The following is a 57671-nucleotide window of genomic DNA, read 5'->3' as shown; positions in this document are numbered from 1 at the left end:
CCCTACACCAATTAATAATCCTGCTCCTTCTGTTATTGCCTTACCTCCATATTTAAATACTCCTTTTATTGTATTATCAGCCGATTCTCTTGCAGCTAGAGTGGCTCCAGGAACTTCTCCCAAAATCTTTCCGTCTGGTAATTCTAATGAATATCGGTTTTTCCAGATATAGTCGGAAGCATTTTGACCATGCTGTATTCCTTTTTGTATAAATAGTTTCTCTGTTTTCTCACTAGCCAGAGCACCCCCTGTTGTTTGAAGTACTGAAATAACTTCATCATAATTTTCTATATCTATTTGATCAGAAGTAAACCACTTTTTATTTATTCCCTCGGGTAACAAATATGAACCATCTGTCCTCACTCGCGTATTCTTTAACACTAATACACCTTGCATCGCCAGTTTTAGTTCATCCAAACTATGATTGAATAATCCACTAGTTTGAGTATTGAAATTATGTATTTTTTTTAGTTTATTTTGTAATTGATCAATATCTTGTTGAAAGCTTTCTGACATACGATCTAGATCTCGTTGGACATTTAGTAATGTTTCGAGAATGCCGACGAACGGATTACTTTGTGCTTGGGACTGGACAAAAGCAGAAGTCGTGTCTACTGATGCTTTAATAACTCGTGTCGTCGCCAGTTGCTGGTTCAGTTTGTTCTCATCCAAGTATCCTTCCATTGCTACAATCTGATCCGCGACTTTATACCTTTGTAGCTCCTGTTCAATTTTTTCAATCGCATTCGTTGTTCGTGTAATTGTCGGAATGATCAATTCACTAAATAATCCTTTTCCTGCTGTATATGCTGCACCAGACAATTCGTTTCCGTTAACAGCTGATACGACTTTTTGACTTCCTCTCTTTAGTTGATTGATCGTTTCTTTACTACTGGCTAAGTTCTTCTTTAACGCTGACATAAATTCTGATGATTCCCCACTCACATAAACTAATCCCACTCAAATGTTCTCCTTTCTGCAAACAACTCTTCTCTTTCTACTTCTAATCCTTGTAAAGTTTTCCTGTACGAAAAATCAAGTTCTTCATGTGCCTGATGAAATTGTTGTTGAAATGTTTGTTGCTTTGCTTCATACTCCTTATGCATCCAAATCGCATTGGCCATGCCTTGTTGGATATCTTCATGATTCACTTCAGATAATTGGCGAAAACCTCTTTGAAGTTCTTTTTCTAATTGAAGGAGCTGGTTTTCTAACCTACGTTTTCCATTTGCTAATTCGTCTTGTTGGTGTTCCACTTTCCAAATTTCTTTTTGATTCTCATAGATCATTTCATTGTCTATTGACATTCATTCACCTTCTTAGATATTTGATGGTTGATTTCTTACAACATTCTTTTTCCTAAACGATAGCTTTGCTCTTTAGATACTGTCCTTCTTAAACTAAATACGAATTTTTTCTGAATTATTTTCATATTTAAAACGATTAAAACGATTTTTATTATTTCATAAAAAAATGAGCTCTTTGATCAAATAAAATAACTGATAAAATTAACTTTACACCTTCGATATATTTCCATTTTAATATAATAATCAATTGAAAAATAGAACATATCATAAAACGTCGTTTTGGTTTCATAATCGTTAAAATAACATTAAAAAAAGACCGTCATTTATTGACAGTCATTCGTGATATCGATCATTATTTCATTTATGATACGGCGCCCCCGTATTGATCCGAAACGCGCGATAAATTTGTTCAACGAGGATCAGGCGCATCAGTTGGTGCGGGTAGGTCATTTTGCCGAAGGAGATTTGGGCATTGCTGCGTTGCATGACGTCATCGCTTAATCCTAATGAGCCACCGATGACAAAAACAAGCTGACTTTTTCCTTGGATGCCTAATTGGTCGATTTGCTTCGCAAAGGCTTCGCTCGTAGGATTTTCACCTTGGATCGCTAGTGCGTAGACATATTCATGGTCTTTGATTTTTGAAAGAATGCGTTCACCTTCTTTTTCTTTGACTTGACGCATTTGGGCTTCACTAAGATTTTCTGGTGCTTTTTCGTCAGGTACTTCGATTAGTTCGATTTTTCCATATGCTTTAAGTCGTTTGACATACTCATTGATTCCTTGGATCAAATATTTCTCTTTTAATTTTCCAACTGAAATGATTTTTATATTCATAATAATTTCCTTCCCTCGGTCTTTCATATCGAATTCTTCTTTCTTATTATAATAGAGTATTCTTATTCGACAAAGAGATTTAAAAAAGTTTTCCCACATAGTTATACACATCTTCCACAGGTTTATCCACAGTTTATCGTGGTTTTATTGCTTATTTCATAAGTATTTCTTAAGCAAACATATGTTTCGCACAGATTTTTCCACTTTTTCCACAAGTTGTTGATAACTTTTATGGGCATTTATACGCATTTTTTACAAATACTTTTCCACAATTCCTGTGTATAAGTTTGTATTTTATTTTTTCATCTGAAAACAATTATTTTTCCTAATGTTTTTCATAAAAAGTTCACAGTCTGGAAGTAGACTAAATTTAGTAAATAAGTCTATACTTAACTTATCTAGAAAATAATAAATGGAGGCAGATCACATGGACAGAAGAGATGTGACACCAAAAATGAAAAAAAGAAAATCTAATGGCATTTGGCGAAAGCTAGGTCTTGGCGTAGTTGGTGGCGTGATTGGCGGATTACTGACTTTCGGTATTTTTTATGCAGCAACTGGAGGTGGTAACTCAGTAACGACTTCTTCTAGCAGTGGGACACAAAATGCATCAGGCGAAACAGTTGTCGAAAATGTAAAAGTCAATGTAGATTCAGATATCACTTCTGCAGTAGATAAAGTGCAAGGAGCAGTTGTTTCTGTTATCAACCTACAAAAACAAAGTTCATCATCTGACCCGTTTGGTTCATTATTTGGCCAACAACAAGAAAGTAGTGGCGAAGATGGCGAATTGCAAGCTTACAGTGAAGGTAGCGGTGTGATTTATAAAAAAGAGGGCGATTCCGCTTATATCGTGACGAATAATCACGTTGTCGATGGACAACAAGGACTAGAAGTTTTACTAAAAGATGGAACAAAAGTGAAAGCAGAATTAGTCGGTACAGATGCTTATACTGATTTAGCTGTTTTAAAAATCAGTGCTGACAAAGTCGATACTGTTGCTTCATTTGGCGACTCTGCTTCATTGAAAGTCGGCGAACCTGCGATTGCGATTGGTTCTCCTCTAGGTTCTCAATACGCAAACTCGGTGACATCAGGAATTGTTTCTTCCTTGAATCGTCAAGTGACAAGTACAAATGAATCTAATGAGACAGTGAATATCAATGCTATCCAAACAGATGCAGCGATCAACCCAGGAAACTCTGGTGGTCCACTAGTTAATATCGAAGGCCAAGTTATTGGTATCAATTCAAGTAAAATTGCATCGACTTCTGATTCTTCAAGTGTAAGTGTTGAAGGAATGGGCTTTGCGATTCCAAGTAATGATGTCGTAAATATCATCAATCAACTTGAAAAAGATGGAAAAGTAACACGCCCTGCACTGGGTATCACAATGACCGATCTTTCCGCCGTTTCTACACAACAACAGGAACAGATCTTGAAATTACCATCTTCTGTAACAAATGGCGTGATCATTCGTTCGGTTCAACCAGCAACGCCTGCGGAAAAAGCTGGCTTAGAACAATATGATGTCATCACAAAAATCGATGATACAGAAGTCTCATCTGGTGTTGAATTACAGTCTGTGCTTTATGGTAAAAAAGTTGGTGACACTGTGAAGATCACTTATTACCGTGGCGAAGAAGAAAAAACTGTAGATATCAAATTGACAATTGATAATACTGCATTAAATCAAGGAAATTCAAATAGTTCCAATGGCTCAAATAATTAATAAAAAAACGGCTACCTCAATGGAGGTAGTCGTTTTTTTATTCATGCTAGTTTTTGAATGCTTCGCCAACTATCGCATCTTCAGGTAAAACTAAGATGCCTTTTTTCTCTGGGGCGTTAGGTACGTGAAGTTCCTTTGCAGAGCAAATCATTCCGTCACTTTTGACCCCTCTTAATTCTCCAGGCCAAATCATCATACCGTCTGGCATCATTGCACCAGGTTTAGCAACGACTACTTTTTGACCTGCTTCAATATTCGGTGCGCCACAAACGATTTGTAAAACTTCACCACCATCTACTTCTGTTTCAGTTACAGATAAATGATCAGAATCTGGATGAGGTTCACAAGTTTTGACGTAACCAACAACGATTTTCGGTTGGTTGTCTTTTTCCAATGTTTCTTCAAAGCCAGCTTCTTTGATCAAACGGTTCAATTCAGCTAGTTGTTCTTCTGAGATTGTTACTTGGCCATTGCCTTCAATTGTTAGATGATCTGAGATATGGAAAAAGTTCCATGCAACGATTTGACCAGATTCATCTTTGATTTGCGCAACATTCCATTTACGACTAACAGTGTTTTCCGTGCCTTTATCGTCGGCTATGATCACCATTAATGTGTCGCCCACATGTGCGCGATTATAAGCAAAAATCATTTTGTTTCCTCCAATATCATTTGTTGAAGTTGTTTTTGATTTATGGCAACTGAGTAGATCGATCAGCACCAAACTCTCTTGTATTATCTTAACAAAAAAAGGAAGTTCTTGCATGATAAATTCTCTTAGAAAAACTTGCCGGAATAAAAAGAAAGCACGGATCACAAAAAAAGACGAGGAAACGAAATGCACCATCTTTCGTTTCCTCGTCTTTTTTGTTCAAGGATCTGCCTATTGAATCAAAAACTAGGCTTCTCTTGGTTCTGAAACGACTAAGACATCACACGGAGCTTGTCGAATCACATAGCTTGCCACACTCCCAGTCATAAAGCGTTCAACGGCATTCAAACCTGATTGACCGATCATGATCAAGTCGATTTGATATTTCTTTGGTAGTTTTACTGCCATAGATTCTCTGACCGAACCATAAGCCACAATACCTTCTATTTTTTGGTAGTCAACGGATTTTCCGTAATTTTTACATTCTTCAATCAATTGTTTTGCTGATTCAGTCTGTTGATCGATCAAGGATTGGTCAATAGGCGTATACCCCATAAATTGATAAAATTGTTGGTCGATCACATTCGTCACGTACACTGTGCCTTCATTTCTACGAGCCACCTCGACAGCTTTTTTGAATGCAGCAAACGCTTGCTCGCTTCCGTCAATTCCAACTAATATTTTCTTATATGCTTGTTCCATTTTTCCCACTCCTCTCGTTTCTCACTGCTGAATCGTTTTTGTTAAAAATTGTTCGATTTCTTCTTTTGTTTTACGATCTTTATTGACCAGACGACCTAATTCTTTCCCATCTTTGATGACAATGAAACTTGGAATACCGAAAATATTCCATTCTGCTGCTAAATCGATGTACGCATCTCGATCCATTTCGACAAATGTCCACTCTGAAAAATGACGTTCGATTTCTGGCATTTGTGGTTTGATGAAGCGACAATCGCCACACCAATCGGCAGTAAAGAAAAAGATATGATTGCCTTTTTCAACATAACCGGCTACTTCTTCAAGACTTTTAGGAGTAATCATAGGTGCACACTTCTTTCTTATTCTATGTTCTACTTAAATTATACACCTTTACAAAAAACTGACCAAACTATATCTAAAAAATAAAAAACGAGCAAAAGCGGATAGCCTTTACTCGTTGATTACTTATTTTCCGTAAACGATCGTATTCACCGTTGATTTATCTAAGCCCTTCAATGTTTGGATCAACATTTCTCTGGCTGCTTCAAAGTCACGGATACTAAACATCGTTTGATGCGTATGGATATAGCGTCCAACGACACCGATAACGGTACTTGGGATTCCTTCATTTTGTGTATGAGCAGCACCCGCGTCGGTACCGCCTTTTGATACAAAGTATTGATAAGGAATATTGTTTGTTTCAGCAATATCTAGTAAATATTCACGTAAACGTGGCAACATGATCAATCCTGGATCTTGGATACGCATCAAGGTGCCTTCTCCTAGATGACCAAATGTGCCTTTTTTCGTTACTGTATCATCTGCTGCAGAGCAGTCTACCGCAAAGAATAGATCAGGTTTGAATTTGTTCACTGAAGCTTTTGATCCGCGTAAACCAACTTCTTCTTGGACGTTGGCGCCGGCGATCAGCGTATGACCTAATGTTTCTTTTTCTAGGGCTTCTAATGCTTCCAAGACCATCGTACAACCGTAACGGTTGTCCCATGATTTACTGATGATATTTTTGCCGTTTGCTGTTTTGATCGTTTCTGCAAAAGGTACGATCGTATCTCCTGGTAGGACACCAAAACTCATTGCTTCTTCTTTTGATTCAAAACCAGCATCAAATAAAATATCTGTTACTTCGACTGACTTTTGACCGCTTGTACCACGTAATAAATGTGGTGGAACAGAAGAAGAAATACATGGGTAATTTTTCCCTGTTGATGTCTTCAATGTAAAGCGTTGAGCCGATACTACATAAGGATTCCAACCGCCTAGCGGAACCACTTTGAACAATCCGTTATCTTGGATTTGTGTCAACATAAAACCAACTTCGTCCATGTGTGCTGCCACCATGACACGAGGGGCATCCGCTTCTTGGTGATGGCGCAATCCAAAGATCCCACCTAATCCATCTAATTGTAATTCATCAACTAGTGGCTCCATGTGTTGTTCCATGTACGCGCGGATGTCTTGTTCAAAACCGCTTGTTCCTTGTAATTCTGTTAATTCTTTAATACGTTGAAATGTTTTTTCATCCATAATAATGATCGTCTATAATTCAGACTTGTCTCCTTTCAATCTCAGCTTTGATTTGTCTTAAAAAATAGTATCTGGACAAATCTATCGTGATTATTATACCGTATTTTATTTCAAAACGGTTATTTATTTCAAAGAAAATCAGATAGTGTGGTAAAATAAAGCCAAAGAAACTTGTGAAAGTGTAAAGGAGGGCAAGCAGCATGTATGAAGAAAGTGAACAGGCCTATTTCAAAGGTGGTTTAGCTGTCGGACTTGGTTTAGGATTATTAAGTGGCGTGGCAACTGCACTATGGTACAATCGCAACAAAACGATGTCCGCTGATGAAGTCTTAGCTACCATCAAAGAAGCGTTTTTAGATGAAGGCTCGATTGAAGGCTCCTGGATCTCTTTTGAGAAAGAACCGACACGTAAATTTGCAATTCATTCAAAAGCTTATCGTGGTGGGATTTCTCGCATAGAAGATGGTGAAGTCGTCTATTATGAATTTTTAGCAGATGCCTATACTGGTACTGTTTTAGATATTTCTAGAAAAAAAGGAACAGATGCTTGATTTCATTTTTAAAAGATTCTCTTAGAAATAGGCTTTCCTATGGATAAGAGCTTCTTTTTTTGCATAAAAACTGGTATAAACGTACATGATAGGTTATGCTTAGTTTAAACTTTTTCAATTTATTTAGGAGAGTGAAAAATGAATCACACAGAAAAAATTGCTGTCCTGATTCCTTGTTATAATGAAGAAGCAACGATTCCTACAGTCATTGCCGACTTTAAACGAGAATTACCAGAAGCAGATATTTATGTATACGACAATAACTCAACGGACAACACCTACGACTTAGCAGTTGCAGCGGGTGCTATTGTAAAAAAAGAACCTCGTCAAGGTAAAGGAAATGTCATTCGTCAAATGTTTTTTGATATTGATGCGGACTACTACTTGATGGTAGACGGAGATGATACTTATCCAGCCGAAGCCGTACATGGACTTTTAGAAAAATTACGTTCTGGCGAAGCGGATATGGTCATTGGCGACCGTCTTTCTAATGGTACTTACTTTGAAGAAAATAAACGTGCCTTCCATGATTTTGGTAATAATTTAGTCAAAAATACGATCACTCGTTTATATAAAACAAAAATAAGAGACGTGATGACTGGCTACCGAGGATTTAACCGTATTTTTGTTAAAAGCTTCCCAATCATGAGTGCTGGATTCCAAATCGAAACGGAATTGACCATACACGCCTTAGATAAAAAATTTAAATTAGTTGAGCTCCCTATTGATTACCGCGATCGCCCAGAAGGTAGCGAATCAAAATTGAATACCTTTTCTGATGGATTCAAAGTCATTATGATGATCATTAAAATGTGTAAAGATTATAAACCAATCCTATTTTTCAATATCTGGACAGTCATTTTCTTTTTAGCTGGTCTGTTCACTGGGATTCCTGTCATTCGTGAGTTTATGTTGACGAGCTTTATTACTAAAGTCCCTTCAGCTATTTTAAGTACAGGATTGATGATCCTAGCTTTACTTTCACTAGTTACCGGTATGATTTTAGATACGGTCGTTACGAATGCAAAGAAAGAGTACGAACTGAACCTCTATCATGTTTATCATGAGTATCATCAAAATAAAAAAGAAGAGAGATGATTTTATGCAATCATCCTCTTCTTTTTATCTTATCATTTATTTCTCTGATGCAATCGTCACAAACTTCACTTCGACATATTCCTCTACCCCAAAAGTTCCGTTCTCACGGCCAAATCCTGAATGTTTGACTCCACCAAATGGCGTCGCAGAATTTGAAATAGCCGTATCATTGACACCGACCATGCCATATTGCAATTTATTGCTTACATTGTTGATCGTATGGATATTCGTCGCAAAGAAATATGATGCTAAACCAAAAATCGTATCATTGGCATCTTTGATTACTTGTTCTTCGTCTTCAAATGTAATGATTGGGATCACTGGTCCAAATGTTTCATTGTAGAAAATATCCATTTCCTTTTTCACGCCATCTAATACTGTCGGTTCAAAGAAGAAGCCATTTGCATACTCTCCGTCCGTCAGACGATGACCACCAGCCAAGATTTCTGCTCCTTTAGCTACTGCATCTTTTAATTGTTCTTCAACTTTTTTTACGCCTTCTTCATTGATCAATGGCCCCGTAGTTGGATCGTCTAACCCATTTCCAACAGTCACTTCTCTGATTTTTTCCACAATCAATTTTGTTGCTTGTTCTTTGATTTCTTTATGGATAAAAATTCGATTTGGTGACGTACATACTTGTCCATTGTTGATAAATTTCGTTTTGATCAATGTATCGACTGCTAATTCTACATCGGCATCTGGAAAAATAATAAATGGCGCATGTCCACCTAACTCCATAGAAACTTTTTTCAAGGTAGGTGCTGCTTGTTCATTTAGAATTTGTCCAACTTCTGTTGAACCTGTGAATGTGATTTTTTGGATATCATCCGATTCAGACAAAATCTTTCCAATAGTTGAGGAGTCCCCCATGACGATATTTACGACGCCATCTGGAAAGCCAGCTTTGTGGAATAGTTCCATCAGCGCAAGTGCTGATAGAGGTGTTGATTTTGCTGGTTTTAAGATCACCGTACAGCCTGCGGCGATTGCCGGCGAGATTTTACGAATGATCATGTTGGATGGAAAGTTCCATGGTGTGATGGCGCCGACGACACCTACTGGTTGTTTACGTGCTTGCCATTGTTTCCCTTCAGGTGAAGGAATGATTTCTCCCATGATTCGTTGGCCTTGCGCTGCATTCCAGCGAAGGTTTTCGACATTTGTTTGGATTTCTGCCGTCGCTTGAGCAAGCGGTTTCCCTTGCTCCATCGTCATGATTTTTGCTAAACGTTCGCTGTCTTCTTCTACTAGATCAGCCATTTTATTCATTAATTTTGCTCGTTCGCTTGGTGCCGTTCTTGACCAACCTTCGAATGCCTTGTTGGCAGCTTCAATGGCTTCTTTTGTCTCTTTTTCGCCACCTTGTTGAACGCTTGCTAACGTTTCACCAGTAGCTGGATTGACGACATCAACTGTTCCTTCAGAGCCTTCAAGCCATTTGCCATTAATATAAAGATGAGTTTCTACTTGCGGTAAATCATATTTCCCCATAGTTTGCCTCCTCTATTCTTAATTACATAACAACCGTAACATTAATAAAGTCAAAGCTCAAACCATCTGTTTAAGATGAATTTGTCCGACTCAGCCTTACAAATTCAATTTTTTTATTCTTTTGAAGAATAAATTGCTCGTTCATTCAAAAGCTTTGTTACAATGAGATAGAAATGAGATAGAGTACTACAATGATTTTATCCTACGACTAAAGGAGTGTTTTTATGGGGCTATTTGATGGCTTGATGGGAAATGCTATCCAAAAAGATACAACCAATATCACAAGAGAGGTTCAAGAAATCCTGATTCCAATGGAACAGGTAGAGTTAGCGTTCAAATTAGTGCGTGATTTGATCATTTTCACCGACCGTCGGATGATTATCGTCGATAAACAAGGAATGACCGGTAAAAAAAGCGAATATAAATCGATCCCTTACCGCTCGATTTCACGTTTTTCGATTGAAACAAGTGGGCATTTTGATTTAGATGCCGAATTGAAAATTTGGATCTCTAGCGCAGAACTACCCGCAGAGTCTTTACAATTTAGAAAAGATAAGAATATCATCGCTGTACAACAAGCGCTAGCAACAGCTGTCTTATCTTAAACTTACGATCAACACAAAGAGCTTACACACCCAAAATACTTCAAATTTTGGGTGTGTAAGCTCTTTGTGTTGACGTCTTCTGTAAAACTCTTCCTAATAAAATAAAAATTTTATAGTACACGTCCTTCATTTTTTTGATGATTCGCTCTTTTTTCTTTAAAGTCCATTTTGTCTACTTTTAGTTTTTTCATATTATTCACTTTGATTTTACTGATTTCTGCAAAAGAGCGCTGTTTGATACCTTCGATTTCTTGTCTTCTTTTCTCTTTTAACTTATCTAGATCTTTTTCTTTCATCATGCTCTCCTTTCTTTTGAAAAAGCTTGGTTTTTAAGATTCACTGTAACCATGAAAATCTAGAAAGTCGCATCAATCGAACAGGATGGTGAGACGTTCAAGTATCTTCTATTCATATTCTGGATTTTTGAAAATTTATCTCTCTTTATTTTTTTCGCTTTGCCCCACAGCCTGAGAATCATCTCTGTGTAATACTTCTTTACTATCTTTCGTTACTTCTTTATTTCTGTCGACTTCATTTAATGCTTGCTCTTTGACTGTTGCTAAAATTCGCGCTTTTCTTTCTTTAAGACTTTCTAGTGTTTCGTGTTCCATCGTAATTCCCCCTTTAGTAATTATTTTACTGAATAAATGTCGACAGAATGAACGAATTTTTTTGAAAATAAAAAAAGTATTTCCTCCAAACGATAAAGAGAAACATTACTGTTGGTAGTCGCTTATAAACATTCAGTCAACCAACTGTATGGTTGATTTATCACTTAACCCAAAACGAATAAGAACGTACAAAAAGCGACATACATTCACTTGATCCAGCGAATACATGCAGCTTTTTTGCTATTAATTACTCATTCTATCAGCCTTGCTCTTTTTCAAGAAAATCTTTGAACCAATAGAAGCTTTTTTTAGGTACGCGTTTCATATCACGTAGATCATGATTTCCTCTATTAACGTAAACCATCCCGTATCTTTTTTCCATATCACCTTTTGAGCTAGGTAGATCAATCAATCCCCAGCCAAGATAACCTAGTACTTCACAGCCGTCCATGCTCATTGCATCTTGCATCGCTTTGATATGCTGTTCATGGTAATAAATGCGGTAGTCGTCTTGAATAGGTGTATTGCCATCCCACTTTTCCTGCGTGCCTATCCCATTTTCAACGGGGAAAATCGGTACATCGTACTTTTGATACATCTTGTTGATGATATCTCTAAATCCAAGAGGATCAATTCCCAGATTCCATTCATTCATCGAAACAAATGGATTTTCCACTTCACCATACGTCAAATAATAGTTAGGTGCGACATCTGTTGGAATGTTTTTATGACTGATACTTCCGGTACAATAGTAACTGAATGCTAAATAATCACTTGTTACTTTTCCAATCTCAGCAAGTTCTTCCTCTGTCATGTCTACGTTCAAATGCTGTTCTTCAAACGTCAAAACTTGTTTCGAATAACCACGTCCGCAAAAGGCATCTAAAAGATTCTGGTTGATAAATTCATCCCATTCTCTCGCAATTAATACATCTTTGGGGTGATTTGTCGCAGGGTACATATTGGAATAGGCTAACATCCCGCCAATTTGACCATCTGTCGTTTCATGGATATAGTTGGCAATTTTGGCATGTGCGACCATGATATTATGCGCGATTTGATGAATGTTATCCGCTGTATCTTCCGTATTCAATGTTCCCCCGTATAATAGTGCCAACGGTGTTGAATACAAGTTTTGTTCATTGAAAGTTACCCAATACTTGACTTTATTCTTGTAACGATCCACCATTTTTTTTCCATATTCCACAAAAGCATCTACGACGTGTTTACTCATAAACCCATCGTAATTTTGTGCAAGATGAAGTGGCATATCAAAATGATAGAGACATAGCATGGGTTCAATATTCCGTTTTAGCATCGCATCAATGTAACGATCATAAAACAAGAGTCCTTCTTCATTGAATGTCCCATCACCTGTAGGATTGACACGTGACCAAGAAGTTTGGAAGCGATAAAAATTCATGCCCATTTCTTGCATCAAATCAAGATCTTCTTCATATCTATGATAGCGATCAATCCCATGTTTCCAATCTGAAGTAGTTTCAGTCGCTTCACGAAGGTCATAAACAGACAATCCTTTTCCGCCTTCGTTCCAAGCACCTTCCGTTTGCATACTTGAGGAGGAATCTCCCCAGAAAAATTTTTCCTTTACCATCTTATCATTCCAATCATCGTTCTATTTATCATTTGTCTATTTCCTTTAGCAGTCGTTTAAGTAAGACTCATCTCAGCATTTGTACGAGCGACCCGTTCACTGATTTTCAAGAATGGCAGATAGAAGAAAACTAACGCAACGATAATGACCGCTTGAACAACAATTGCTCGCCAATCACCTGCTGTTGCTAAAAAGCCACTTAAAAATGGTGGTGTCGTCCAAGGAATTGGCACCACACAGCGATTGACTAGCTGCATCGATGTTGCTAAATAGCCAATGGTCGTACCTATGATCGGTGACAATACAAAAGGAATGATCATCGGTAAGTTGAAGACAATCGGTAATCCAAAAATCACAGGTTCATTGATGTTGAAAATATTAGGGCCTAACGCCAACTTAGATAAATCTTTATATGCTTGATAGCGACTAAAAATCAATATTGCTATCACTAAAGCAATCGTCGAACCCGTTCCACCCATCAAAGCGCCATATACTTGGTGAAACGCTGAGTTAATGATGTGAGGAGCAGCTTCACCATTCGCAGTAGCTGCCATATTCTCATTCATATTTACCATCAACAATGGATCTAAGATCGGACCTGTGATGACAGATTGGTGAATACCGAAAGAAAATAGTAAGTTGCCAAAGCAAACTAAAAATAAGTAACCAATAAATGACGTACCTACACCACGTAACGGTTCTTGGATGAATTGCTCGATGATTCTCATAAAATCATTTCCTGTTAGTTGGATCAAAAATGAAGCAAAGGCAAACAATGAAACGACAATGATCAATGGAAACATCGTGTTAAAAGATTTTCCTACCGCTGGCGGAACACTATCTCCTAAGTTGACTTGCAATTTTTTAGAACGTGTCAGACGAATGTATAGCTCTGTTGCCAATAATCCAGTAATGATGGCAGCAAAGACTCCTTTTGAACCAATATTCCCGTAACTGATGACCCCACTGATTTCCACAGCCGTTTCCCCATTGATCGGCGTTGTCTCGATCATTGTTGGAAGCAACGTCAAAAATGCTGGAACAACAGCGATCACGACGCCAATTGGATTATCATACTCTCTATTTTTTGACAAGAAATAGCCAATGGTGATCACAAGAATAATCCCAGTGATATTAAGGGTCGAGTTCGTAATGATCGATCCCCAGTTTTGCCAAGATGTCATTGTGTCCGCGCTGATCATATTTTGGAACCAACCTGACGGATCTAACACTACCGAATTAATTAAAATAGCAATACCTGCTAAAATGAATAAAGGCATGATAGTAGCAAATGAATCACGTAGTGTTCTTAAATAAACTTGATTGCCGATTTTTTGAGCTGTTAAAACAAATTTCCCCATCAAAGCTTCCCTTTTTTTCTCATCCATTTATTTATGCCTCCTGAATTGTCTATAGTTGTATATCAATTTCTAATACAGAATATCACCTGTAAGCTTTTTTGTAAATACAAAATTAAAATTAGTGTATACTTATTTTCAAAAGAAAGAAAAAAGACCACACTTGATCGTGACAAGCACAGTCTTTTAAGTATTATTATCTAATTGATGTCTGCTACTATTTTCCCTGACGTATAGGGATATCTTGTCTTAGATAGATCAAACGGCGTACCATCATCAAAAAAGACGATCTGATTGGTTTCCAAAATCGGGTCGCCTACCTCGATCTCAAACTCTTCACTGTCTAAATGATTTGCTTTTGAAGCAATGATCACTCGACGGGCCGCACTGACCACATAACCTAACTCTTCTCTGATATAGTTATAGATAGACCCCTTTAAAATCTCTTCATCCAAATCTTTGATGTACTTAAGAGGCATGATAGATGTCTCTATACTTCTCGCCTCTTCATCGACATATCTCACTCGTTTAATATCATAGACCGGATCAGTCGCCTTTATTTTCAATTCTTCAGACTCATAAGAAGTGGGAAAACGCACATCAAAGCGGATGATTTTACTGGTCACCGCCGTCCCTTCTTGAGCAGAAGTCCCAAATACGCTATTGATCTGGGTCACACTCTCATTGTCCTTTTTTATGTTGCTCCTAACATATGTCCCTGATCCCCGTCTCGTGTAAAGTAAAGATTCATCAATCAATAACTGTATCGCTTTTCTGACAGTTACTCGACTCGTATGATAGGTTTTTGCCAATGCTTCTTGGTTTGGTAATAGCTCGCCTTCTTTAAATTCACCCTCGATAATCTTATTTTTCAAAGAACGAGCGATTTCGATGTATTTAGGCATATTCATTTCACCTCCAAAATTTGTATACACTTATTATAATATTAGATTAACAAGTAAATGTAAACAACCTTTACAACTATAACTAATAAATAAATGACTAGTCAGGCAGACGTTTATTTATTTATTAACATATCCGCTTTTCGGAATCCAAAAAAAGCCTTCAGAGAAGCCCAATTCTCTGAAGGTCAAGTGTCACTCAAGTTTTTGTCATTTGTTACTTATTGATTTTATCATGTTATATCTAAGATAGGCATACAACTATTTCTGACTTTTGCAATGAATGTTGAAGTACGAATAAAGATGATTTACTTCGCCAAACGATAGATAGCATCCGCATAAATCGCTGTCGCACGGAACAAGTCATCTAGACTCATAAATTCATTTGCTTGGTGCATCGTATCTGTGTAGCCTGGGAACATTGCGCCATACGCCACACCGCGTTTTAATAAGCGTCCATATGTGCCACCACCGATGATTTGCTCATAGCCTTTTTCGCCGGTATGATCTTCGTAGACTTGTAATAATGTTTCAACCAACGGATCATCCATTGGTACATAATGTGGTTCCATTACACGGGCACCACGAGTAACTGAGGCACCTTCGTCTGCTACTGTTTTGTTCAGTTTGCTTTCTAATTCATCTGTGGTTGTGCCTTTAGGAAAACGGAAGTTCATGTTGATATAGTTATCGTCTTCTGAACCATTTTCTTTAAACGCAAACAACCCAGCGTTCATTGTTAGTTTACCCATTTTTTCGTCTTCGTGGGCAACGCCTAATTTCTCACCATAAAAGTCTTCATGGACATAAGTAGCTGCCACATGGATGAATTGTTTAGCTGCACCAATAAATTCATAATCATCAAGGAAGCTCGCTAAGAAAGAGCCGGCATTGATCCCAGATTGTGGGCTTGCGCCATGTGCCCCTTTTCCGACTACGTTGATCGTAACAAATGTATGTTCTGCTTCAATCGAACCATTGATTGGGTTTGCTTCAATAAATTCATAAAATGCCTTTTCTAATGCAACTGCTGCATCTGCGCTTGGTACTTCAATTTTTGCAGTCGCTGTTCCTGGCACCATGTTTTCACGTAAACCTGACGTAAATGATTTCAATACATAGTCACCGGCATTATCGCCTTTAAAACGGAATGCGAAAGAAACATTGCCTTTTTCTCCGTTGATGATCGGGAATTCCGCATCTGGTGAGAAACCGAAATCAGGTTCTTCTTCATGTTCAAAGTAGTAAGCCATATCTGCCCAACCACTTTCTTCGTCACTACCTACGACAAAGCGAACTTTTTTCGATAATTCTAAATCTAGGTCTTTGATGATTTTCATCGCATAATAGGCAGCCATACTTGGTCCTTTGTCATCACTTGACCCACGAGCAAAGATTTTTCCGTCTTTAATCACTGGTTCGTAAGGATCAGTATCCCAGCCATCGCCAGCAGGCACAACATCCATATGCCCAAAAATCCCTAAGGTTTCGTCTCCTTCACCTAGATCGATGTGTCCTGCATAATTGTCCACGTTTTTTACAACGAAGCCATCACGTTCACCATAAGCAAGCATGTGTTTCAATGCGTCACGAGGACCAGGTCCAAATGGTGCATCTGCAGTTGCTTTTGAATCATCACGTTCACTGCTTACGCGTAAAAGATTTTTTAAGTCTTCAAGCAAGTCTTCTTTACGTGCTTCGACTTCTTTTTGCCAATTGATTGTCATAAAGTTACTCCTCCACTCATTCAGTCTACGAGTTCATCATAACATAAATCAGACAAATTGTTTAAAAAATCAGACAACGGATAAACGAAACAGTTTTTTCCCTAAATATTATGGGCTATAATGAAAAAAAGGAGGCTTTCTTATGGAATTAAATGAACATCTACTCCAACAAGTGATTACTCATCGTCCTGTGGAATCCCATAAAGGTACGTATGGAAAAGTCGTACTGATTGGCGGAAATGAACAGTTTGGCGGTGCGATCATCATGAGCGCTTTAGCAGCTGTCCATAGTGGGGCTGGCTTGACAACTGTTGTAACTAATCCTAATAATCACGTAGCCGTCCATAGTCATTTACCAGAGGCAATGGTAGGGGATTGGGCAAATAAAGAAACATGGCATTCGGCTTTTGAAGATGCCGATGTCTTACTGATTGGTCCGGGATTAGGAACCAACCACCAAAGCCTTGAACTTCTGCAATTTGTCCTGACAAATCAAACAGAAAAACAATGGTTAGTCATTGATGGTTCTGCCCTGACACTACTTGCTACGCATTCGCTGGAGCTTCCTTATCCAGAGCATACCGTTCTCACACCCCATCAAATGGAATGGCAACGTGTCAGTGGATTGCGTTTAGATGAGCAATCTGAAGAGAATAATCAGCAGAAGCAACAAGAATTAGGGGCATCCCTTGTTTTAAAAAGTCATCAAACAACGATCTATGGGCAAAATGGCATCTATTACAATACAGCAGGTTCACCAGCTATGGCAACAGGTGGTATGGGGGATACGTTAGCTGGCATGATTGCTGGTTTTTTAGCTCAGTTTCCAAAAAATGACCAAACGATCAGTGCTGCTGTCTATTTGCATAGCTTTATCGGCGACCAATTAGCAAAAGAGCAGTATGTCGTTTTACCGACTCAAATCAGTCAGTACATCCCAAAATGGATGCATTATTTTAGTCAAAAATAAGAAGGAGCATAACAATGGAAAAATATACCGGCTACCTTAGAGAGCCTTTTTATTATGAAACCGATCAAATGGGTATCATTCACCACAGCAACTATATCCGCTGGTTCGAAGAAGCACGTGTTGCGTTGTTAGAACATTTAGATTTTAGTTACAAGAAAATCGAGGAACAAGGCATCATCATCCCTGTACTAGGCGTAAGTTGCGAATACAAAGAGATGATCCGTTATGGGGACAAAATCTTGATCCAACCAATTATCGAAAGCTATACAGGTACACGCTTGAATTTCCGTTATGAGATCTACGACACAGAAGATCAGCGTTTACGGACGACCGGTACAAGCCAACACTGTTTCTTGCTTGCAGAAAATCAACGTTTAGTCAAACTAGGCCGTGTAAATCCTAGCTTGGATAGTCTGTTTAAAACTTATGCAAACATCGACACAGACCCTGATTCTGCAACAGAAATGAAATAAAAGAAAAAATAAGTGTTTATTCTTGCCTTTTAACCCCTGATTTGTATAATGGAAAGAAAAAAAGCAGGTGATTATAATGTATGTCGTGAAAGTCTTACACGGTTATATTGATAAAACTGGCTGTCGCACACGTGAAAAAAACCCGGAAACCTTGCTTGTCTTCAAAGACAAAAAAGAATCAGAAACCTTTGCCAATCAAATCGGTGGTCGTGTCAAACAACTGCAGGAAGTTCGCCCAGATTGACTGTTGCTTTCGTGAAAGGATGAGATGTTCGCACTATGGATATGTATTGAAAAGAGTCGACAAACCAATCGTTTGCGGCTCTATTTTTGTGTTTCTGTTCGCTGATCTGCTTACCTCCCCCTTATTCTGTTCTCAGTAAAGGATATGCTATACTGGATATAACTTTTTGAAAGGGGTGTTCTATGGGGAACAATTTGCAACAACAAGCATACGAAGCCATCAGACAACAAATCATCTATTCTGAATTAGCTCCTGGGAGTAAGATTTCCGACAGAATCTTAGAAGAACAACTAACGATCGGACGCACGCCGATTCGAGAAGCGTTGATCCAACTTAGAAATCAGGAATTGATCAAAACAATTCCTCAATCCGGTACATATATTTCAAAAATCGACATACGTTCCGCAGACTTGGCACGTTACATGCGAGAAAAATTAGAGCAACCGATTTTACAAGAGTGCAGTGCTAAAATGAACGTTACCGCTCATCAACGCTTGGAGATGATTTTAGAACAGACGGATCAAGCGATCTTGGCACAAGACAAAAAAACCTTCTTTCTTTTGGATAAAGCCTTTCACCAAATGTGTTACAAAGTCGCGGGGAAAGAAGAAATATGGACTTGGCTTGAAAGCTATAGCACTCACTTAGATCGTTTCCGTTGGTTGCGTTTGACGATTTCTGAATTAGATTGGGGCCGTGTATTAGATGAACATCAAATCTTATTGAGAGCCATGAAAGAACACGCACTTGATGAAGTGGGCTTTCTTTGTAACCTCCACCTCCATATGATCATTGAGGAACAAGAACAAGTGATCCTTCATTATCCGAGTTATTTTGAAATAATCTCTTCAGAAGTATAATGAAAAAAGGCGTAGCCTCCCGAACTTTCAGGAAGGGCTATGCCTTTTTTTCTTATTCAAAACGACTTAAATGACTGGACGAGATACTCACATAATCGGGAGTCATATGGCCAAGTCATAGCGACTTCTAACACATATGGTGAGAAGCCCACGTTATTCAACTTCTTCGAAAAGCTCATCGCTGCAATCTCACTCAATGCTCGGATCTTAGACTGATGACGATACCCAAAAAATCGCCATAGTTCTAGGGTTTTCTGTTGGGTATACAATGTAGGATCGCGTGTTTCAAGATGATGATATAATTCATGCGCTAAAATCAAAGAAGTAACTTGTTCCAGTGGGAGCTCAGTGATCTTTTCTTGTTCAAATTTCTGAATTGGTTCTGTCATTAAACAGATCCCCGTTGTTTCATCGTAAGTCGCGAGTGTCAAACGATCATTCCGCCATGCTGTTTCTCCATAGGAGATAGCGACATCGAATGTACGACAAAGCGCATGAATATTCCTTGTACGGTACTTTCGATAAATCAATTCTGCTAACCTTTCTCCACATTGTCTCGCCAGTTCTCCCCACGCTCGTTGCTCAGAAAGTGAGAATTTCCCTACTAAAAGATCTCGTTGAAATTGATAATCACACCACTGTTTATCAGAAATCGTCATTAATTTTGAAATCAACTCATCTAGTTTACTTTTGCTTGATATTTCCCGCAATCACGATCACTTCTTCCGTTGGATCCAACATCGCGATTTCTAACTCCATCAAGAGTTGTAGTTGTTCAAATTCTGTCGCCGAAAAATCTGCGACACGCGCGCCGATACATAGATAAAATTCCGGTCGAGCAATCAGTTCAGTCTGATAGACTGCAAGTTCTTCCCATAACTGTTGGACAGCGGCGAGATACTGTTCAGCTGTGGTTTTCAGACATTTCGCATACCCTCTTTGAACCTTGATGAATCCTTTTTGATCGATGATCCGTAACGCACCGATCACATGCTCTGGGTTATTTTCTCCAATCACATAGAAGAAAGCAGTATTCGCTAATAAACGAACAGATTCTAGTGGTAGACGCAGGTCTTCTGAGGCTATTGTCAACGCCTCTGTTTCACTGATCTGCTTTGTTAAGTCAGTCGCTTTGACTTCCGTTGAACCTGTGGCAATTGCCGTAACTTTCGACGTCTGTGGATCAATTTCAACATGGACTTCAATCGATTCTGGTGTAGCGCCAGATTCGATTGCTTTATTCATCGCTTCATTTTTCAATCCTCGAATATCTTCTTTGCTTGGTGAAGGAATGATCCGTTCCACTACATCTCTCACCATCGCTAATGCCACACCGATAGATGAGATCACTTCCGCATTTTCTGGTATTGAATACTTAACACCCATTTTCTGACTAAAATAAGTAATTAAGGACGCTGCTCCACCGCCTACCCCAACCAAGGAGATTTGCTCTTTTTCCAATTGATATTTTTCTGCCAGTTCCAAAATCACTGGTTCGATTTTTGCATAAGCTTTTGCCATGATCTGCTCAGCGATATCTTCCACAGAAGTCTGACAATAAGCTGCTAAAGCTTCCATGGCTTTTCTTGCAGCTTGTGGATCACCATAGGAAAAGTGTTCTTCTTGGACAAGCCCAAGAACATTCGCTGCACATGTGTTGGTAATAGTGACCTCTTTTCCGTCTGCCAAAATCACTTTGACATAATCAGCCGGATCTCCCTCAATGGGTGAGAAAAAAACGATTTTCGGTTGATCGATTTTTTCAATCGGTGTGAATACAGCATAATCCAATCCAGCGATATGGGCAGAACGTGGTCCCACGTCAAGGATCCCTGTGCGATCTGCCCGAACCATTGAACCACCGGCCACACCTAAGACACGAACATCTAACGATGAAATATAGGTCGCATGACCGCCGACCACTGAGTAATCGATGGCTGGACGCCCATTCCTGATAACACCAATATTGGTCGTTGTCCCTCCGACTTCAAAATACACACCATTCGAGGCACGTAAATACATCAAAGAACCCATGACAGAGGCAGCTGGTCCTGAAAGCATCGTTAAAACTGGCCGCTTCTTCATTTCAGCGATTTCCATTACCCCACCATCGCCACGCATGATCATCAAAGGAACATTGACACCGGCAGCTCTAACCGAACGTTCAGTTGATGTCGCTGTTTCTAACATTTTAGGCAAAATCGAGGCATTGATCGCTGCCGTTCGTGTGCGTCTCGTCAAACCATAAAGCTTTGTGATTTCAGAAGCCATCGTTGTTGGTATCCCTTGTTCCGAAGCAAGTGAATAGATGACTTGTTCTGGTTCACTATTATCTACGCCAAAAGCCATGGAAGAAACTAAAACTTCCGCCTGTTCTTTTTTCAGTGTAGCAATCGTCTCTAACACTCGTTCATTTGTCAATTGTTTGATTGGCAAGAACACATTTGCAATGTCTATTTTTCGATTATTCCCTAAATCGATTGGGGCTAACCGAGTTTGTCTTTTCGCCAGAAACCCTTCGAAACCGCCCTTTGCCATTCCGATCACTCCTACTTTTGCCACATCTCCTTCAATCAAGGCATTCGTTGCTTGAGTTGTGGAATGAGCGACAAAAACAACATCCTCGGGGCTGATTTGATTTTCTTGCAAACAATTTTGGAACGATTGTACGACCCCGGCAGCTACACCCTCTGGATGGTGATGCGTTGTTTTAACAGATGATTTACCGATGATTTCATGTGTCGCATTGTCGATTGCGACTGCTTTTGTATGGGTACCGCCTACATCGATGCCCATTCTTACTGCACGCTTCATTTTGCATCCTCCAAATTTTTTACTTTCTATACCTATCAAAAATTACCATAAAGGATCAACGTCAAGATACAGACGATCACACCGATCGCCCACCCTGTCGGAATCGATTTTTTCATGAATTCACGAGAGGAAACTTTTGTATACCCTAATCCCCATGCGATCCAGGATTGAGTGATATCTAAATGCTGTGGCGCAATGGTCGTCGTCGCAAATAGTGGAAATAAGAAGGCCACGGGCATCGTCGGATTGACGGCTAAAACTACTGCTAAAATTGCTGATCCCGAACCGACTAGACTCAACGGACCACGGAAAAAACCCAGAGGCGTCAACAATGCAAAGGCAAGTGCTAACACAAAAGGTGTCTGAGGAATAAAGTCTCCCAAAATTGCAGAGAAATAAGAAGAAGCATATACCGCCGAATTATTGAACATCGCTAAAGTCATCAAAAAGCCAACCATCGGTGCTACATCTGTTGCTCCATCTGTAAATAATTTAGCGAATTGCCGACAAATCTCCTTGTATCCCCCACGTAATTTCCCTGTAAATAGCAACGCCCAGATCCCTGCCAACATAAAACCAAGAATGATCGGGATTTCTAACACCACTACTCCTAATACAGGTATAACGACTGCCAACCAAGAAATCATTGGTGCTTCCCCACCTTCTCGTGGAAGTTCAGCTGCCATTGCATAGCGTTTCTTCGGGTTCATTGATATATTAGCTACAAGTAGAACGATTACTAAACTTACGATCATGCCAATCATTCCGATTTGAAAGTAATCATTGTATGTATAATTTTCAGCCGCAGAATTAAAACCTGCATAGATTGTTTGATATTGCTTGAAATTGACAATATTTGCAAAGATCCCTGCCATGATCGAACCCATGAATGCAAATAGAGCAACAGGTGCAGTAATTCCTAACGACATCAAAATCGGTAAAACGATCACGGCAATTGAAATCACTGGACCAATCCCGGTCATCGACATAAAAATAATTGACGTTACAAGACACAAAAGGCTCATCGTGATCCGCGGTTTATCACCGCCAAGCTCTACGACTTTTCGAATCAATGTAGCCGCTATCCCACTATCTACCAACACTCGACCAAAAAACGCACCAAAGAATACATTCACTAAAATCGATTTCGCATATTCCGCTGGACCAGTAGCATATACATGGGTCAACACATCAATGACTGACTGTCCTTCCATTGCAGCATTCGGTGAGAAAAAATTACCAATCAGCGCCAATCCCATCCAAATCGTCGCCATGATCGCTAAACCAACCATCAAATTAAGTCCTTTGACACAATACCAAACCATAAAAAAGAACGACAAAATCAACAACATGCCAATAATCATTTCGCTCATAGACTCACTCCATTCTATTTCATCTCACTGATATATCAGTTGACTTATTCTACCCTACCGAGAAATCGCTTTCATTAAATATTAACGACAGAATAAGTACATATGATTAAAAAAGATTCATTACGAGCTACTGAAATGTTTTTTGAAAAAACATTTCAGTCAGATAACTATATACAAAGATTCATTATCTAAGATAAAAAATGAGCTATGGTAACCTTTCTTTTCAAAAAAATATCATGCACTTTATCTATTTGGTTATTTCAATCTATTTGTATATAACAGAAATTTTATTGAAGTTTGATAGATATAAAAAAACACATCCAGAAAATCTGGATGTGTTTTTTTATAGCGCTTATTTAGCTAAAGCATTTTTTGCTTGGTCAGCTAATGCAGTAAATGCTGCTGCATCATGGACAGCCAAGTCAGCTAACATTTTGCGGTTGATGTCGATTTCAGCTAATTTCAAACCGTGCATCAATTTTGAGTAGCTTAAGCCATTCATACGAGCCGCTGCGTTGATACGAGCGATCCACAATTTACGGAAGTCGCGTTTCTTTTGACGACGATCGCGATATGCGTAGTTGTATGAATTCATTACTTGTTCTTTTGCTGTTTTAAATAAAGTGTGTTTTGAACCGTAGTAACCTTTTGCTAATTTCAGCATTTTTTTGCGACGTTTACGAGTTACTGTTCCACCTTTTACACGTGCCATGTATAATTCCTCCTAATAAAAATAAATCTTTAAATTTCAGTTATTTTACGTTCTTATTTCATTTTTGCTAGTTGTTGACGAATACGTTTGAAATCGCCACTAGAAACCATGCGCGCTTTACGTAATTGACGGCGTTGTTTTTTAGTTTTACCGTGGAAACGGTGACTTGTAAACGCACGGAAGCGTTTCAATCCGCCTTTACCAGTACGTTTGAAACGTTTTGCTGATCCGCGGTGTGTTTTTTGTTTTGGCATGACTATATTTCCTCCTCAAAATCTTTCGTTATCCGACTATTGACTGTCCAACAATCAGTTAGTCATTCAAATTACTTACTGTCGTTTTTCGGTGCCAGCGTCAAGAACATGCTGCGTCCGTCCATTTTCGCTTTTTGTTCCACTGTTGCAATATCAGCAGTTTCTTCAGCTAAGCGATCCAAGACTTTTTGACCAATTTCTTTGTGGGTAATGGCACGGCCTTTGAAACGGATAGAAGCTTTCACTTTATCGCCTTTCTCTAAGAACTTACGTGCATTACGAAGTTTTGTATTGAAGTCATTCAAATCAATCGTTGGACTTAAACGAACTTCTTTTACATTGATCACTTTTTGTTTTTTACGCGCTTCGCGGTCTTTCTTTTGTTGCTCGAAACGGTATTTTCCGTAGTCCATGATTCGCGCTACTGGTGGTTTCGCACCTGGAGCAACTAACACAAGATCCAAGTTTGATTGTTCTGCAATTTGCAATGCTTCTGCTTTTGACTTAACTCCTAATTGCTCACCATCTGAACCGATCAATCGTAATTCACGTGCACGAATGCCGTCGTTAACCATCATATCCTTTGCTATGGTCATTCACCTCCAAATATTATGAGAGAAAGAAAAGCTTACCGAATGAACGGCAATAAAAAAACGAGTTCTCTTGATAGAACCCGCACGTACTCCACCTATACTACATATAGATGAAAACTATCTAGCCCAGTGACTGTATCAACTAAGGCGAGAAGCGGGTGCTTCTGCTTTTATTTCTCAACTTAATTATCATACCAAATCTATTTCTTTTTGTCAATCGTTTCTTCACTTTTTTCTATTTAATCGTAGCAATTCTTCTTCACATACAGCTCAGTAATTAGACATTTTTGTTGCTTCGCTTATCACCAATCGAATCTGTCCCCCTACTGCTACTACCTCATTTACGTTTTATATAATTCCACTTCTTTTATTTTAAGATAACTAAAATATAATCTAGGGAAAATCATTTGATTCTTAATACAAAGAAATATTTTTTTATAAAAAAATGTTCTTATTTTCCAAAAACGGTAAAAAAACCCCTAAAAAATCAACGTTATAACAAATCATATTATTTATGTTTCTATTATTCTTTTTACCTACACATCGGTATAAACTGATTCGTAACTATTCGTTTTTTTTGATAATCTTAATTCCAGATAACACGATAAAGAGATAATTACGAAACTCGTCTTTTATTATGCGTTATCTAAATCTTATTTACATATGGAGGGAAAAATGAAAAAACAAATTTTGGGTACCGTTTTATGCTCGGGGATTTTATTTGGAGCAAGCTTAGCGATCGGGGAACAAGACGCTTCTGCTCACGGTTATGTTGAATCACCGATCAGTCGTGCGTATCAAGGGCACTTAGACCGCAACGTCAACTTAGCTGCTGCAATAGCTAAGTATGGTCCTGTGGTTTACGAACCGCAATCATTAGAAGCCGGTAAAGGATTCCCGGAAAGAGGTCCTGTCGACGGTCGCATCGCTTCTGCCAACGGAGCTGTTCAACGAAGCTTTGTATTAGACAACCAAACAGAAACAATGTGGACAAGACAAAACTTAGAAACAGGAGCGAACACATTCAGATGGCGCTATACACAATCTCACCGTACAACTAAATGGCATTATTATATTACTAAAGTAGGTTGGAACCCGAATGCACCACTGAAACGCAGCGATTTAGAGTTGATTACAGAAATCCAACATGATGGAACTGCTTCTGCAAATAATCGTAACCACACAGTCAACATTCCAAACGACCGTATCGGTTATCATGTTGTTTTAGCTGTATGGGACATTCATGATACAGGCGGTGCCTTCTATCAAGTAGTCGATGTCAACTTGAAAGGTGATTCTGCGATTCCAGTAGCACCAACAGCACCACAAAACGTGCGTGCGACGAATGTAACTTCTTCAACTGTCCAATTAGCTTGGAATAGTCAAGCGAATACTGCATCTTATAATGTTTATCGCGATGGCGCATTGATCGGAAATACATCATCGCCAGATTTCAATGATACAAACTTAACTGCGGATACTTCTTATAACTATGAAATCGAAGCAGTTGGACAAACTGGCTTAGTCTCTGCTAAGACAGCTTTGACAGTAAAAACTGCAACAGAAAATGCACAAGAAAAACCAACTACACCGACTCACTTACACTCAATGGGTCAAACAAGTTCAAGTGTTTCATTGATGTGGGGCGCTTCTACTCATTCAAAAGGAATCAAACAATACAACATCTACCGTAACAATCAATTGATTGGTTCAACAAAAGAAACAGCATACGAAGTGTCTGGATTAGCTGCAAACACTGCCTACTCATTCGTGGTTCGCGCAGTCAGCAATACGGATGAACTATCTGATGCAAGCAATGCGTTATCTATTACGACAGATCACGATGACAATGGCGGCGACGGTGGTGGCGAAGTCACTCCAGGACGTCAATGGACAGTAGGAAGCTTATTCGCACCGGTTTCTTATACAGCAGGCGAAGAAGTTGTTCACAACGGTGTAACATACATCACTTGGCAATCTCACTTGAACTACGGAGATACAAACTGGGCACCCGGAATTGCTCATGCCTTATTCTATCCTAAATAAAATAAACCTTATAAACATAATTAAAACGATAATATAGAAAACATTCCACGTAAACAAAACCCTATAAAACTGAGGCTAGAACAACTTTCTTTGCCTCAAAAATAAGCTAGCACCTGTAACATTCGAGACGAATTATACAGGTGCTAGTTTTTCAAAGTGCTCATCCATTATCACAGATTGTAAAACACATTCTCTCCCTCTTCGTATCCAGTTCCTTCTATAAATAGATAAAATATATAGAATTGCTTGAGATGTAGTATTTAGTCATCTCGAAACTCTTGAATCCAAATAAACGATATTCTAAATTGACTTTTTTCGATAATAAGACCGAACACTCCTTTCACAATCTCAAACCAAAAAATTGATGATCAAATCTACAAAAAAGGACTAAAACAGTCAATAAAAAGATATATTTTAAAAATAATCAAACGTCAAAAAATAACTATAAGCGCCATTCCAAGCTTTCTCAATTAGAATAAAATTTTATCTTTTTATTTTTTTATTGTTATTTATTATACAAAATAAATAACTAATAACAAATAAAAAAGACAATAAAAATGCCTTTAAATCAATATTTATTCATGTTTTGGATAAAAACACCCTCATTTGACGTCAAGACCCAATTTTACCTAATGTTCGGTATAAACAGATTATTCAATAGTGCAATTCTCTGATAATATTAAATACAGATAACAACGAGGCACATCGAACGAGTCATACTCATCGACCTTATTAGTTATCTAAAAATATCATTTTATCTATGGAGGGAAACATGAAAAAGCAAATTTTAGCAACAGTTCTATGCTCTAGCGTTTTATTAGGAGTAGGTTTATCTATCGGAGGACAAGACGTTTCAGCTCACGGTTATGTGCAGTCACCGATCAGTCGTTCTTATCAAGGACACCGCGACCGTCTAATTAATCACGATTCTGCATTAGCAAAATACGGTCCAGTAATCTATGAACCACAATCATTAGAAGCATTGAAAGGCTACCCAGCAGCTGGTCCTGCTGACGGACAGATTGCTTCTGCAAGCGGTGCAGTTGGAAACAACTTCAACTTAGACCGTCAAACTTCGACTATGTGGACAAAACAAGACTTGAACACAGGTCCTAATACATTCACTTGGCGCTATACACAATCACACAGCACCACTAAATGGCATTACTACATCACAAAAGCTGATTGGAATCCAAATGATCAGTTAGATCGTAGCGATTTTGAATTGTTAACAACGATCAACCATGGTGGGGCTCAAGCTGCAACAAATCCATCACACTCAGTGAACATCCCTAATGACCGTCTTGGTTATCATGTTGTTCTAGCAGTTTGGGATGTAGATGATACAGCAATGGCATTCTACCAAGTAATCGATGTGAACTTGAAAGGTGATTCAGCAATTCCAGTAGCACCAACAGCACCACGTAACGTTCGTACTACTAACGTAACTTCTTCAACAACTCAATTGACTTGGGACGGACAAGCAAATGCTTCATCATTCAACGTTTACCGTGATGGTCAATTATTAGGAAACACAGCTTCACCAGATTTCAGTGATCAAAACCTAACTGCAGAAACTACATATAAATATGAAATCGAAGCAGTTGGACAAACAGGTCTAGTTTCTGAAAGAACAGCTTTATCTGTTACAACTTTATCTGAAACTACAGAAGAAAAACCAACTGCACCTAGCCACTTACACTCAATGGGTCAGACAAGTTCTAGCGTTTCATTGATGTGGGGAGCTTCTACTCACTCAAAAGGAATCAAAGAATACGAAATCTTGCGTGATGGCCAAGTAATTGGTTCAACAACTGAAACTGTTTTTGAAGTAGAAGGCTTAAAAGCTGAAACACAATACTCATTTGTAGTACGCGCAATCAGCAATGAAGGCGATGTTTCAGATGCAAGTAACACATTAACAATCACAACTGACCGCGATGAAAATGGCGGCGGTGACGAAAACGGGGGCGATGGCGGAAACGGCGGCGGTGAAGTCGTTACTGGACGTCAATGGACAGTAGGAAGCTTCTTCTCACCTGTTTCTTATACAGCCGGTGAAGAAGTTGTCCACAATGGTGTGACTTATATTACTTGGCAGTCTCACTTGAACTACGGTGATACAAACTGGGCACCAGGAATTGCTCACTCATTATTCTACCCTAAATAAATCAACTCACTACCCTTTGTTCGACTAAACAACGATTGAAATAAGCAAGAGGCAACCACTCATTTGTGGTTGCCTCTTTTTTGTGATTTTTTATTTGGACCATTCAAAGTTCCACTTCAGTCAGAACATTTTTATACGCTGATTTCTTCACGGATCTCCGTTAGTTTTTCTTCGATCATTTGTAACACTTGCACTCTCGCTGCTTCATCTTCCACAAAGTTCAAGCAGTCACCGTCGATTTGAATCTTAGGACTTTCATCATAAGCTTCATACCATTCATCATAACGGCGATTCAATTCTTGATAGTACTCATAGAGACTAGGATCAAAAGAAAGTTGCTCATATGCCCGCCCTCTTTTTTCGATCCGTTCTAACATGGTTGAAAAAGATACGCGAATATGAACCAATAGATCGGGATGTTTTTTCGATGCCGCATAGGGCAATTCTTCCATCATGTTCGCCAATAATTCATCGTAGACTTGGACTTCTGTTGCTGTCGCTCGACCAAGATCTGCATTTAAATGAAATAATAATGAATCCTCATAGATCGAACGATCTAACACATTGTTATCCTCTTGCATCGCTTGCTTGATACTTGCAAATCGCTTATTCAAAAAATAAATTTGCAATAAAAACGCATATTGTTCAGGGTTTGCATAAAACAAAGGCAATACTTCGTTGTCATCGATTGATTCATAAAAGGCCTGACTCTTAAAATGGTCAGCAATCATTTTTGTTAAGCTTGATTTCCCTGCCCCTATCGTTCCTGCTAAAACAATCACACTCATTTCCCTCCAACTCACTTCTCCCACTAAATACAGTGTTTTTTTCTCATGTTTCTAAATATAACCCCAATATCTTGTGGTGTCAAACGAAATCGACAAGTTTCTTTCCTATGAAAAACCAAAATTTTATTAAGAAAATCACGTTTTTTGTCGAGAAATCGTATTCTTTATTTTACTTCTTGACTGGTTTTAGTAAAATAAAGAAGGACTGTTTTTTTGGACAAACATCGCGCACGTAGTAATAGGCGCTTTATTTTTTGTTTAAAAGCTACTCTCAGAGGAAAAGAAGGAGTTGTACTATGGCAATTCATGGCCAAGGGGAATCGAGTGGAAAACTGATTTTAATGGGTGAGCATGCTGTCGTTTACGGCGAGCCTGCCATTGCCTTTCCGTTTTATGCAACAAAAGTAACGGCTACACTTGAAGCACTCCCATCATTCAATAAAGATCAACTTATTTCTTCCTACTATATAGGAAATTTAAATGACGCACCACATGCGTTGAACAATATCAAACAGCTGATTGCTGGACTGAAAACTCACTACCATGTGCAAGACACATTGCGTTTAACAATTGAAAGCACCATCCCTGCAGAACGTGGGATGGGTTCCAGTGCAGCTGTAGCCACTGCGATCACACGAGCTTTTTATTCTGCCTATGAGTTGCCATTATCACGAGAACAATTATTGGCACATGTGCAAGTTTCTGAAAAAATCGCACATGGAAACCCCAGTGGAATCGATGCTGCCGCAACAAGTGGATACGAACCGATTTATTTTACAAAAGGCCATCCTTTTGATTATTTTGCGTTGAATATCGATGCTTTTTTGATCGTTGCTGATACGGGAATCAAAGGTCAAACACGTGCAGCGGTGAAAGATGTGGCTCACCTTTTTGAAAAAGATGCGCAGAAAACTGGACAAAAAATCCAACAACTAGGATACTTGACGAAACAAGCTAAAAAAGCAATTATCGACAACTCACCAGAAAAGCTAGCTGAAGCAATGAATGATGCCCAGCGCATTCTAAAAAGTTTGACGATCAGTAATGACTTTTTAGACACTCTGATCGCTACCGCACATACTGCTGGCGCTTTAGGTGCAAAATTGACCGGTGGCGGACGTGGTGGATGTATGATTGCTTTAGCACAAACAAAAACAGAAGCTCAAGAAATCAGCCACGCACTAATACAAGCAGGCGCAGCTGAAACTTGGATTCAAGGATTAGGAGTACATACCTATGCTTAGTGGTAAAGCCCGTGCTTATACAAATATCGCCTTGATCAAATATTGGGGCAAGGAAAACGAAGAATTGATTCTTCCGATGAACAACAGTTTATCTCTCACTCTCGATGCCTTTTATACAGAAACCGAAGTGATTTTTTCAGATTCGTTCACAGACGATCTGTTCTATTTAGATCATGAATTACAAACAGAAGCAGCAACAAAAAAAATCAGTCGCTTCCTTGATCTTGTACGCATACAAGCGAATACAAACAAACGCGCAAAAGTGATCAGCCATAACTTTGTTCCAACAGCCGCAGGTTTAGCTTCTTCTGCAAGCGGTCTAGCTGCGTTAGCTGGCGCCTGTAATGAAGCCCTAGGACTAGAATTGGATAAACAAGCCCTGTCCAGACTCGCTCGTCGGGGTTCTGGTTCGGCTTGTCGTAGTATTTTTGGTGGCTTCGTGGAATGGGAAAAAGGGCATGATGACCAAACTTCATATGCGCAACAAATCCCTTCTAATGGATTTGAAGACGAACTCGCCATGGTATTTGTATTGATCAATGATCAACAAAAAGATGTATCTAGTCGTGATGGGATGCGTCGAACAGTGGAAACTTCGCATTTTTATCAAGGGTGGCTTGATTCAGTCGAAACAGATCTAATGGAGCTGAAACAAGCAATCGCTGAAAAGTCGTTCCAAACAGTGGGCGAAGTCATGGAGCGAAACGGGTTAAAAATGCACGGCACCACGTTAGCGGCTAATCCACCCTTCACCTACTGGTCTCCAGATAGTCTGAAGGCGATGCAAGCAGTTCGTGAACTACGTGCTTCAGGCATTCCTTGCTATTTCACGATGGATGCAGGTCCAAACGTCAAAGTATTAGTTGAAAAGAAAAATCAAACGGCTGTTCAAGCAAAATTCATTGAATTATTTAGCCGTCAACAAGTGATTCTTGCTCATGCTGGGCAAGGAATCACGATTATTGAATAAAGGGAGATTGTTATGGTTGAAGTATCTGCACCTGGAAAACTTTATATCGCTGGAGAATACGCAGTTGTCGAAACGGGGCATCCTGCAATCATCGTGGCAGTCGATCAATTCGTCACAGTAACAGTGGAAGCTGCTCGGAAAGTAGGAAGTATCCAATCTGCACAATATAGCGAGATGCCTGTGCGTTGGACAAGACGAAAAGGCGAACTTGTTCTAGATATCCGTGAAAACCCGTTCCATTATATCCTTGCTGCTATACGTTTAACTGAGAAATATGCACAGGAAAAAAACATTCTTCTTTCATTTTATGATTTGAAGGTAACCAGTGAATTAGATAGCTCAAACGGCAGAAAGTATGGACTAGGTTCTAGTGGCGCAGTAGCGGTAGCGACGGTTCGAGCATTGAACCAATTTTACGCACTGAATTTATCTCAGCTTGAGATTTTTAAAATTGCAGCCTTAGCTAATCTAGCTGTCCAAGACAATGGTTCTTGTGGCGATATTGCGGCTAGCTGTTATGGTGGTTGGATCGCCTTCTCCACTTTTGACCACCAATGGCTCAAAGAACAAGAATCAAGTAAAACGATCAGTGAATTATTAGCGCTTGATTGGCCTGGTTTATCTATTGAATCCTTACACACTCCGGAAGATCTCCGTTTATTGATTGGTTGGACCGGTAGTCCTGCCTCTACTTCCGACTTAGTGGACCAAGTACATCGCTCTCGTGAAGATAAAATGGCGGCGTATCAACAATTCCTTGAAGATAGTACGCTTTGCGTCAACACGATGATCCAAGGTTTTAAAGAAAACGATGTTGCTTTGATCCAAGAAATGATTCGTAAAAATCGTGAATTATTGCGTGATCTGTCTGCCATCACTGGTGTGTTGATCGAAACACCAGCATTAAATAAACTGTGTTGTTTAGCTGAACAATTTGAAGGTGCGGCGAAATCTTCTGGCGCTGGCGGTGGGGATTGTGGCATCGTGATCGTGGACCAAAAATCAGGTATCCTTCCATTGATGAGTGCTTGGGAAGAAGCTGAGATCACCCCGCTTCCATTACATGTCTACCATCAACAGAAAGAGGACAAGTTATGAATCGAAAAGATGAACATGTATCATTAGCTAAAGCATTTCACAACAAACAGATAAATGAATTTGACTTCGTTCGACTTGTCCATCGTCCACTTCCACAAAGCAAGGTTGATGACGTGTCTTTGAAAACAGAAGTTGCAGGTTTTACTCTTTCTAGTCCTTTCTATATCAATGCCATGACTGGCGGTAGTGAAAAAACAAAAAAGATCAATCATGACCTTGCACAGATTGCTAAAAGTGCTGGGTTGATGATTGCTACCGGTTCTGTCAGCGCCGCCTTGAAAGATCCTTCCTTGGAAGATTCTTATACGGTGATGCGAGATGTCTATCCTGAAGGGAAGATTTTAGCGAATGTCGGTGCTGGTACTTCTGTCGCACGTGCCCAAGAAGCTGTAGAACTCTTCCAAGCGGATGCGTTACAGATCCATTTAAATGCACCACAAGAATTAGTCATGCCTGAAGGGGATCGCGATTTTTCGCAATGGAAAGAACTGATTGCAGAAATCCAACAAACCCTTGATGTGCCAGTGATCGTAAAAGAAGTGGGCTTTGGGATGACGAGGGAAACCATCATTGAATTGTCTGAACTAGGTATCAAGACGATTGATGTCAGTGGACGTAGCGGAACAAGCTTCACACAAATCGAAAATGCTCGACGTAAAAAGCGTGAATTGGCTTATTTGACGGATTGGGGACAGTCTACTGTGTCCTCCTTACTTGAAGCAAACGAAGCGAATACACATGTCGAAATCATCGCTTCGGGTGGCATACGAAATGCTTATGATATCTTTAAAGCATTGTGTCTTGGTGCGAACGCTGTAGGGATTTCCGGAACGATCTTGACGCACTACATGACACACGGGATCGAGGAGACGATTGCTCTTATGGCACAGTGGCAAGAAGAACTACGAATGCTCTATGCTATGGTCGGTGCAACAAAAACAAGTGATTTAACCAAACAATCCTTGATTTTGTCTGGCCCTGTCAAAGAATGGTGTGAAGCCAGAGACATCCCATTATCAACATATGGTCGACGCAAATAAAAATGACGAGTGCATCGTATGCACTCGCCATTTTTTGTTTATTATGGTTGTTTTCCAATATAAGCTAAGATACCGCCATCTACATACAAGATATGTCCGTTAACAAAATCAGAGGCACGTGATGCTAGGAAGACAGATGGGCCAGCTAAGTCGATTGGGTCGCCCCAACGAGCAGCTGGTGTACGCCCAACGATGAATTGGTCAAATGGATGACGCTCCCCGTTTTCTTGTGTTTCTCTTAATGGCGCTGTTTGCGGCGTCGCGATATAGCCAGGTCCGATCCCATTACATTGAATGTTGTACTGACCATATTCTGAAGCAATGTTTTTCGTCAACATTTTTAATCCGCCTTTAGCAGCAGCATAAGCACTTACTGTCTCACGGCCAAGTTCACTCATCATTGAACAAATATTGATGATTTTCCCGCCACCTTTTTCAATCATATCCGGGATGACTGCTTTCGACATGATAAATGGTGCGTTCAAGTCTACGTCGATGACTTGACGGAAATCCGCCGCATCCATTTCGATCATTGGTGTACGTTTGATGATGCCTGCATTGTTGACCAAGATATCGATTGGACCAACTTCTGATTTGATTTGTTTGACCATTGCTTGTACTGCTGACTCATCCGTCACATCACAAACATAGCCTTTTGCTTCAATGCCAATTTCTTTGTAGTTGGCAATCCCTTCATCTACTGATTCCTGAGTTAAATTATTGAAGACGATCGTCGCTCCAGCTTCTGCTAATGAGCGAGCGATCTCAAAACCGATTCCGTATACCGCACCGGTGATTAAAGCGACTTTATTGTCTAAACGAAACATATCCATATTGAATGACATTTTTATCTTCCTTTCCTATTTCAATTGATCCATTGATACCATATCCATATCTGTATAGGTGATATTTTCCCCACACATTGCCCAGATAAACGAATAATTGCTTGTGCCAACACCTGAGTGGATCGACCAGCTTGGTGAAATCACGGCTTGTTCATTATCTACGACTAAATGTTTGGTTTCATCTGGTTTACCCATCATATGGAACACACGTGTATCTTCATTTGCATAATCAAAGTAAACATACGCTTCCATGCGACGTTCATGCGTATGGCAAGGCATCGTGTTCCATGAACTACCCGGTTCTAAAATGGTATAACCCATCTGTAATTGACAGCTTTCACAGACGTTTGGATGGATATATTGGTAGATTTTACGCTCATTCAATGTGACGCCTTCGCCTGTTTCCATGGGTTTCACTTGATCGATGCTGATTTTTACATTTGGATATTTGTGATGTGCTGGCACAGAACTGATGTAAAATTTTGCAGGATTCTCTGGATCTACAGAGGAGAAGACTACATGCTCCGTTTCTTTACCGATGTAATACCCATCTTGTTTCTTCATTTCTTCTTTTTCACCGTCGATTTCAATGAATCCAGGTCCGCCGATGTTGATCACACCAAGCTCGCGACGTTCTAAGAAATAAGTAACACCTAGTTCTTTATCTAGTTTGATTTCTAATGGACTAGTTGTTGGTGTTACACCGCCGAAGATCATACGATCATTGTGCGTATAAGTAAGACTGATTTTCCCTGGAACAAATACTTTCTCTACCAAAAATTCATTTCTCAATTGTTCTGTTGAATAATGACGGATATCCTCTGGGCTATGTGTATAACGTGTTTCCATTTCTTGCATGTTGTTAGACTCTCCTTTATCGAATGATTTTTCCAGAACCGCTAGCGATAAAACTAGCAACTTCTGCTTGATTGAATTGGTTGCAATCTCCATGGATCGTGTGTTTCAACGCAGAGGCTGCTGTCGCAAAATCAATAATTGCTTGTGGTTGCATCTCTTCTAAAATTCCATGAAGCAATCCCCCAGCAAACGCATCTCCTCCACCCACACGATCAACGATCGAAGTGACTTGATGAAGGGGCGATTCGAAATAGCTATCCTTCATCCACAAAGTACCTTGTAGATCATTTTCACTCGCTGAATGCACCGTACGTTTGGTTGAGTAAAACGTTTGGATGTTGGGAAATCTTTCTTGCATTTTTTCGTAATAATAAATAAGTGGATTTACTGTCGTTTCAGGTGCTTTTGCTATCCCTAACAAATAAAGCGCATCCATCTCACCGGCTGAACAAATATCCACGAGTGGTAATAATTGTTCTAACGCTTTACCCGCTTCTTGTTGTGTCCACAACTTGCCCCGATAATTGATATCAAAACTGATTTGACAGCCTGCTTGTTTGGCTGCTTCCATGAGTTCTTTTGTCAACCCTCGCCACTTTTCTGATAATGCCGGTGTGATTCCTGAAACATGGAATAGATCAACTCCCTTGAAACAGTCCTCCAATGACCATTCCAAGCAATCCATCACCGCGAAACTGGAACCGGCACGATCATAAATGACTGAAGCCGCACGTTCACCGATCCCTGTTTCCATATAATATGTGCCAAGCCGAGGGCCGCCTTTCAGCAGTAGACTAGTATCTACCCCATAGCTTCGTAAGTGTTTTTCGACTGCCAGACCCAGGGAATGTTCTGGGACTTTTGACATGAACGAAACCGTATGTCCATAATTTGCTAATGAGATCGCGACATTCGCTTCCCCACCGCCATAATGCGCGCAAAAATGATCACTGTCTTGTAACCGTTGTCCCTGTTCTGTCGACAAGCGTAGCATGATCTCTCCGAGTGTCACGACTCTTCCCATGAGCGGTTACCTCGTAATTTCTTTCATTTTTGCCGCATATTGTTGTGCGACTTTTGTCACTTCCTCAAAATCGCCATGAGCTGCTGGAGCCAACAAGTTCCCACCAACACCAACAGTGATCACGCCTGCCTCAAACCATTCTTGCATGTTTTCTAAACTGACCCCACCAGTAGGCATGATATTGACATAAGGCATCGGCGCTTTGAATGCAGAGATGATACTTGGACCGAAAGCACTTCCAGGAAATAGTTTGACGATGTCTACGCCACTTTTTAGCGCTGTTTTGATTTCATCGATCGTCATACATCCTGGTAAATAAGGGATTTGGTATAAATTGCATAGTTCTGCGGTTTCCTGATCAAAACAGGGGCTGACGATATACTCAGCACCTGCTAAAATCGCTAAACGCGCAGTAATAGCATCCAACACTGTCCCTGCACCGATCACCACATCCTGTTGGTCTTTGTATGTTTCTACTAGTTCTTTAATTACCCGATCTGCTTGTGGCACGGTGAAGGTCAACTCAATGCCAGTTAGTCCGCCTTTGATAATCGCGTGACAAGCATTCAGCGCTTCTTCATTTGTTGCTCCTCGTACGACTGCAATAACTCCCGCTTGTTTCAAACGAGATAAGATATCCATTTTTTTCATTTTCCCACCCATTTCTTATTTGGAAATTATAGTTTACAATAAAGAAATTTACATCTTCATTATACGGCAGGAATAAAAAAATGCAAACGCTTTTTAGTTTTTTTCAAAAGTTTTTTCGATTTCTTCTTTCGTTTGCAGGATCGTTTGAATGATTTGAGCTTTGCTTTCTTCACTTAATCGGTATTTCGGCATACTGACACTAAACGCTCCAACCACTTGGTTCTCATGAATTAAAGAGGTACCGATGCAAAAAATATCTTTTTCGACTTCTTCATCATCGAAGGCGATTTTTGTTTGTTTGACTTGCTGGATCTCTTTTTTTAGTTTTAACGGATTGGTAATCGTATATTCAGTGAATGGGATCAGAGGACATTTTTCAATATACTGTTGATATTGCTCTTCCGTAAAATGCGCCAAGACGGCTTTCCCCATTGCTGAACTATATAAAGGTCTCGTGATACCGATTTTTGAAGACATACGGATCGTTTGATTTTTAGGGTCCAACTTATTGACATAGAGAATCTCGTTGTTGTCTAAAATACCTAGATGAATGGTTTCATCAATTGTTTGTTGTAGTTTTTCCAAAAATGGCAAAGTGCGTTCAACTAGATCGATTTGATCGATATTTTTGTTTGCATATCGGACCAGTTTTCCGCCTAAACGATAATTTTTTTCTTGATTTTTATTTACATAACCAATCAAGGATAACGTATCTAAAATTTTTAATGTAGTAGAAGACGTCATGTCGATACCTTTCGCAATTTCTTGTAATGAAGCATCTGGATGCTCTGCTAGATAATCTAAAATATGTGAAGCTTTGATTAGAACGGTTCCATAAGGTTTTTTGTTTTCCATATTCCACTCTCCTATTTCTATATAGGAAATTATATCGGAAAGAACAATAATTTAAAAGGGATCTTTGTTTTCTTCTTCATAATGCGTATAATGAACAAACTCTCCTGCCAGATCTTTTTTCAAAAATTCTTTGGGAGTTACGCCAAATTCGGTTTTGAATGCGCGTAAATAGTGAGGATAAGAAGCGAAACCACATTTACTATAAACGGAACTTGAGCTGCCGTACTCTCTTAATAGTTGTTTTGAATAAAGTAGTTTTTTCTTCATCACGTATTGATGAAAGGTAAAACCAGTATGTTTTTTGAATTCGCGAGTCACATGATATTTACTGATGAAGAATTCTTTTTCCATTTGTTTAAGGGAGAGTGGTTCACTCAAATTCTTTGCGACAAATTGGAGCATTTTTTCTAACCGTTCATTCGGCACAGTGAAATTTTCTTCCGAAATATGTTCTTCGATCTGTACCATACGGTTGAGAAAAATCAAATATTCGACTAGCGCTTGTTCATAACGAATATCTGCACCATAATCTTTTCGATCCAACGTTTGGTCGATAAAAGAAAGTTTTTCTTTTAGTACTTGTGGTTCAATATGTAATATCCGGCTTCGGCGTTCACCGATCGGCCAAAAACAGGCGGATAGATTGGACCACTTGGTGGAACGACTCTCTAAGAATGCAGGGGTGATAAACATGTAGACACGCTCGAATACGTCAGTTGATTGACGAACGATCCGATGCAGATCTCTTGAATGGATCAACAAAACATTTCCTGGTTGTATCGTAAACTGACGACCATCTAAATAAAAAATGGCTTCTCCTTTATCCTAATAGATCCGGTAACCACATCACGATTTGTGGGAAATACGTAATCAACAATAAAACTGCTAATATGACACCGTAAAATGGTAACAGTGGCTTTAACATCGCTTCTGCTTTAACTCCACCAACACTCGCTCCTACATATAGTCCGGTACCTACTGGCGGGGTAATGGAACCGACACAAAGATTCATGATCGAAAATAAGCCATAATGGACTGGATCCACACCAACACTTGTCGCGATAGGCAAGAAAATCGGAGTAAAAATCAAAATCGCTGGCGCGACATCCATAAACATCCCAACAAGTAACAAAATGATATTGATCAATAATAAAATAATGAAGCGATTATCAGTAACTCCAATGATCAGACTGCTGATTGCTTGAGGTATCCCAGTAAATGCCATAGCAAATGACATCATGGAAGACGTCGCTAATAAAAACATGATCGTTCCCGACATCGCCACGGCTTGTACCAACATCTTTGGTATATCTTGTAGTTTCACTGTCTTGTAGAAGAACATGGAGATCAATAAAGAATACAATACCGCAATCGCAGATGCTTCGATAGCTGTGAAGAACCCTGTTAAAATACCACCAATGATGATAACGATCAAAGCTAAACTTGGGATTGCTTCTTTTAACACTTTTCCGACTTGCTTTCCTTGTCCTTTTGGTACTGTCGGATATTTATTTTTCTTCGCCACTACAAATGCAACGAGCATGATTCCTAACGACCACAAAGCTCCCACTAAATAGCCACCCATAAATAGAGCTGAAATCGAAGCGCCTCCGGCAACTAAAGAATACATGATAAAGGCTGTACTTGGTGGGATCACCATCCCTGTAGGTGCCGAAGCAATATTGACTGCTGTCGCAAATTTACGATCGTACCCTTCTTCTACTTGTTGCGGGATCAGCACCCCACCAATCGCTGTCGAAGCAGCAATCGCCGAACTGGAGATTGAGCCGAACAATGCGTTTCCTAAAACATTCGTATGGGCCAAGGACCCAGGTATCCGACCAACAAACAACATAGCAAAATCAACTAATTTCTTGGCAATCCCACCATGGTTCATAATGATTCCTGAAAAAACGAAAAATGGAATGGCAATCAATGAGAAACTATTGATACTCCCGACCATTTTTTGCGCAGAACTAAACGCTGCGACATCAAAGGGGATCACTAATAACAACGTGAGCATCGATGAAAAAGCGATACTGATTGCAATGGGCATTCCAACAATCAATAAAAAGACAAAAACAAAAAATAAAATTGCACCTGCTTCTAAAGCCATCAAATTCCTCCTATCCCTTTTCCTGAACGACAGACTTCCCATTCATTGCTTCAATCAAATTTATCAAACTGTAGATAATGATCAAAACACCTGAGACCGGCACCGATAAATAGACATAGCCCATCGGAATCCCTAATGAAGGGGAAATTTGCCCCATCGTCAATGTCACAGCATTCCAACCACCATAAACCATGATCGTGATTGCAAAAGCCAGAAAAAGACACTGAACGACGATTTCCAATACATTCGCTTTTGTGCCAGTCAGTTTCTCACTTAACAGCGTAACTGCTAAGTGCCCTTTTTGACCCACTACATAAGCGGAAGATAGCATCGCAAACCAGACTAACCCAAAACGCACTAATTCTTCTGTTACAGTATTTGGATTACCCAAAATCGTTCGCGAGAATACTTGCCATAAGACAATGATGATCATACCGATCAACAGACATGCTCCTAGAAATTCTAACAGCCGACTGATTCCTTTTTTCATCGATTACACCCCTTCTTCTTGGATCATTCGGTAAAGCGTTTGAAAATCTGGATGATTTTTGAATTCGTCATGCAACGGTGCGACTGCTTCACGAAATGGCGTATTGTCCACTTCATTGAACTGGACGCCATATTCTTCCGTTGCTACTCTTTTTTCTTCTTCGATTGCTTGAGCGAATGCTTCGATTTCAAAAATCGTTGATTCTTTCGCCGCTTCTTCGATTGCTTGTTGTTGTTCAGTAGTCAAACGTTCTTTGATCGCATCGTTCATGATGATGATATCCGGTACTCGTGTATGCTCATCATAGGAATAATACTTGGCTACACCACCATGCCCGGCTGTATACAAAACAAATTCATTGTTCTCTGATCCGTTGATCAAGTTTGACTGTAGCGAAGTATATACTTCGTCACTGCCCATTGGCACAGGTGATCCACCTAGTAGTTCCACCATTCTAATGGCCGTTTCACTTTGCATCACTCGGATTTTTTTCCCTTTTAGATCATCCGGTGTGTGGATCGGTCCATCGACCATATAAAAACTACGTTGCCCTGAATCATAATAGGTGAGACCAGAAAAACCTAAATCTGTCGTTGATTGATAAATGGGTTGCATGATTTCTTCGTTCTCCATGACATTGAAGAAATGTTGCTCATCATTGAACAAGTAAGGAACTGAAAAAATCGAATAGACTTTAGAAAAACTTTCTAACGCAGAGGCACTGACTTTCGTAAAATCAATCGCACCTGATTGAGTCAATTCGATCAATTCACGTTCTCCCCCCAATTGACCATCAGGAAAATATTTTACTTTGACTGAGCCAGCTGTTTTTTCTTCTACTAACTCTCCGAATTTATTCATTGCATCAATGACCGGCTGACTATTACTGGCATAAGCAAAACGTAAAGTAATCGTTGCTTCTTCCTCTGCATTTGCGACAACACCGACACTTGACTGACTACCACAACCACTCAAACCGAGGATTCCCAGTAAACAAAAAGCAAAAGCAAGTGTTTTTTTCATTTTTTTCTCCTTTCGATTAACAATATGACACAAGTAATTCTGTCAGACATAATACAAGTAACGATTGGCCATAAGGCATCGCTGTCTTGCCGATCGTACGGTAAAACTCTAGATCATCGCCCATCCCTGTACCTACCGAAACATTTTGGACTTCGCCAGTTTCATCTACTTGCTCAAGCAATCCTTGGATCGCACGATAGGCGATCTCTAAATATTTCTTAGACAAATAGCGCTCATGCACTGCTTTTAAAATACCGTAAGCAAAACCTGCTGTCGCAGATGATTCTAAGTATGAGGTTGGATCATCGATCAAGGTATGCCACAAGCCACTTGCTGATTGATGATCTGCTAAGGTTTTTACTTGTGCCTCTAGAGTTTCGATTAATAATTTACGGAAAGCATCGCCTTCTTTCAGTTCAAGAATCGCGATGATTTCAGGAATCGCAATCGTCAGCCAACAATTTCCCCTCCCCCAAAATGCTTCCGCATAATTATGATTACCTTCAAAGGTCCACCCGTGGTACCAAAGACCTGTACGTTTATCCATCAAATATTTGATGTGGATCATAAATTGGTATCTGGCTTCCTCTAGGTATTCTGGACGATCTAGGAGCTTACCGATTTTGGCTAATGGTAAAACCGTCATCATCAACGTATCATCCCACAATTGATTCTTATTTTCTGGTCCATATGTCGCGTGCTGTAATCCGTCTTCCTCTGTCCGTGGCATATCATTCATGACCCATTCTGCCCATTGCTGCAAGTAAGGCAAGTAGCGTGTATCACCCGTCTCCTCATATAAAAATGCCATCGTGAGGATTGGTGCCATCGTATTGACGTTCTTTGGCGGTGCGCCTTCTTGCATCCTTTCTGCAAACCATTCTTTCACCACTTCCGCCGCACGAGGATTTTTAGTCAACTGATAATTTTTGTAGATACCGTATAGCCCTACACCCTGTGGCCAATTCCAAACAGACCAACTTTTGTCATCCACCTTTAACCCATCAAAATCCAATAAAAATTCCCCTGAATCATCGTTGATCGTCGTCAAGTTCTCCACTAATCGATCGATTGTTTCTTCCACAACTTCTTTCTGTACAAATAGTTCCTCTTTAATAATCAATTTTCCCTCTCCTTTTTAAACGCTTTCATTCTATGTTGTTAATATATCAGTAAACGCTTTCTCAATAAATAGCATCATTTGAACAAAAACTATCTAAAATTGACATAACGAGATTATTAATGGGTTTCCTGTAAAAAAGAGCCCTATCAAAAGAAAAACCATGACGCCTACCGCTCGTCATGGCTTCAAAATCAACCGTTTATAAAAATGTATACACCATAAAAAATGGCAAACATGCAAGTAAAGGAAACCAAAAGTAGTTCTTACGAAAACCCAACTCGCTATTTTCCTGATTCGCTCGCATGCGATCCCCTGAAACTGCTGTTCCAGAAAGTGCAATTCCGATCAAAAGTAAGCCGATGCCAATGTTACGTAAGATTTCTCGTTCCAAAAGAAAGGATAGTCCAAGAGAAACGACACATGCAATCAACAAAGTAACAATATATTTCTTCAAGATCTCATCTCCTTTTTTATAGAAAATAGTAGCATAGCATATTCATCAAAATGCCTATTATTCGAGTTATCTAATACTTCTTTTTTTAGATATCAGAAAAAAAAGCTACGACATTTTTCTCTTCTAACAACATATTGAGCGATTCTACAACAATTATTTTCGTAAATTCTTCTGATGTATCGCTTGATAATCATTATATTAAAAAGAAAAAACAACGAACCAAGTGAGAAGATTCTCTCATGCTTGATTCGTTGTTGGGACAACTTTTAGTTATGAATTACGCATTATATGCGTCGATAATGATTTGTTTCAATTCACTGATCAATGGTTCTTTTGGATTGGCTGTTGTACATTGATCTTCATACGCTAATTCAGCCATGCGATCAACTGTTGTGTCTAATGTTTCTTGCGTCACGCCTTGCGCTCTCAAGCTCATGTCGATACCAACAGATTTTCCTAAGTCGCTAACAGCTGTTGCTAATGCTTCTACAAGCTCTGCTGTTGTTTTCCCTTTCAAACCTAAGAACTTCGCGATATCCGCGTAGTCTGTATCCGCACGGAAGTAGTCATATTTAGGGAACATCGCATGTTTTTGTGGATCTTTCGCATTGTAGCGGATGATATGCGGTAATAGGATCGCATTTGTACGTCCATGAGGGATACCGTATTCTCCACCGATCTTATGCGCAACTGAGTGACAAATTCCTAAGAAAGCATTCGCAAAGGCCATACCAGCCATTGTTGACGCATTATGCATTTTTTCGCGTGATTCCATATCTGGTGTTTTCACTGATTTTTCCAAGTAGTCGAAGACTAATTTGATTGCTTGTAAACTTAAACCACGAGTGTAATCAGAAGCCATCACAGATACATAAGATTCGATGGCATGTGTCAAGACGTCCATACCTGTATCAGCTGTAACTGAAGCGGGAACTGACATAACAAATTGTGGGTCAACGATCGCCACGTCTGGTGTTAATGCGTAGTCAGCTAACGGATATTTCACGTGTGTTTCGCTATCTGTGATTACCGCAAATGGTGTCACTTCTGAACCTGTTCCTGATGTTGTTGGGATACATACAAACTGAGTTTTTTCAGGTTTGTCGATCTTGTACGTACGTTTACGGATATCTAAGAATTTTTGTTTTGCACCAAAGAATGAAGTATCTGGGTGCTCATAGAACATCCACATGCCTTTTGCCGCATCCATTGCTGATCCGCCCCCAAGAGCGATCACTGTATCTGGTTTGAAGTCCGCCATCATTTTTGTACCAGCGTAAACTGTGTTTGTTGAAGGGTTTGGTTCAACATCTGAGAAGATCTCGATTTTCACATCATTTTTGCGACGTGCTAATACTTCTCTTACAGTGTCACAGTAGCCGAATTGGACCATACCTGGGTCACAAACGATCATGACACGTTCGACGTTTTCCATTTTTTCCAAGTAAAGCAAAGAGTTCTTTTCAAAGAAGATTTTTGGTGGTAATTTGAACCATTGCATGTTATTTCTCCGTTTCGCTACAGTTTTGACGTTGATTAAGTTGACTGCTGATACGTTTCTTGAAACAGAATTCTTTCCGTATGAACCACAACCTAGTGTCAATGATGGAATCATTTCGTTGTAGATATTTCCGATTCCGCCTTCTGCTGATGGTGTGTTGACTAAGATACGGCAGGCTTTCATGCGTAGTCCGAATTGGACATGCAACTCTTCGTTTTCTGAATGGATGACAGCTGTATGTCCTAATCCACCAAGGTTCAACATTCCTTCACATAATTCGAAAGCATGTTCTGTACTGTTTGATTTGACCATTGCTAAAACTGGTGAAAGTTTCTCACGTGAAAGTGGATAATCAGGCCCTACGCCTTCTAATTCTGCCACTAATAATTTGGTTCCTTCTGGTACATTGATCCCTGCTAATTTTGCGATATCCATTGCTGAATGTCCCACGATTGCAGGATTTACAGCGTATTTACCTTCATTCATGACAGCATCTTCTAATTTTGAAAGCTCTGCTGGTTTAACGAAGTAAACTTGGTGTGCTTGGAATTCTGCTTTTACGGCTGCATAGATTTCTTTATCTACGATGACTGCTTGTTCAGAAGCACAAATCATTCCGTTATCGAATGTTTTTGATACGATCAAGTCATTTACTGCACGTTTTACTTTTGCTGTTTTTTCGATATATGCAGGAACGTTACCCGGTCCAACACCTAAAGCTGGTTTACCAGTTGAATAAGCGGATTTTACCATGCCTGCACCACCAGTTGCTAATACGATCGCAATTCCTGGGTGGTTCATCAACATTGAAGTCGCATCGATCGATGGATGCTCGATCCATTGGATACAGTTTTCTGGCGCACCTGCTGCGATGGCTGCATCACGAACGACTCTTGCTGCCTCAGCGGAACATTTTTGAGCGCTTGGATGGAAAGCAAAAACGATTGGGTTTCTGGTTTTCAAAGCGATCATTGATTTAAAGATCGTTGTTGAAGTTGGGTTTGTTGTTGGTGTTACTCCACAAACGACGCCGACTGGTTCAGCAATCTCAATCAATCCTTTTTGAGTGTCTTCATTGATTACTCCGACAGTTTTGTCATATTTGATACTGTTCCAAATATATTCTGAAGCATACATATTTTTGATTGCTTTATCTTCATAGATGCCACGGCCAGTTTCTTCTACAGCCATTTTTGCTAGAGGCATGTGCTGATCTAATGCAGCCATTGCCATTTCATGCACAATGTGATCTACTTTTTCTTGATCAAAACTTTCCATTTCTTTCAAAGCAACATTTGCTTTTGTCGCCAAGTCGTCGATCATCGCTTGTACATCAACAGTTTTCGTCTCTTCTTTTTCCATTATTTTAGCCATTATGTTCCTCCTACTGAGTCATGGTTATTTGTTAATTATTTCACATACACATCATACAACACTTTTTTTTCGATGTAAATACTTTTTTGTGATTTTTTTCACAGTTATGTTTTTCTTTAGAAACAGGCCGTTCCACAAGAGCGATTATCGAGTAACCGTTCCATAATGGCAGACGTGATTTATTTAGCAAAGTCACAAAAAAAAAGACTGATCGCCTTCTTATCTCTATCCGAGATAGGAATGACGACAGTCTTTTTGATAAAGAATGATCGAACTCCGTATACATTTAGCCAACTCGTGGCAAACAACCGGTGTCTACAATTCTTTTTCTTCTTTTTTCTCTTCAGGTGTTTCTGGAACTTCAACAGTTTCAATTACTTCTGGTTCTGTCGGTTCTTCTACTGGTGCGATTGGTGTGCTTGTCATCGCGCCTGTACCTGGTTTTACCGTTTTGATGGCTGCTCGATCGTATTCTAAAAAGATCCCTTCGCAGTCTAAAACAACTGTACGATTTGTCTCGTCGATTTCTGAGACTACGCCATGAAGTCCACCGATCGTGACTACTTCATCGCCAGCTTTCATACTATCAAGCAAATTTTGACGTTCTTGTTGTTGTTTCTTTTGTGTACGTGACATAAAGAACCACATCCCTAATAGGGCAACGAACATCACTAACATTGGTAATGAACCCATTTTTTTCACCTCACTAACTAAATATCTACACTAAACACTTTAGCAGAAAAAGGCGCTAGAAACTAGTTTTTTAACTAAATTTCACAAATCCTGCTAGAAACTTTTTGCGTTTTCTTTATTGAACCCATACTCTTCGAAAAAGGCTGCACGAAACTCTAATAAGTTATCATCCATAATCGCTTGTCGTACTTGTTTCATCAAGTTTAATAAGAAGTATAGATTGTGATAAGACGTTAAACGGATACCAAATGTTTCATCGCATTTGATCAAGTGACGAATATACGCTCTCGTATAATTCTTACAAGTATAGCAATCACATTTCTCATCGATTGGACGGAAGTCCCGGGCATATTGCGCATTTTTTACGACTAATCGTCCTTGCGATGTCATACATGTTCCGTTACGAGCGATTCGGGTCGGTAGAACACAGTCGAACATATCGACTCCACGAATCACGCCATCAATCAATGAATCCGCAGCTCCTACCCCCATCAAATAACGTGGTTTATGATCTGGGATCAATGGCGTCGTAAATTCTAAGACACGGTTCATCTCAGCTTTTGGTTCACCAACAGATAACCCTCCGATGGAATACCCAGGGAAATCCATACTGATTAAGTCTTTCGCACTTTGTTTACGTAAATCTTCAAAACCCGCTCCTTGGATGATACCAAATAATCCTTGACGATCTGGATTCGCATGAGCTTTCAATCCACGTTCTGCCCAACGAGAAGTTCGTTCAACTGATTTTTTCACATAATCATAGCTCTCATCAAATGGAGGACATTCATCAAAACTCATCATGATATCAGAACCTAATTTATTTTGGATGTTGATGGCTTTTTCAGGAGACAAGAACATTTTTGAGCCGTTCAAGTGGTTTTTGAAATGCACACCTTCTTCAACGATATTACGCATATCACTTAATGAGAAGACTTGAAATCCACCAGAATCGGTTAAAATCGGCTGGTCCCAATTCATAAATTTATGCAAACCACCTGCTTCTTCGACCAAATCTTCTCCAGGACGAAGCCATAAATGGTAGGTATTACTCAAAATCACGCCGGCACCCATTTCTTTTAGTTCTTCCGGCGACATAGTTTTAACAGTAGCTAATGTACCTACAGGCATAAACATCGGCGTTGGAAAAGTTCCATGAGGAGTAATCAATTCACCAAGGCGGGCGCCTGTATGTTTTTCTTTTTTTATTAAACGATAACGAATGGCAGGTTCTGTCATTCAATTCCCTACTTTCTTTTATAGAATCACGTTTGCAACTCCCACCATCATAATCTTTTCAACTGCTTTTTGCAAGAGCTTCTCTTTTTTTATAGGTTTTTTTAACCTGCTTTTTTTGTGAACCTTTCAATAACGAAAGAGGATTCCTAGAGCAAAATCAGTCCTTCTTTGATATACTAAGACTATCAAAAAAAAGGAGTGGAAAATATGGTATCTTCTGGGGAATTAAAACAACAAGCAAAAGACAGCTTAAAAGGACGTTGGGGGCAAGCAATTCTATTAAATCTGATTCCAACATTGATCACAATTGCTATTATTCTTATTTTAGCTTTACCTACTGCTTTACTGATTGCAACGATGCAAGACAGTAGCGCAATGCAAGAAATGGTGAGTGGTTCAAGTAGCAGTAGTTCAGGCGGAGGGATCGTTTCTACGATCATCAGTGCATTGTTCATGAGTGGGATCTCTTGGACCTATTTAGACATCATCCGTGGGAAACGAACAACGATCGAACCATTTAAAGATGCTTTCCGAGGTTTTTCAGGCGTATTCTTCGGTGGCGTTCTATTGTTAGCACTAGTGACAACGATTTTCACTACATTATGGGCATTGCTTTTAGTCATTCCTGGTATCATCAAAGGGTATGCCTATTCTCAAAGTTATTTCATTTACTATGATGTCGTGACAGAGACAGGCGAAAAACCAAAAATCCTTGATACGATCACTGCAAGCCGCAAATTGATGGATGGCTACAAAGGAAAATTATTCTGGTTAGACTTATCGTTTATCGGATGGCACATCTTAGCAATTGCCACAGTCGGTATCGGTTATCTATGGTTGAATCCATACATCACTGCAACTAAAGCTGCTTTTTACGAACAATTACCAAAACAAGTTTAATCAGCTTTTTCACCATAATAAAAAGGATTGGAAAATCTCCAATCCTTTTTTGGTGTTTATTTTTTTACATTTCAGATTCTGGTGCTTCTACTGTCTCTTCCTCATCTGGCAATTGGTGGAACTTGATCAATTCATTGACCCCAATCGGTATAATCGACAAGATTCCTACTAAGAACCAATGATTCAAACTAATATGAACTAACCCAAATAATTCTTGCGTGAATGGTAATAAAGCGACTGCTGACGTGATAAGAAGGGAAAGAATCGCCATTTCCACTAACGATTTATTCGTTGCTAAGTTCACTTTGAAAATCGATTGACTACTACGAACATTAAAGACATGGATGATCGAAGAGTAAGCCAATACTAGAAATGCGACGGTTTGGCCAACTTCTTGACTAGCATCGACCCAAGGGCTGATCGTATCAACGAAGCTTCCTAAATAGTAACCAAATAAAGTGACTACCGTAAATATTCCTGCATTGATGGCAATTTTCTTCATTAAACCACGAGCGAAAATCCCTTCATTTTTAGGAATTGGCGCTTCATTCATGATCCCTTCCTCTGCTGGTTCTCTTCCTAAAGCAAAACCAGGCAGTCCATCAGCGACAACGTTTACGAACAATAGTTGAACGGCTGTAAATGGTGCCCCCCAACCAACTAACATCGCAATCAATACGATAAAAATCTCAGAGATATTACAGCTTAATAAGAAGTTGATCGCTTTTCGAATATTTTGATAAACGGAACGTCCTTGGCTAACTGCATCTACGATCGTAGCGAAGTTGTCATCGGTCAAAATCATGTCAGCGGCACTTTGCGCTACATCTGTACCGGTGATCCCCATCGCACATCCAACGTCACTCGCTTTCAATGCTGGCGCATCGTTCACACCATCACCTGTCATTGCGACCACAGCACCTGTTCGTTGCCATGATTTGACGATTCGGATTTTATCTTCTGGGGTTACGCGAGCATAAACGGATAAATCTTTTACTCGATCATCTAATTCTTCATCAGATAACGCACGGAGTTCCGCACCTGAAAGAGCTTCGTTACTATTGGTCAAAATTCCCAATTCTTTGGCAATCGCACTGGCAGTGACGACATGGTCCCCAGTGATCATCACTGTTTTGATACCAGCTTTTTTCGCACGCTTGATAGCACCTTTACTTTCAGGACGCGGCGGATCGATCATACCGATCAAGCCAATCAAACGTAGATCTTTTTCTAAAGCTTCTGAAGTGATTTCTTGTGGTTTTTCGTCATACGTTCGATAACCTACTGCAATTACACGTAAGGCACGTTTCCCAAAACGGTCGTTGACCACTTCTGCTTGTTCAACATCTCCAGACGTAAATTTTGGTGCTAAGACATCAAATGCGCCTTTTGTGATAGAGATATACTTATCACCCATTTTATGGACAGTCGTCATCATTTTTCGATCAGAGTCGAATGGGAGTTCGTCAACCCTTGGGTATTTTTCTTCTAATTCTTCTTTTGTATGATAGTTTTCCTCAACTGCACGTACGATTGCTGCTTCCGTTGGATTACCTTTGACGATCAATTCATCGTCCTCTTTTTCAACCGTCACATCGGTACATAATGCAGCCATTTTTAAGATTTCCATGGCGCTATTTGTCATTGAATCTTCGACGTCTGTCACTTCATCTTCTTTACTCCACACGCGACGGACGCGCATCCGGTTTTGTGTCAGTGTACCGGTTTTATCCGAACAGATGACATTCGCAGTACCGAGCGTTTCAACAGCTGGCAGCTGACGAATGATCGCATGTTTTTTCGCCATTTTCTGTACACCATAAGCAAGTGTCAACGTAACGATAACAGTTAATGTTTCTGGTACTGCGGCAACAGCTAAGGAAATCGAAGTCATGAACATTTCAAGTAACGGTTCACCTTGAAGTTCACCAATCAAAAAGACTAAGGCAGCAGCAGCTAATGCAATCACACTGATTCGCTTCCCTAATTGATTCAAACGGACTTGTAGTGGTGTTTTCTGCATTGTATGGTCATTTAATAATCCGGCGATTTTTCCCATTTCGGTCTGCATACCAATCGCTGTGACGATCGCTTTCCCACGACCAGCAGCAACAGTACAACCTTTAAAGACCATGTTCAATTGGTCACCGAGAGAGTCATCTTCTTGACTTATGTAACCTGCGTCTTTTTCGACAGCCTCACTTTCACCGGTTAGAGCTGATTCTTCTACACGTAATTGTGATGTTTCAACTAAGCGAGCATCCGCAGCAATTGCTGATCCTGCTTCTAATACCAGCACATCCCCGACAACTAGATTCTCAGCATCTACTTTTTCTACTTTACCATCTCTGAGGACCGTAGCGGTTTGTTTATTCATATCTTGTAGGGATTCTAATGCTTTTTCTGCATTTCCTTCTTGAACAATCGCTAGAACTGAATTGATGATAACAATCGCAATGATCAAGAGTCCTTCGAACAGGTCTCCATGTTCAGTTGCAAATGCGGTGTAAAATGAAATGACTGCGGCAACTAACAAAACAATCGTGGTGAAATCTGAAAGACTTCGTATAAATTTTTTGAAGAGTGATTCTTTGGGGGCTTCTTCGAATTGATTTTTGCCTTGTTTTTGACTTCTTTCTTTTGCTTCAGTCATCGACAAGCCTTGATCTATATCTACTTTTGTTTCTTCTGCTATTTCTTCTATTGTTTTTTTGTAACTATCCATCCTATACCTCCTTTAAAAATCATACGTTATGTATAACGTACTATTTTAGTATAACATCTTTTTTTTAATTAATTCAACTATATCGCATATATATATGAAGAGAAATATTTTAAAATAATCAACACATATCCATTGCAAACGCTACCAAAACGTGGTATGATTTAACCATAAGGAAGGAGGAAAAGACAAATAGATAGAAGAATTTCTCGATAGAGTAGTATAAGCAAACAAAGTTGTTAGAAGTACAAGTTTCACCTTAACGAGCATGTGAAGTAACCATTATAAATAGTGAATGCGTATGACTGTTTGAAACGAAAATCGTTCAAAAAAAGAAGTAGTGGGATACGTAACAATTAAATAACATGAACATCTGAAAATTGAATAGGAACAAGAGATGATTCAACTGTTGAAGATGTAAAGAAAACAAGATTTTTTGTTTATCAAGAAGAAATTCAACACCGTACTTTGCATGTTCTATGGAAAGTTACACTAATTCTATTTATTTGTTTCCTTCCGAAGCACAAAAGCCCCGACTAATCGAGAGTCGGGGTCTTTTTTATCTTAAAAAGTTACTTCACAAACATCGCATCGCCAAAACTGAAGAAACGGTAACGTTCATCAATGGCATGTTGATAAGCTGATAATGTTAATTCTCTACCAGCAAACGCACTGACTAGCATCACTAAAGTGGATTTTGGCAAGTGGAAATTCGTAGAAAAAGCTTCAACTACTTTGAACTCATACCCTGGCGTAATAAAGATATCGGTCCAACCACTATCTGCTTTGATCTCACCATCAAATTTCGTACCAATCGTTTCTAATGTGCGGATTGAAGTCGTTCCTACTGCCACGATTTTCCCGCCATTTTGGCGAACTTGATTCAAACGAGTAGCAGCTTCTTCGGTCAAACGATAAAATTCACTGTGCATTTCATGCTCTTCGATTTTATCGACACTCACTGGACGGAAGGTTCCTAGACCGACATGAAGTGTCAAATAGACAAGCTCTACGCCTTTTGCTTTGATTTCATCTAATAATTCTGTCGTGAAATGCAAGCCAGCAGTTGGCGCAGCTGCTGAGCCATTCTCTTCTGCATAGACAGTTTGATAGCGATCTGGATCTTCTAACCGTTCTTTGATATAAGGAGGCAACGGCATTTCACCAAGTGCTTCTAGATTTTCTAAGAAAATCCCTTCATAGGCAAATTCAATGATTCGTCCACCATGATCTAGCTCTTCTTTCACAACTGCTTTTAGACGGCCGTCACCAAAAACGATCTCCGTTCCTACTTTGGCACGTTTGGCTGGTTTGATCAGTGTCTCCCACGTGTCACCTTCCGTATTGGTCAAAAGCAATACTTCTAAATGGGCACCCGTCTCTACTTTTTCACCGTATAAGCGCGCAGGCAATACGCGTGTATTATTCATCACTAACGCATCACCAGGATTTAATTCCTCAATGATTTCATGAAAATGTTTATCCATCATCTCACCTGTCTTGCGGTCAACTACAAGTAATCGGGAATGATCCCGGTCTTTTAATGGTGTTTGGGCAATCAGTTCTTCGGGTAACTCAAAATCGAAATCTTCTGTTGTTAACATATCGTCACTCACTTTCTCTGTTTGGCCCTTTTATTTTACCATTTTATGCCGACAATGCCAAAAAGCAAAAATCTTATCATTCCATTCATTTTTGATTAGTTACGTTATCTTTTCAGCTATATTTTATTTATAAATTCAAAAAACGCCTACTAATCTAGTTATTTGTATAGTAAATAAATCATCAAATTTGTATTCCTTAGTTATTTTAGGCATACTATTATAAGAACATTCTTTATGGAAAAGAAAAGAAGAGGTGCAAATATGATCGAATTTCAGAATGTATCAAAAATTTATAAAGGTGGAAAAGTCGCGGTCGAGAACGTCAACATTTCTTTTGAAAAGGGCGAATTTATTTGTTTTATCGGTACAAGTGGTAGCGGAAAAACCACTACGATGCGGATGCTTAACCGCATGACGGACCCGACAGAAGGTCAGATTTTGATTGATGGAAAGTCGATCCAAGAAATCAACCCCGTTGAACTCCGACGACAAATCGGCTATGTGATCCAAAGTATCGGTTTGATGCCTCACATGACGATCCGAGAAAATATCACTCTTGTGCAAAAATTATTGAAGGTCAGCCAAGAAGAACGAAACAAAACAGCAGAGAAAATGATCGACTTGGTGGAGCTTCCTCGTGAAATGCTTGATCGTTACCCACATGAGTTATCTGGTGGTCAACAGCAACGTATCGGTGTCGTTCGTGCGTTAGCGGCGAACCAAGACATCATTTTGATGGATGAACCTTTTGGTGCACTAGACCCTATCACAAGAGATTCCTTACAAGATTTAGTCAAGGATCTGCAAGAACGTTTAGGAAAAACGATTGTCTTCGTGACACATGATATGGATGAAGCAATCAAATTATCCAGTCGCATCGCAATCATGAGCGAAGGCAGAGTCATTCAATTTGATACCCCACAAAACATTTTACGCCACCCTGCCAATGAATTTGTCGAAGAATTGATCGGTGAAGATCGCTTGCTTCAAGCCAAACCAGATACAACAAAAGTAGGCGAAGTCATGCTGAACCAAGCCATCACGATCACACCAGAAAAATCATTGCAAGAAGCCATCAAATTGATGCGTGAAAAACGTGTCGATACGCTTTTAGTGACTGATAATTCAAATACCTTAAAAGGATTTATCGATGTTGAAACAATCGATAAAAAACGTGGCAAAGTCTCAAGTGTTGGCGATATCTTGAACAAGGATGTTTTTTATGTAAAACAATCCGCTTACTTACGTGATACCTTACAACGAATCTTAAAACGTGGTTTAAAATATGTGCCAGTAGTTGATGAACAAAATAAAGTCGTTGGTATTTTAACTCGAGCATCTCTTGTCGACATCGTCTATGACGTGATCTGGGGCGAAGAATCATCGCTTACTGATGCAATTGGTACGCCACCTGAAACAAAGGAGGTTTAACCAATGGCCGAATTTTTTCAACAACATGGCGCTGAGATCCTCTCAAAAAGTCTCGAACATCTCTATATTTCAGCAATTGCATTGGTCATCGGGATTGCCGTTGCTGTTCCTTTAGGTGTTCTTTTGACGCGTTTTCCTAAAGTCGCAACGATTGTTATTGGTCTGACCAGTGCGTTACAAACGGTCCCTTCTCTTGCCCTATTAGCACTTATGATTCCTTTATTCGGTGTCGGTAAATTGCCTGCAATCATTGCCCTATTTATCTATTCCCTTTTACCTATTTTAAGAAATACCTATATTGGGATGAAAAATGTGGATTGGAATTACCGCGATGTCGCAAAAGGCATGGGGATGACAAATATCCAATCGATTTTTTCTGTCGAATTGCCGATCGCTATGCCGACGATCATGGCAGGTATTCGGTTAGCAGCAGTCTATGTGATTGCATGGGCAACCCTTGCCTCTTACATCGGCGCAGGCGGACTAGGCGATTTGATCTTTAGCGGTTTGAATAATTATCAGCCCGATTTGATTTTCGCTGGAACGATCCCTGTAACGATCTTAGCATTGCTTGCAGATTTCTTATTAGGACTATTGGAGAATCGGTTAACTCCGATCGCATTGAGGGAGGAGAATGACGAATGAAACGAATCAGAAATAGTGTCGTTCTCGTATTGACCGTCGTATTACTTGCAAGTTGCTCCTTCCCAGGATTGGCAAGCAATACGGATGAAGATACGATTTCTATCACTGGTGGGATCACTTCTGAAGCTCAGATCATTGCCAGTATCGTTGCTGGGATGGTTGAACACTATACGGAAAAAAATACGACGATCATCAATAACTTAGCAACGACCACGATCAATCATCAAGCGATGATGAACGGCGACGCGTCTATTTCTGCCGCTCGCTATACAGGGACAGATTTGACTACTACCCTTAATTTACCGCCTGAGAAAGATCCTGAAAAAGCATTTGATATCGTAAAACGTGAATTTGAAAAAAGGTATGATCAAACATGGTTCCCTTCTTATGGTTTCGAGAACACCTACGTTTTTCTTGTTCGCAAAGATACTGCGGAAAAATACAATTTAAAGAAAGTCAGTGACTTGAAAAATGTCGCCGATGAACTTGTCGCTGGTGTGGATACGTCCTGGATCAATCGTAAAGGAGATGGCTATGACGGCTTCAAAGAAACATATGGCTTTTCATTTGATTCCATCTTGCCTATGCAGATCGGTCTAGTCTATGACGCTGTAGAAGCTGGGAGAATGGATATCGTTTTAGGTTATTCGACAGACGGACGTATTGCTAGTTATGATCTAGTCATGCTAGAAGATGACTTGAGTTTTTTCCCACCTTATGACGCTGCACCGGTTGTAGATAATCAACTATTAAAAGATACGCCGGGTTTAGCAGAAGCATTAACAAAATTAAGTAATACGATCAGCACTGAAAAAATGCAACAATTGAACTATGAAGCAGACAATAATTTGGTTGAGCCTTCTGTCGTCGCAGAGCGCTTTTTAAAAGAAAACCAATACTTTGGAGGGGAGTGACGATAATGGAAAACATGAATTGGCTTGAACAATTTATTTATTATTTTCAAGAGAATGGTACGTATGTCTTTTCACAGTTCCTACGTCACTTTCTCATTTCGATCTATGGTGTACTTTTTGCAGCAATCGTCGGTATCCCCGTTGGTATTCTTATTTCACGAAAACGTAAGTTAGCCAATTGGGTGATCCGTTTTGCAAATATCATCCAAACGATTCCTTCTTTAGCAATGATTTCGATTTTGATGATTGGTTTAGGTTTAGGGGTCAATGTCGTGATCGTCACGGTGTTCTTGTATTCGCTATTGCCGATCATCAAGAACACGTACACTGGGATGATCCAAGTCGACAAAAATATCCTTGATGTCGGTAAAGGGATGGGGATGACAGCCAGCCAACGTCTCTTTATGGTGGAACTACCGCTGTCTGTGTCAGTCATTATGGCAGGCATTAGAAATGCTTTGGTCGTTGCCATCGGGATCACCGCCATCGGTGCCTTCGTCGGAGCTGGCGGATTAGGAGACATCATCATTCGTGGGACCAATGCCACAGATGGTACGTCAATCATCTTAGCTGGAGCCTTGCCAACAGCCTTCATGGCAATCATCACCGACTGGGTCTTAGGGATCATCGAACGCCGTTTAGACCCTGCGGCAAAGCATTCAAGATGACGAACATAGAGAATCCATATTGAACCCAATGGATTTCTATTTTTAAATAGTTGAAAACACCACCAGTTCAAGAGATAAATGTAGTGACCCCAAAAAGTTAGACTTTTATGGAGTGGAGAAATCCACTCCTTTTTTGTACGATAAAATTAACTGTTA

The 57671-nt window shown here is 39.6% G+C and carries 55 protein-coding genes, 1 pseudogene and 1 other annotated feature (1 of these 57 running past the window's edge); of the genes and pseudogenes, 19 read left to right on the top strand and 37 right to left on the bottom strand.

The genetic code is table 11. From position 1 onward, the window contains the following. From I2F89_RS02130 to rlmH, 3 genes are all read right to left on the bottom strand, one after another. Nucleotides 1-960, bottom strand: the 5' portion of a protein-coding gene (locus I2F89_RS02130) for a hypothetical protein (protein WP_195513331.1). Its footprint begins 327 nt before the window's first position; the window shows 960 of its 1287 coding nt (coding positions 1-960); it begins with the start codon at nucleotides 958-960; its stop codon lies beyond the left edge, outside the window. Continuing rightward, nucleotides 951-1307, bottom strand: coding sequence for a hypothetical protein (locus tag I2F89_RS02125; protein ID WP_195513330.1), 357 nt, complete (start codon nucleotides 1305-1307; stop codon nucleotides 951-953). Before I2F89_RS02125 ends, I2F89_RS02130 begins: the two co-directional genes overlap by 10 nt. Before the next feature lie 357 nt (nucleotides 1308-1664). Further along, complete coding sequence (rlmH, locus tag I2F89_RS02120; protein WP_115358440.1) at nucleotides 1665-2144, bottom strand: 23S rRNA (pseudouridine(1915)-N(3))-methyltransferase RlmH; 480 nt, start codon at nucleotides 2142-2144, stop codon at nucleotides 1665-1667. Between the two features lie 427 nt (nucleotides 2145-2571). Here rlmH and I2F89_RS02115 point away from each other — a divergent pair, with 427 nt between their 5' ends. Continuing rightward, complete coding sequence (locus tag I2F89_RS02115) at nucleotides 2572-3876, top strand: S1C family serine protease (protein ID WP_066025889.1); 1305 nt, start codon at nucleotides 2572-2574, stop codon at nucleotides 3874-3876. A gap of 46 nt (nucleotides 3877-3922) precedes the next feature. On the opposite strand, the gene ytpR is transcribed toward I2F89_RS02115, so the two are convergent. From ytpR to pepA, 4 genes are all read right to left on the bottom strand, one after another. After that, nucleotides 3923-4528, bottom strand: a complete 606-nt coding sequence (gene ytpR / locus I2F89_RS02110; RefSeq protein ID WP_071866223.1) for a YtpR family tRNA-binding protein — start codon at nucleotides 4526-4528, stop codon at nucleotides 3923-3925. A 246-nt stretch (nucleotides 4529-4774) separates the two neighbouring features. Continuing rightward, the gene (locus I2F89_RS02105; RefSeq protein WP_071866165.1) at nucleotides 4775-5230 is read right to left on the bottom strand and encodes a universal stress protein; all 456 of its coding nucleotides are present in this window, start codon (nucleotides 5228-5230) and stop codon (nucleotides 4775-4777) included. A gap of 21 nt (nucleotides 5231-5251) precedes the next feature. After that, nucleotides 5252-5572, bottom strand: coding sequence for a thioredoxin family protein (locus I2F89_RS02100; RefSeq protein WP_071866164.1), 321 nt, complete (start codon nucleotides 5570-5572; stop codon nucleotides 5252-5254). 123 nt (nucleotides 5573-5695) lie between these two features. After that, on the bottom strand, nucleotides 5696-6775 hold the full coding sequence (pepA, locus tag I2F89_RS02095; protein ID WP_019724279.1) for a glutamyl aminopeptidase: 1080 nt from the start codon (nucleotides 6773-6775) through the stop codon (nucleotides 5696-5698). A gap of 200 nt (nucleotides 6776-6975) precedes the next feature. On the opposite strand from pepA, the gene I2F89_RS02090 reads away from it, so the two are divergent. Both I2F89_RS02090 and I2F89_RS02085 read left to right on the top strand, forming a co-directional pair. Next, entirely contained in the window at nucleotides 6976-7326 is a 351-nt protein-coding gene (locus tag I2F89_RS02090; RefSeq protein WP_019724280.1) for a PepSY domain-containing protein, read from the top strand. Between the two features lie 138 nt (nucleotides 7327-7464). Further along, on the top strand, nucleotides 7465-8424 hold the full coding sequence (locus tag I2F89_RS02085) for a glycosyltransferase family 2 protein (protein ID WP_062805833.1): 960 nt from the start codon (nucleotides 7465-7467) through the stop codon (nucleotides 8422-8424). Between the two features lie 36 nt (nucleotides 8425-8460). On the opposite strand, the gene I2F89_RS02080 is transcribed toward I2F89_RS02085, so the two are convergent. Next, on the bottom strand, nucleotides 8461-9918 hold the full coding sequence (locus tag I2F89_RS02080; protein ID WP_195513329.1) for an NAD-dependent succinate-semialdehyde dehydrogenase: 1458 nt from the start codon (nucleotides 9916-9918) through the stop codon (nucleotides 8461-8463). Nucleotides 9919-10142: 224 nt separating this feature from the next. On the opposite strand from I2F89_RS02080, the gene I2F89_RS02075 reads away from it, so the two are divergent. Beyond that, entirely contained in the window at nucleotides 10143-10523 is a 381-nt protein-coding gene (locus I2F89_RS02075) for a PH domain-containing protein (protein WP_074799614.1), read from the top strand. Between the two features lie 110 nt (nucleotides 10524-10633). Here I2F89_RS02075 and I2F89_RS02070 read toward each other — a convergent pair whose 3' ends face one another. The 6 genes from I2F89_RS02070 to pepV form a co-directional block, all read right to left on the bottom strand. Next, nucleotides 10634-10819: a hypothetical protein gene (locus I2F89_RS02070; RefSeq protein ID WP_074799613.1), complete on the bottom strand. Its 186-nt coding sequence runs from the start codon at nucleotides 10817-10819 to the stop codon at nucleotides 10634-10636. 135 nt (nucleotides 10820-10954) lie between these two features. Further along, entirely contained in the window at nucleotides 10955-11134 is a 180-nt protein-coding gene (locus I2F89_RS02065; RefSeq protein WP_074799612.1) for a hypothetical protein, read from the bottom strand. Between the two features lie 259 nt (nucleotides 11135-11393). Further along, nucleotides 11394-12749: a glycoside hydrolase family 1 protein gene (locus I2F89_RS02060; RefSeq protein WP_195513328.1), complete on the bottom strand. Its 1356-nt coding sequence runs from the start codon at nucleotides 12747-12749 to the stop codon at nucleotides 11394-11396. A 56-nt stretch (nucleotides 12750-12805) separates the two neighbouring features. Next, complete coding sequence (locus I2F89_RS02055; RefSeq protein WP_086335339.1) at nucleotides 12806-14137, bottom strand: PTS sugar transporter subunit IIC; 1332 nt, start codon at nucleotides 14135-14137, stop codon at nucleotides 12806-12808. A 170-nt stretch (nucleotides 14138-14307) separates the two neighbouring features. Beyond that, nucleotides 14308-15012 carry a GntR family transcriptional regulator gene (locus I2F89_RS02050; RefSeq protein ID WP_071866158.1) on the bottom strand — a complete coding sequence of 235 codons (705 nt, stop codon included), beginning with the start codon at nucleotides 15010-15012 and terminating at the stop codon, nucleotides 14308-14310. A 305-nt stretch (nucleotides 15013-15317) separates the two neighbouring features. Continuing rightward, nucleotides 15318-16736: a dipeptidase PepV gene (pepV, locus tag I2F89_RS02045; protein WP_019723407.1), complete on the bottom strand. Its 1419-nt coding sequence runs from the start codon at nucleotides 16734-16736 to the stop codon at nucleotides 15318-15320. A 142-nt stretch (nucleotides 16737-16878) separates the two neighbouring features. On the opposite strand from pepV, the gene I2F89_RS02040 reads away from it, so the two are divergent. The 4 genes from I2F89_RS02040 (at nucleotide 16879) to I2F89_RS02025 (ending at nucleotide 19283) form a co-directional block, all read left to right on the top strand. After that, nucleotides 16879-17706, top strand: coding sequence for an NAD(P)H-hydrate dehydratase (locus tag I2F89_RS02040; RefSeq protein ID WP_195513327.1), 828 nt, complete (start codon nucleotides 16879-16881; stop codon nucleotides 17704-17706). Between the two features lie 14 nt (nucleotides 17707-17720). Then, a complete protein-coding gene (locus I2F89_RS02035) occupies nucleotides 17721-18179 on the top strand; it encodes an acyl-CoA thioesterase (RefSeq protein WP_071866155.1) in 459 nt (152 codons plus the stop codon). Between the two features lie 76 nt (nucleotides 18180-18255). Beyond that, entirely contained in the window at nucleotides 18256-18423 is a 168-nt protein-coding gene (locus I2F89_RS02030; RefSeq protein ID WP_169823213.1) for a hypothetical protein, read from the top strand. Nucleotides 18424-18605: 182 nt separating this feature from the next. Beyond that, nucleotides 18606-19283 carry a GntR family transcriptional regulator gene (locus tag I2F89_RS02025; RefSeq protein WP_195513326.1) on the top strand — a complete coding sequence of 226 codons (678 nt, stop codon included), beginning with the start codon at nucleotides 18606-18608 and terminating at the stop codon, nucleotides 19281-19283. A gap of 56 nt (nucleotides 19284-19339) precedes the next feature. Here I2F89_RS02025 and I2F89_RS02020 read toward each other — a convergent pair whose 3' ends face one another. The 6 genes from I2F89_RS02020 to infC all read right to left on the bottom strand — a co-directional run bounded on the left by I2F89_RS02020 (nucleotide 19340) and on the right by infC (nucleotide 25032). Next, nucleotides 19340-19993, bottom strand: a complete 654-nt coding sequence (locus I2F89_RS02020; RefSeq protein ID WP_229078024.1) for a hypothetical protein — start codon at nucleotides 19991-19993, stop codon at nucleotides 19340-19342. Next, nucleotides 19968-22097 carry a hydantoinase/oxoprolinase family protein gene (locus I2F89_RS02015; protein ID WP_195513325.1) on the bottom strand — a complete coding sequence of 710 codons (2130 nt, stop codon included), beginning with the start codon at nucleotides 22095-22097 and terminating at the stop codon, nucleotides 19968-19970. The genes I2F89_RS02020 and I2F89_RS02015 overlap by 26 nt, the downstream gene beginning before the upstream one ends. A gap of 35 nt (nucleotides 22098-22132) precedes the next feature. After that, the gene (locus I2F89_RS02010; RefSeq protein WP_074799608.1) at nucleotides 22133-23470 is read right to left on the bottom strand and encodes a citrate transporter; all 1338 of its coding nucleotides are present in this window, start codon (nucleotides 23468-23470) and stop codon (nucleotides 22133-22135) included. A gap of 352 nt (nucleotides 23471-23822) precedes the next feature. Continuing rightward, nucleotides 23823-24182 carry a 50S ribosomal protein L20 gene (rplT, locus tag I2F89_RS02005; protein WP_086335334.1) on the bottom strand — a complete coding sequence of 120 codons (360 nt, stop codon included), beginning with the start codon at nucleotides 24180-24182 and terminating at the stop codon, nucleotides 23823-23825. A 53-nt stretch (nucleotides 24183-24235) separates the two neighbouring features. Continuing rightward, entirely contained in the window at nucleotides 24236-24436 is a 201-nt protein-coding gene (gene rpmI, locus I2F89_RS02000) for a 50S ribosomal protein L35 (protein WP_010736566.1), read from the bottom strand. Between the two features lie 71 nt (nucleotides 24437-24507). Then, complete coding sequence (gene infC, locus I2F89_RS01995; protein ID WP_010736567.1) at nucleotides 24508-25032, bottom strand: translation initiation factor IF-3; 525 nt, start codon at nucleotides 25030-25032, stop codon at nucleotides 24508-24510. Between the two features lie 43 nt (nucleotides 25033-25075). Further along, nucleotides 25076-25205, bottom strand: a sequence feature (ribosomal protein L20 leader region). A gap of 499 nt (nucleotides 25206-25704) precedes the next feature. Here infC and I2F89_RS01990 point away from each other — a divergent pair. Both I2F89_RS01990 and I2F89_RS01985 read left to right on the top strand, forming a co-directional pair. Beyond that, on the top strand, nucleotides 25705-27075 hold the full coding sequence (locus I2F89_RS01990; protein ID WP_195513324.1) for a lytic polysaccharide monooxygenase: 1371 nt from the start codon (nucleotides 25705-25707) through the stop codon (nucleotides 27073-27075). Between the two features lie 772 nt (nucleotides 27076-27847). Further along, nucleotides 27848-29245, top strand: coding sequence for a lytic polysaccharide monooxygenase (locus I2F89_RS01985; RefSeq protein WP_195513323.1), 1398 nt, complete (start codon nucleotides 27848-27850; stop codon nucleotides 29243-29245). A 131-nt stretch (nucleotides 29246-29376) separates the two neighbouring features. On the opposite strand, the gene I2F89_RS01980 is transcribed toward I2F89_RS01985, so the two are convergent. Beyond that, nucleotides 29377-30033: a deoxynucleoside kinase gene (locus I2F89_RS01980; protein ID WP_074799604.1), complete on the bottom strand. Its 657-nt coding sequence runs from the start codon at nucleotides 30031-30033 to the stop codon at nucleotides 29377-29379. Nucleotides 30034-30329: 296 nt separating this feature from the next. Here I2F89_RS01980 and mvk point away from each other — a divergent pair, with 296 nt between their 5' ends. From mvk to fni, 4 genes are read left to right on the top strand one after another with little or no spacing between them, the layout of a single operon-like run. Then, nucleotides 30330-31277 (top strand): mevalonate kinase, encoded by a 948-nt coding sequence (mvk, locus tag I2F89_RS01975; protein WP_195513322.1) that lies wholly within the window; start codon nucleotides 30330-30332, stop codon nucleotides 31275-31277. Beyond that, complete coding sequence (mvaD, locus tag I2F89_RS01970) at nucleotides 31270-32247, top strand: diphosphomevalonate decarboxylase (RefSeq protein WP_071866144.1); 978 nt, start codon at nucleotides 31270-31272, stop codon at nucleotides 32245-32247. The genes mvk and mvaD overlap by 8 nt, the downstream gene beginning before the upstream one ends. A 12-nt stretch (nucleotides 32248-32259) precedes the next feature. Further along, nucleotides 32260-33345 carry a phosphomevalonate kinase gene (locus I2F89_RS01965; RefSeq protein WP_019722409.1) on the top strand — a complete coding sequence of 362 codons (1086 nt, stop codon included), beginning with the start codon at nucleotides 32260-32262 and terminating at the stop codon, nucleotides 33343-33345. Continuing rightward, entirely contained in the window at nucleotides 33342-34385 is a 1044-nt protein-coding gene (fni, locus tag I2F89_RS01960; protein WP_195513321.1) for a type 2 isopentenyl-diphosphate Delta-isomerase, read from the top strand. The genes I2F89_RS01965 and fni overlap by 4 nt, the downstream gene beginning before the upstream one ends. Nucleotides 34386-34426: 41 nt before the next feature. On the opposite strand, the gene I2F89_RS01955 is transcribed toward fni, so the two are convergent. The 14 genes and pseudogenes from I2F89_RS01955 to tgt all read right to left on the bottom strand — a co-directional run bounded on the left by I2F89_RS01955 (nucleotide 34427) and on the right by tgt (nucleotide 48631). After that, nucleotides 34427-35230, bottom strand: a complete 804-nt coding sequence (locus tag I2F89_RS01955; protein ID WP_074799601.1) for a gluconate 5-dehydrogenase — start codon at nucleotides 35228-35230, stop codon at nucleotides 34427-34429. A gap of 15 nt (nucleotides 35231-35245) precedes the next feature. Next, nucleotides 35246-36088, bottom strand: coding sequence for a 5-dehydro-4-deoxy-D-glucuronate isomerase (kduI, locus tag I2F89_RS01950; protein ID WP_071866140.1), 843 nt, complete (start codon nucleotides 36086-36088; stop codon nucleotides 35246-35248). A gap of 16 nt (nucleotides 36089-36104) precedes the next feature. Continuing rightward, entirely contained in the window at nucleotides 36105-37112 is a 1008-nt protein-coding gene (locus I2F89_RS01945; RefSeq protein WP_195513320.1) for a sugar kinase, read from the bottom strand. A gap of 6 nt (nucleotides 37113-37118) precedes the next feature. Continuing rightward, a complete protein-coding gene (locus tag I2F89_RS01940) occupies nucleotides 37119-37763 on the bottom strand; it encodes a bifunctional 4-hydroxy-2-oxoglutarate aldolase/2-dehydro-3-deoxy-phosphogluconate aldolase (protein ID WP_195513319.1) in 645 nt (214 codons plus the stop codon). Between the two features lie 93 nt (nucleotides 37764-37856). Beyond that, on the bottom strand, nucleotides 37857-38618 hold the full coding sequence (locus I2F89_RS01935) for an IclR family transcriptional regulator (RefSeq protein WP_071866138.1): 762 nt from the start codon (nucleotides 38616-38618) through the stop codon (nucleotides 37857-37859). Between the two features lie 51 nt (nucleotides 38619-38669). Beyond that, a pseudogene (locus tag I2F89_RS01930) lies at nucleotides 38670-39440 on the bottom strand (AraC family transcriptional regulator); the annotation flags it as partial. Next, complete coding sequence (locus I2F89_RS01925) at nucleotides 39439-40734, bottom strand: TRAP transporter large permease (RefSeq protein ID WP_071866135.1); 1296 nt, start codon at nucleotides 40732-40734, stop codon at nucleotides 39439-39441. The gene I2F89_RS01925 and the pseudogene I2F89_RS01930, both read right to left, overlap by 2 nt. Before the next feature lie 10 nt (nucleotides 40735-40744). Further along, nucleotides 40745-41224 (bottom strand): TRAP transporter small permease, encoded by a 480-nt coding sequence (locus I2F89_RS01920; protein WP_071866134.1) that lies wholly within the window; start codon nucleotides 41222-41224, stop codon nucleotides 40745-40747. A 3-nt stretch (nucleotides 41225-41227) separates the two neighbouring features. Then, nucleotides 41228-42247, bottom strand: a complete 1020-nt coding sequence (dctP, locus tag I2F89_RS01915; protein ID WP_071866133.1) for a TRAP transporter substrate-binding protein — start codon at nucleotides 42245-42247, stop codon at nucleotides 41228-41230. A gap of 16 nt (nucleotides 42248-42263) precedes the next feature. Then, complete coding sequence (locus I2F89_RS01910) at nucleotides 42264-43370, bottom strand: glycoside hydrolase family 88/105 protein (RefSeq protein WP_195513318.1); 1107 nt, start codon at nucleotides 43368-43370, stop codon at nucleotides 42264-42266. A gap of 199 nt (nucleotides 43371-43569) precedes the next feature. Further along, the gene (locus I2F89_RS01905; protein ID WP_010736588.1) at nucleotides 43570-43824 is read right to left on the bottom strand and encodes a hypothetical protein; all 255 of its coding nucleotides are present in this window, start codon (nucleotides 43822-43824) and stop codon (nucleotides 43570-43572) included. A 277-nt stretch (nucleotides 43825-44101) separates the two neighbouring features. Continuing rightward, the gene (gene adhE / locus I2F89_RS01900) at nucleotides 44102-46699 is read right to left on the bottom strand and encodes a bifunctional acetaldehyde-CoA/alcohol dehydrogenase (protein WP_019722420.1); all 2598 of its coding nucleotides are present in this window, start codon (nucleotides 46697-46699) and stop codon (nucleotides 44102-44104) included. A 315-nt stretch (nucleotides 46700-47014) separates the two neighbouring features. Further along, nucleotides 47015-47392 carry a preprotein translocase subunit YajC gene (gene yajC / locus I2F89_RS01895; RefSeq protein ID WP_010736590.1) on the bottom strand — a complete coding sequence of 126 codons (378 nt, stop codon included), beginning with the start codon at nucleotides 47390-47392 and terminating at the stop codon, nucleotides 47015-47017. Between the two features lie 93 nt (nucleotides 47393-47485). After that, nucleotides 47486-48631: a tRNA guanosine(34) transglycosylase Tgt gene (tgt, locus tag I2F89_RS01890; protein ID WP_010736591.1), complete on the bottom strand. Its 1146-nt coding sequence runs from the start codon at nucleotides 48629-48631 to the stop codon at nucleotides 47486-47488. A gap of 207 nt (nucleotides 48632-48838) precedes the next feature. Here tgt and I2F89_RS01885 point away from each other — a divergent pair, with 207 nt between their 5' ends. Next, nucleotides 48839-49531, top strand: coding sequence for a DUF975 family protein (locus I2F89_RS01885; protein WP_071866129.1), 693 nt, complete (start codon nucleotides 48839-48841; stop codon nucleotides 49529-49531). A 64-nt stretch (nucleotides 49532-49595) separates the two neighbouring features. Here the strand turns inward: I2F89_RS01885 and I2F89_RS01880 are convergent, their stop codons facing one another. Next, on the bottom strand, nucleotides 49596-52256 hold the full coding sequence (locus I2F89_RS01880; protein ID WP_071866128.1) for a calcium-translocating P-type ATPase, PMCA-type: 2661 nt from the start codon (nucleotides 52254-52256) through the stop codon (nucleotides 49596-49598). 569 nt (nucleotides 52257-52825) lie between these two features. Beyond that, on the bottom strand, nucleotides 52826-53857 hold the full coding sequence (gene queA / locus I2F89_RS01875; protein WP_071866127.1) for a tRNA preQ1(34) S-adenosylmethionine ribosyltransferase-isomerase QueA: 1032 nt from the start codon (nucleotides 53855-53857) through the stop codon (nucleotides 52826-52828). Nucleotides 53858-54118: 261 nt separating this feature from the next. Between queA and I2F89_RS01870 the strand changes: the two genes are divergently transcribed. From I2F89_RS01870 to I2F89_RS01855, 4 genes are read left to right on the top strand one after another with little or no spacing between them, the layout of a single operon-like run. Further along, nucleotides 54119-55288 carry a betaine/proline/choline family ABC transporter ATP-binding protein gene (locus I2F89_RS01870; RefSeq protein ID WP_195513317.1) on the top strand — a complete coding sequence of 390 codons (1170 nt, stop codon included), beginning with the start codon at nucleotides 54119-54121 and terminating at the stop codon, nucleotides 55286-55288. 3 nt (nucleotides 55289-55291) lie between these two features. After that, a complete protein-coding gene (locus I2F89_RS01865) occupies nucleotides 55292-55933 on the top strand; it encodes an ABC transporter permease (RefSeq protein WP_010736596.1) in 642 nt (213 codons plus the stop codon). Further along, complete coding sequence (locus I2F89_RS01860) at nucleotides 55930-56847, top strand: osmoprotectant ABC transporter substrate-binding protein (protein WP_195513316.1); 918 nt, start codon at nucleotides 55930-55932, stop codon at nucleotides 56845-56847. The genes I2F89_RS01865 and I2F89_RS01860 overlap by 4 nt, the downstream gene beginning before the upstream one ends. 5 nt (nucleotides 56848-56852) lie before the next feature. Next, a complete protein-coding gene (locus I2F89_RS01855) occupies nucleotides 56853-57515 on the top strand; it encodes an ABC transporter permease (RefSeq protein ID WP_019722425.1) in 663 nt (220 codons plus the stop codon). Nucleotides 57516-57671 lie beyond the last annotated feature (156 nt).

Origin of the sequence: Enterococcus sp. 1001283B150225_161107_E12 (assembly GCF_015556925.1) — a bacterium.
In the GTDB taxonomy this organism is placed as follows: Bacteria; Bacillota; Bacilli; order Lactobacillales; family Enterococcaceae; genus Enterococcus_B; species Enterococcus_B mundtii.
The sequence above is the reverse complement of the archived record's forward strand: the minus strand, read 5'-3'. Positions and strand labels throughout refer to the sequence as shown.

What these genes read in the sequence shown, in the direction of transcription:
- I2F89_RS02125 (WP_195513330.1), bottom strand. Translation starts at nt 1,307, where the DNA reads ATGTCAATAGACAATGAAATGATCTATGAGAATCAAAAAGAAATTTGG.
- rlmH (WP_115358440.1), bottom strand. Translation starts at nt 2,144, where the DNA reads ATGAATATAAAAATCATTTCAGTTGGAAAATTAAAAGAGAAATATTTG.
- I2F89_RS02115 (WP_066025889.1), top strand. Translation starts at nt 2,572, where the DNA reads ATGGACAGAAGAGATGTGACACCAAAAATGAAAAAAAGAAAATCTAAT.
- ytpR (WP_071866223.1), bottom strand. Translation starts at nt 4,528, where the DNA reads ATGATTTTTGCTTATAATCGCGCACATGTGGGCGACACATTAATGGTG.
- I2F89_RS02105 (WP_071866165.1), bottom strand. Translation starts at nt 5,230, where the DNA reads ATGGAACAAGCATATAAGAAAATATTAGTTGGAATTGACGGAAGCGAG.
- I2F89_RS02100 (WP_071866164.1), bottom strand. Translation starts at nt 5,572, where the DNA reads ATGATTACTCCTAAAAGTCTTGAAGAAGTAGCCGGTTATGTTGAAAAA.
- pepA (WP_019724279.1), bottom strand. Translation starts at nt 6,775, where the DNA reads ATGGATGAAAAAACATTTCAACGTATTAAAGAATTAACAGAATTACAA.
- I2F89_RS02090 (WP_019724280.1), top strand. Translation starts at nt 6,976, where the DNA reads ATGTATGAAGAAAGTGAACAGGCCTATTTCAAAGGTGGTTTAGCTGTC.
- I2F89_RS02085 (WP_062805833.1), top strand. Translation starts at nt 7,465, where the DNA reads ATGAATCACACAGAAAAAATTGCTGTCCTGATTCCTTGTTATAATGAA.
- I2F89_RS02080 (WP_195513329.1), bottom strand. Translation starts at nt 9,918, where the DNA reads ATGGGGAAATATGATTTACCGCAAGTAGAAACTCATCTTTATATTAAT.
- I2F89_RS02075 (WP_074799614.1), top strand. Translation starts at nt 10,143, where the DNA reads ATGGGGCTATTTGATGGCTTGATGGGAAATGCTATCCAAAAAGATACA.
- I2F89_RS02070 (WP_074799613.1), bottom strand. Translation starts at nt 10,819, where the DNA reads ATGAAAGAAAAAGATCTAGATAAGTTAAAAGAGAAAAGAAGACAAGAA.
- I2F89_RS02065 (WP_074799612.1), bottom strand. Translation starts at nt 11,134, where the DNA reads ATGGAACACGAAACACTAGAAAGTCTTAAAGAAAGAAAAGCGCGAATT.
- I2F89_RS02060 (WP_195513328.1), bottom strand. Translation starts at nt 12,749, where the DNA reads ATGGTAAAGGAAAAATTTTTCTGGGGAGATTCCTCCTCAAGTATGCAA.
- I2F89_RS02055 (WP_086335339.1), bottom strand. Translation starts at nt 14,137, where the DNA reads ATGGATGAGAAAAAAAGGGAAGCTTTGATGGGGAAATTTGTTTTAACA.
- I2F89_RS02050 (WP_071866158.1), bottom strand. Translation starts at nt 15,012, where the DNA reads ATGCCTAAATACATCGAAATCGCTCGTTCTTTGAAAAATAAGATTATC.
- pepV (WP_019723407.1), bottom strand. Translation starts at nt 16,736, where the DNA reads ATGACAATCAATTGGCAAAAAGAAGTCGAAGCACGTAAAGAAGACTTG.
- I2F89_RS02040 (WP_195513327.1), top strand. Translation starts at nt 16,879, where the DNA reads ATGGAATTAAATGAACATCTACTCCAACAAGTGATTACTCATCGTCCT.
- I2F89_RS02035 (WP_071866155.1), top strand. Translation starts at nt 17,721, where the DNA reads ATGGAAAAATATACCGGCTACCTTAGAGAGCCTTTTTATTATGAAACC.
- I2F89_RS02030 (WP_169823213.1), top strand. Translation starts at nt 18,256, where the DNA reads ATGTATGTCGTGAAAGTCTTACACGGTTATATTGATAAAACTGGCTGT.
- I2F89_RS02025 (WP_195513326.1), top strand. Translation starts at nt 18,606, where the DNA reads ATGGGGAACAATTTGCAACAACAAGCATACGAAGCCATCAGACAACAA.
- I2F89_RS02015 (WP_195513325.1), bottom strand. Translation starts at nt 22,097, where the DNA reads ATGAAGCGTGCAGTAAGAATGGGCATCGATGTAGGCGGTACCCATACA.
- I2F89_RS02010 (WP_074799608.1), bottom strand. Translation starts at nt 23,470, where the DNA reads ATGAGCGAAATGATTATTGGCATGTTGTTGATTTTGTCGTTCTTTTTT.
- rplT (WP_086335334.1), bottom strand. Translation starts at nt 24,182, where the DNA reads ATGGCACGTGTAAAAGGTGGAACAGTAACTCGTAAACGTCGCAAAAAA.
- rpmI (WP_010736566.1), bottom strand. Translation starts at nt 24,436, where the DNA reads ATGCCAAAACAAAAAACACACCGCGGATCAGCAAAACGTTTCAAACGT.
- infC (WP_010736567.1), bottom strand. Translation starts at nt 25,032, where the DNA reads ATGACCATAGCAAAGGATATGATGGTTAACGACGGCATTCGTGCACGT.
- I2F89_RS01990 (WP_195513324.1), top strand. Translation starts at nt 25,705, where the DNA reads ATGAAAAAACAAATTTTGGGTACCGTTTTATGCTCGGGGATTTTATTT.
- I2F89_RS01985 (WP_195513323.1), top strand. Translation starts at nt 27,848, where the DNA reads ATGAAAAAGCAAATTTTAGCAACAGTTCTATGCTCTAGCGTTTTATTA.
- I2F89_RS01980 (WP_074799604.1), bottom strand. Translation starts at nt 30,033, where the DNA reads ATGAGTGTGATTGTTTTAGCAGGAACGATAGGGGCAGGGAAATCAAGC.
- mvk (WP_195513322.1), top strand. Translation starts at nt 30,330, where the DNA reads ATGGCAATTCATGGCCAAGGGGAATCGAGTGGAAAACTGATTTTAATG.
- mvaD (WP_071866144.1), top strand. Translation starts at nt 31,270, where the DNA reads ATGCTTAGTGGTAAAGCCCGTGCTTATACAAATATCGCCTTGATCAAA.
- I2F89_RS01965 (WP_019722409.1), top strand. Translation starts at nt 32,260, where the DNA reads ATGGTTGAAGTATCTGCACCTGGAAAACTTTATATCGCTGGAGAATAC.
- fni (WP_195513321.1), top strand. Translation starts at nt 33,342, where the DNA reads ATGAATCGAAAAGATGAACATGTATCATTAGCTAAAGCATTTCACAAC.
- I2F89_RS01955 (WP_074799601.1), bottom strand. Translation starts at nt 35,230, where the DNA reads ATGTCATTCAATATGGATATGTTTCGTTTAGACAATAAAGTCGCTTTA.
- kduI (WP_071866140.1), bottom strand. Translation starts at nt 36,088, where the DNA reads ATGCAAGAAATGGAAACACGTTATACACATAGCCCAGAGGATATCCGT.
- I2F89_RS01945 (WP_195513320.1), bottom strand. Translation starts at nt 37,112, where the DNA reads ATGGGAAGAGTCGTGACACTCGGAGAGATCATGCTACGCTTGTCGACA.
- I2F89_RS01940 (WP_195513319.1), bottom strand. Translation starts at nt 37,763, where the DNA reads ATGAAAAAAATGGATATCTTATCTCGTTTGAAACAAGCGGGAGTTATT.
- I2F89_RS01935 (WP_071866138.1), bottom strand. Translation starts at nt 38,618, where the DNA reads ATGGAAAACAAAAAACCTTATGGAACCGTTCTAATCAAAGCTTCACAT.
- I2F89_RS01925 (WP_071866135.1), bottom strand. Translation starts at nt 40,734, where the DNA reads ATGGCTTTAGAAGCAGGTGCAATTTTATTTTTTGTTTTTGTCTTTTTA.
- I2F89_RS01920 (WP_071866134.1), bottom strand. Translation starts at nt 41,224, where the DNA reads ATGAAAAAAGGAATCAGTCGGCTGTTAGAATTTCTAGGAGCATGTCTG.
- dctP (WP_071866133.1), bottom strand. Translation starts at nt 42,247, where the DNA reads ATGAAAAAAACACTTGCTTTTGCTTTTTGTTTACTGGGAATCCTCGGT.
- adhE (WP_019722420.1), bottom strand. Translation starts at nt 46,699, where the DNA reads ATGGCTAAAATAATGGAAAAAGAAGAGACGAAAACTGTTGATGTACAA.
- yajC (WP_010736590.1), bottom strand. Translation starts at nt 47,392, where the DNA reads ATGGGTTCATTACCAATGTTAGTGATGTTCGTTGCCCTATTAGGGATG.
- tgt (WP_010736591.1), bottom strand. Translation starts at nt 48,631, where the DNA reads ATGACAGAACCTGCCATTCGTTATCGTTTAATAAAAAAAGAAAAACAT.
- I2F89_RS01885 (WP_071866129.1), top strand. Translation starts at nt 48,839, where the DNA reads ATGGTATCTTCTGGGGAATTAAAACAACAAGCAAAAGACAGCTTAAAA.
- I2F89_RS01880 (WP_071866128.1), bottom strand. Translation starts at nt 52,256, where the DNA reads ATGGATAGTTACAAAAAAACAATAGAAGAAATAGCAGAAGAAACAAAA.
- queA (WP_071866127.1), bottom strand. Translation starts at nt 53,857, where the DNA reads ATGTTAACAACAGAAGATTTCGATTTTGAGTTACCCGAAGAACTGATT.
- I2F89_RS01870 (WP_195513317.1), top strand. Translation starts at nt 54,119, where the DNA reads ATGATCGAATTTCAGAATGTATCAAAAATTTATAAAGGTGGAAAAGTC.
- I2F89_RS01865 (WP_010736596.1), top strand. Translation starts at nt 55,292, where the DNA reads ATGGCCGAATTTTTTCAACAACATGGCGCTGAGATCCTCTCAAAAAGT.
- I2F89_RS01860 (WP_195513316.1), top strand. Translation starts at nt 55,930, where the DNA reads ATGAAACGAATCAGAAATAGTGTCGTTCTCGTATTGACCGTCGTATTA.
- I2F89_RS01855 (WP_019722425.1), top strand. Translation starts at nt 56,853, where the DNA reads ATGGAAAACATGAATTGGCTTGAACAATTTATTTATTATTTTCAAGAG.